This is a genomic window from Mariniflexile fucanivorans (assembly GCF_004341235.1).
In the GTDB taxonomy this organism is placed as follows: Bacteria; Bacteroidota; Bacteroidia; order Flavobacteriales; family Flavobacteriaceae; genus Mariniflexile; species Mariniflexile fucanivorans.
This window is the reverse complement of the sequence record NZ_SLUP01000003.1, coordinates 57,672-115,342: the sequence shown is the minus strand read 5'-3', so window position 1 is coordinate 115,342 and position 57,671 is coordinate 57,672. Positions and strand designations below refer to the sequence as shown.

Sequence of the window (57,671 nt, the reverse complement as noted above, 5' to 3'; positions counted from 1 at the left end):
GACCTTGGTCTATATATAGTAATGAAATAGCGAATTCCGTTAAGAATGAATTAACGTATTAATATTACATAAGCCCTTGAAACCTTTAAATCTATCTTAAAAAATTAAGAATAATATGAAAAAAATAATTTTTGTAAACTCTCACCCAATACAATATTTCGCTCCTTTATACAAATACTTAAACAATAACGGGTTGAAAACTAAAGCTTGGTATTGTTCAGATTATTCTATCAAAGGGGGATATGATAAGGAGTTTGGTATTAAAGTTAAATGGGATATTCCACTTCTTAATGGTTATGAATATAGTTTTTTTAAAAACTTTTCTAGTAATAAAGAGTTATATACAGGTTTTTTTGGTCTTATCAATCTAGGAATGATACGTCAATTATTTAGAGAGCCTAAATCAGTTATCATAGTTCATGGATGGAACTTTTTCTCTCATTTTTTGGTTCTTCTACTCGGTAAAATCAAAGGGCATACTATATGTCTACGAAGTGAAACGCCTTTAGTGCATGAGCAACATAAACATGGATTAAAACAAAGACTAAAACAGTTTGGATTGAAATATATTTTATTTCCTCGTGTCGATTATTTTTTATACATAGGTATGCAAAACAAACTATTCTTTAAAAGTCTTGGTATTAAAGAAAAGTCCTTATTGTTTTGCCCATATAGTATAGACAATGAAAGATTTAGTGAAGAATTCAAGAAATATTCATCACAAAAGCATGATTTAAGAGATAAATTAGGCATACTAGATTCAGATAAAGTTATTCTTTATTCAGGTAAATATATTGATAAGAAAAGGCCTATGGATCTTTTAAAGGCATTTGGAAAACTTGCTAAAAACGATTGTTGGTTAATAATGGTTGGAGAAGGAGAGTTAAGAAGTGAAATGGAAAAATTTATTGAAGAGAATCAAATAGATAGAGTGATTTTAACAGGGTTTGTTAATCAAAGTAAAATACCAGAATATTATGCTTTAAGTGATGTTTTTGTTATGTGTTCATCTTTAGGGGAAACTTGGGGTCTGTCTGCAAATGAAGCTATGAATTTTAACCTCCCCATTATACTCTCTGATTTAACAGGTTCATCATTTGACCTTGTGGAAGAAGGAATAAATGGTTATGTGTTTGAAACGGGAAACGTAAATCAATTATCTGAAAAACTATCTGGTTTGTTATATGAAAATAATTTAACTTGGTCTAAATCTTCCCAAGATATAATTATGAAATATAGTTATGGAACTATCCTAGATAATTTAAATGAATTAGAGATTAAAAATTAAAGATATATTATAATTTAATAAAAAGTTAAAAAGTTTATTTAGATGGATTTTTCAAGGACTACAAAAAATGAATTTAAACAAGAAGATTTTTCTTTGAAACTTTTGAAGTGGGGGATTTGGTTATACTTTTTTTTATTAATTTTTGAAGGAGCATTACGTAAGTGGATTTTGCCAAGTTTAGCTGGTCCTTTAGTGATTGTTCGAGATCCTGTAGCACTTATTATATTACTGCTAGGCTATAAAAAGGGATATCTAAAGTTGAATGTTTTCATGTTTGTGATAACTTGTGCGACCATAATTTCAATTTCTGCTACACTAGTACTTGGACATGGTAATATTGCAATTTGCATGTATGGAGCTCGTATTATGTTACTTCATTTTCCATTAATTTTTATTATTGGAAATTTTTTTAATGAAGACGATGTATTAAAAATAGGAAAAGTATTATTATATATTTCTGCTCCTATGACAGTACTTATGGCTTTGCAATTTTATAGTCCACAATCCGCTTGGGTGAATAGAGGTATAGGGGGAGATGTTGAAGGAGGAGGGTTTTCTGGTGGAGCATTAGGCTTTTTTCGTCCAGGAGGAACCTTCTCTTTTATTTCTGGTCTAACTAGTTTTTATGGAGTGTTAATTTGCTTTGTTTTATATTTTTGGTATAAACCAGGTATTGTTTCGAGATTTATTTTAATATTATCAACAGTCTGTTCTGTAGCAGCAATACCTTTTTCAATTAGTCGAACTTTGTTTTTTTCAACAGTTCTATCTCTAGTGTTTTTTTTGATAGGAGTTTCTCTTAATCCAAAAAATATATCAAAAGTTGTTTTTGGAACAATAGGTACTGTTTTAATTTTAACACTGTTGTCAAATTTTAGTATTTTCAAAACTCCTTTAGAAGCTTTTATGGTACGATTTGAGGGAGCTAATGAATTTGAAGGAGGTGTAGAGGGGGTTTTATTAGATAGATATTTAGGATCCATGTTTGGTTCTATATCAGGTGATACGAGTTCCTCTTTTTTTGGTAAAGGACTTGGCATAGCTACCAATTTCGGCTCACAATTAATGGTCGAGCAAGGAGGTGCTAATAATTGGGTTGAGGATGAGTGGTTTAGGGTTATATATGAATCTGGATTTTTATTAGGCCTTATAGTAATTGGAGTGCGTGTTTTTTTAGCTTTGTATTTAGGTTTTTTGTCTTTTAAAGAGTTGATTTTTGGTTATCCACTACCATGGCTAATTCTCAGTTTTTGTTTAGTTATACTTCCAAATGGTCAATGGCAACAACCAACAGGTTTGGGATTTGGTGTTTTTGTTACGGGTATTTTATTGGCATCTTTAAATCGCCTAGATAAAGTAAAAGTTTAAGTTTGTTATTATCAGTTAAATTGTTTTATAATAAAAAAAACAACACTTTAATATGAAAATTATATTTTTTACGCATCCAAGCTTTACAAGTCACCAAAGTATGCCTCGTTTTTCCAAAATGCTATCTGAGGGGATGAAAAATAAAGGTCACGAGGTTCATATTTGGTCACCCAAGCCTTTTTTTGTTAAGCTTTCTAAAATAAATCAATTAAAAAAGTGGTTGGGTTATATTGATCAATATATTATATTTCCTATGGCTATAAAAAAACGAATAAAACATATAGATAAACATGTTTTATTTGTTTTTTGTGATCACGCTTTAGGCCCTTGGGTTCCATATGTTAAGAAAAGACATCACGTTATACATTGCCACGATTTTTTAGCACAACAATCCGCTTTAGGTCAGATACCATTTAACAAAGTGGGTTTTTCTGGTAAAATGTATCAAAAATTAATTCGGAATGGATATTCTCAAGGGCAGAATTTTATTTCAGTTTCAAATAGGACTAAATTAGATTTAGGGTCTTTTTTAAAAAAAGAACCCTTTCTTTCCGAAGTTGTTTACAATGGCCTAAATAGAGAATTTTCTTCTGAAATACAGGGGGTAGATATACTAAGGAATGAACTTAGTGAAAATTTTAATATGGATTGTCAACAAGGATATATTTTACATATTGGAGGCAATCAATGGTATAAAAATAGAAAGGGGATTATAAAAATATATGATCATTGGCGAATTCACTGTAATAATAAGCTTCCACTGGTTTTAATTGGTGAAAATCCTGATGATGAATTATTAAATATATATAAAGATTCTTGCTTTAAGGAAGATATTGTTTTCTTATCCGGGGTTAGTGATGCTTATATTAATAAATTTTATAATGCAGCATCTGTTTTTCTTTTTCCATCGTTAGCAGAGGGATTTGGTTGGCCTATTGCAGAAGCGATGGCATCGGGGTGTCTAGTAATAACAACTAATGAGTCCCCTATGAACGAAGTAGGTTCAGATGCAGCATTTTATATACCTGTGATGCCTAACCATGATGACTTTACTGAATTTGATGGCTGGTTAAAGGAAGCTTCTAAAGTTTTAGAAAAAGTAATCAGTTTATCAGATGCCGAACGTCATGCTTATATTAGTAAAGGGCTACGTAATGCTGAAAGGTTTAATCAATGTTCTGCATTAAATAAAATAGAAGCGCTTTACAAACTAATTTTGGAACAAAAAATAGAATGATGAAGGTTTTACATGTAGTAAATAGTATGGACCCTGTTTTGGGAGGTGTTAGTAAAGCAGTTGATATTATCGCCTCTAGTCTTGCATCAGAAGGCATTATAAATGAGGTAGTAAGTTTAGATCATTCAGAAGATGGTTTTGTAACAAACCAAGCCTTTAAATGGCATGCTTTAGGCAAAAGTACCAACCCTTGGGGCTATAACTCAGGTCTATTACCTTGGCTTACTGTTAATGTAGCAGAGTATGATTATGTGATTATACATGGCTTATGGTTATATAATTCTTATGCAGTATACAAAGCATTCAAAAATATACGACAAAGTAAAGCATTAAGCAGGGGCACTAAATATTTAGTGATGCCTCACGGTATGTTAGATCCCTATTTTCAAAAAGCATCAGGCAGACGTGTGAAAGCCATTCGCAATTGGTTGTATTGGAAATTTATTGAATCTAAAGTGGTTAACACATCTGATGGTTTGTTATTTACTTGTGAAGAAGAATGTAAACTTGCCAAAGAGCCATTTAAACCCTATAATCCAAAAAATGAATTTATAGTAGGTCTTGGAGTAGAAGCACCTCCTGAATACCATTCAAAAATGGATGAAGCTTTTTTTAAAATCTGTAAAGGTTTAGAAAACAGACCATTTCTTTTGTTTTTAAGTAGAATTAATGAAAAAAAGGGAGTAGATTTATTAATAGAAGCTTATAAAAAAATCATATTGAATCCATCTGCTTATTTTACAACAAGCGTTGAGGGAACAAGCAAGCAGATAAATAAAGAAGCTACTAAGGCTGGTTTTGAAATTCCTGCATTAGCTATTGTCGGGCCAGGTATAGAAACCGACTATGGACAATCATTATTGAAAACAATCAATAACCATCCTGAACTTAAAAATAACATCTTTTTTCCTGGCATGTTGTCTGGTAATGCCAAGTGGGGTGCTTTTTATAACAGCGATGCTTTTGTATTGCCTAGCCATCAGGAAAATTTTGGAATCGCTGTAGTAGAGTCGCTAGCCTGTAAAAAGCCCGTTTTAATATCAAACCAAATTAATATTTGGAAAGAAATAAAAAATACGAAAGCTGGTTTAGTTGAAAATGATACCCTAGTAGGAACTACAACACTTTTAGCAGATTGGATGAATTTATCAGAGGAAAATAAAGAAAAAATGAGTCGTCAGGCTGAAGTTTGTTATAAAACATGTTTTTCTATAGAAGCGCTCGTAACTAGCTGGAAAAGTAAAGTATTGGATTTATAGGCATATCTATCGCTTAAAACATCATAAATAATAAAATTAAAACATGACCAACACAGATACACATTCTGGACCTTCTTTTAGTTTAAAAAACCGATTGGCGAGATTATTATGGAATGTTGTTTCGACTTTGTTTTTTCGGTACTCTCCAAGACCCTTTCATGCATGGAGAAACTTCATATTGAAACTTTTTGGAGCTTCTGTAGGCAAAGGCGTTCATGTGTACCCCAAGGTAGCTATATGGGCACCTTGGAATTTAGTTTTAAAAGATGCGTGTGGTATCGCTAATGGTGTCACTTTATATTGCCAAGGTAAAATAACTATAGGCAAGCGAACGGTTATTTCGCAAGGAGCGCATTTAGTGGCGGGTACACACGATTATACGAAGCTGGGTTTTCCACTGTACACCAAACCAATTGAAATAGGTGATTATGTATGGGTGGCAGCCGAAACATTTATCCATCCGGGTATTTCCATAGGCGAGGGGGCGGTGATTGGAGCGCGTTCTGTGGTGACTAAAAATCAACCACCTTGGATGGTTTGCTCTGGGCATCCATGTATTCCAATAAAAGAACGCTTTTTAGAAAGTATTCATGAAAGTAATTAAACAATTTTCGAATCAATACATTATAAATTATGAGTGAAGTTTTAAATTTAACGATAGCAATACCGGTAAAAAATGAAGAAAGGAACTTATTAGGGTGTTTACAAGCTATTGGTACTGATTTTGCAAAACATGTTATTATAATTGATTCCGGTAGCACCGATAATACCATTGAGATCGCTAAATCACAAGGCGCATCGGTAGTTAATTTTGTTTGGGATGGTAAGTTTCCTAAAAAAAGAAATTGGTTTTTGCGTAATTATGAGTTAGAAACCAAATGGGTTTTATTTTTAGATGCTGATGAATACTTAACAGAAGCCTTTAAAAATGAATTAAGACAAAAAATTGAAACACAAAACTATATAGGATTTTGGCTTAACTATACTATTTATTTTATGGGTAAAAAGCTAAAAGGCGGGTATCCTCTTAATAAATTAGCCTTGTTTCAAGTAGGAGCGGGGGAGTATGAAAAAATTGATGAGGATAAGTGGAGTAATTTAGATATGGAAATTCATGAACACCCCATCTTAAATGGCGAGATAGGACATATAAAAAGTAAAATAGACCATAGGGATTTTAGAGGGGTTTCTCATTATATGACCAAACACAATGAATATGCCTCATGGGAAGCCTTTCGGTTTTTAAAAACCTTTAAGAAAGAGAGCGAAACAGAAAAATTAACTTGGAAACAAAAAATAAAATATAAATTAATGAAAAGTTCCTTAATTGGACCTGTTTACTTTTTTGGAAGTTTTTTCTTTTATGGCGGCTGGAAAGATGGCTCTAAAGGTTTTGCTTTTGCCATTTTAAAAATGTCTTATTTCACACAGATTTACTGTAGAATTATAGAGTTGTCTGACACTTCGGCTAATATTGAAGCCTAAATTATAAATGGTGTTTTATAAAATTAAAACAATCACTTTCTATGAAATATACACCATCGAAATTTAAAATAACATTGCTTTCATTTGTTATCTGGATGACTATTATTGTGGGAGCGGTATTAGTTTTATATCTAAGTTGGGTAAGTAGCTCTAAGATTGGGGAAATGCGCTTAATGCCTTCATGGATTAAAACTTGGGTAGATAACTATGAGTTTATGGCGATTAGAACAGCAGTTCCATTGGTGTTTTTGGGAATGTTAATAGGAATTTACCTTGCCTACAGCAAAAAAGCACTTTTTTGGTGGGTCATGGGATGGCTTGTTTTAACGATGTTAGTTGTTTTAGCAGAATTAGGGCAATATTTCAGACCCATGCGTTCTGTAGATTTGCTCGATATGGTTTGGGGTTCGGCAGGTTCGGCCTTAGGGATGGGTATTATATTTATAGGAACACGTATTTGGCGCCAATTTAAACATAAAAATTAAATTATGAAAAAACGCATACTACTTATAGGCTATAATTTTACTCCAGAACCTACGGGTATAGGTAAGTATAGTGGTGAAATGATGTATTGGCTTGCTAATAAGGGGTACGATTGTACCGTAGTTACAACCTACCCTTATTACCCTTATTGGAGTGTACAAGAACCTTATAAAAAAAATAAATTTTGGTATTTAAAGGAAGTTAAAAAGTTTGATTCTGGTGGAAAAATGACGGTATATCGTTGCCCTATGTATGTACCTTCCAATCCTTCGGGAAAAAAACGCATGCTCTTAGATGTCTCATTTATGGTATCGGCCTTTTTTCAACTCGTGGTATTGCTGTTTAAAAAGAAATGTGACACCGTTATAACTGTTGTGCCCTCATTTCAATTTGGGTTATTGGGCTATTTTTATAAAGTATTTAAAAAAGCTAAAACCGTGTATCATATTCAAGATATGCAAATAGAGGCAGCACAAGACTTGAATATGATTAGTTCCCCAAAAGTGCTCAATCTTTTATATAAAATTGAACAATTTATTTTTAGAAATACCGATGTTATTACTAGTATTTCAGAAAAAATGGTTGCCAAAATAGAAGATAAAGCAAAAAAACAGGTGCTTTTGTTTCCTAATTGGTCCGACACGGCGTTTTTCACTCCTTTAGAAAACAAAGAAATTTTAAAAACGGAATTTGGATTTTTACCTACCGATAAAGTGGTGTTGTATTCTGGAGCCATAGGAGAAAAGCAAGGACTTGAAAGTATTATTGAAGCGGCAGCCTATTTCAAAAAACAACCAAATATTAAATTTGTTATTTGTGGTTCGGGACCCTATAAAGAAAAATTACAGACCATGGCATCTAATGCAAAACTTGAAAGTATTTTGTTTTTTCCTTTACAGCCTATGGAAAAATTTAATAAATTCTTGAATATGGCCGATGTGCATTTAGTGATACAAAAAGCCAAAGCAAGTGATTTAGTGATGCCCTCTAAATTAACCACTATTTTGTCGGTAGGTGGTTTGGCACTTATTACTGCTAATTCAGATTCTGGATTATATGCCCTTACAAAAAAATACAATATGGGGGTCTTAGTGGCCGCCGAAAATCAATTAGCTCTAAACACAGGAATTGATGAAGCATTGTTAACAAGTGATCGGTTAACTATTATGAAAAATGCACGTAATTATGCTGAAAATTATTTGGATATTAATAAAGTAATGGAAGCTTTTGAAGGTTTGATAATACACTAATACACTAAAATAAACAACCTATAGATATTCCTTTTGGAGATTTAACCAAACCAGAGATTGTTTTGGGTAATGTGGTCAAAAATGATTGTTGTTTTTTCAGATTTTTTTTGTTAAAATCAGTATTTTACTAAATACTGAGGATTGGGTTTTGGACTTGTATTTAATAATATAGTGAATTTACTTTCACTTTCTATATTTACAAGTAATTTACTGTATAAAGGGTTTGATGCTAACGTGCTATTCACAAACATACCCCTTGTTATTTTACCTATATCACCCTTTACTGTAGAATTAAGCACATACCCGAATGTTTCATAAGGTTGGTTATAAGAGTTTAAAGGAACATCATCTAAAAAATTACAACCTTCAGCTATAAAAGATTTAGCATCAAAAATATCATCTGTAGTATTATTATAAAAGTTACAAGAATGAAATGTTATAGGGCTTCCAACATAAGCAACATAATCCCCTGTATGATTTCTAAAATCACTATTTACAACGATAGGGTAGTTGTGATTTCCAAAAACAAAAGCAGAACCGTTACCATCAAATAAGCAATCAACCCAAGCATTTAAGTTATTTGCTCTATCTCCTTTCATACTAAACCCAATACCACAATTAATAATTTGACTTTTATAAAACATCACTTTGTCAACGTAAGCTGTATCGTCATACCTATCTCCTCCAGGGGTTGAAGAATGTGTTGGATCGGGATCTTGAAAAAAACCTATATTACAATCTACAAAACTTACATTATCGAAAAAGTTATTATCCAACGCATAACATTTTTCCATGTGAAACCCGTAGTTTTGATTTCTAAACACCAAAAATTTGAATCTACTTGCTGTTAGTTGATATGCTCTATTAGGAACAAGGATGCCTTGACTTCCACCCTGTAATGTCATATAACTAACAGATACATAAAAGCTACCTACATCATCAACAGTAATTAATGGAAAATTGTCAGTTAATCCTACAATAACTGTTTTTCCAGTTCCTTTACCTATTATTCCTTTGCCGTTAGTCAATGTTAATGTGGAACCAATATAAAATATGCCTTCGGGCAATTCTGCCACATCATTAGCATCTATTAAGCCTTGAATGTATGAAGCACTATCTGTTTTACCTGTTCTTTCAGCCATCCAGTTATTACCCGTTGGGTTTGGTAAAGTTTCCCACGTAGGGCGTGCATAAGGGGTATATTCAGTTCCTTTTATAATATTGCTTAGACTTAAAATGGTTGTAGGGTCTGTTATTGTTGCTGATAATTTAACACTGTTAAGATAAGCATCGTCACTACCTTCATCATGTGATTTAAAATTAAATCCAGTACCATTAAATGTATAATCATCCCCAAAAGAATAAACGTTAAAAATATTAGTATTAGGTTGCACTATACTTGTTCCTGTAAGGTTACCATTAATGCCTTTATATAAAAAGGTTACGTTTTCAGCTTCAATATCAAAAGGTGGTGGATTAGTTACATAAGTACCACCTCCAAAATTTGATATTTTTATATCTCCGCAATCTCTAGCGTGAAACATGGCTTTAGTTCCATTATTATTTAAGTTCCAGCCTTCTGAATCTAAACCAATAAAATTAATACCTTGTATGTTTTCAAGTGTAGCAGTATCACCACTAGGAGTTAGCCAGTTTGTGAAGGTGTGAACATCACCATAACTAGGTGTACCATTATTTCCTTTTTGTACAAATTGGTCTGACCATCCTTGTACTTGATGAAGTGTGTAATTATTATTTCGCACAAATCCAGAAGTACTACAATCAAAATTTATTCTGCATCTTATGTTAATAAATAAATTATCTTCAATTTGCCCTCCCGTTGTACTAATAAACGAATCTCTTAAATTCTTAAATGTACAGTTAGAAGTGGTTGCACCTGCTTGAAAATCAATAGAACCATATCCTGCGCAAGTAATACTTTCTACCCATATATTTCTGCTGCCAGCCTTTATAGTTATATTAGGAACAATTGAAATATCTGGGTGACCATATAGGCTTTGACCCGTGGTTAATGTAATTGCTGTGCCACTATAATCCCCTTGTTCTAATCTCACACATCCGTAGGTGTTTAAAGCGTCTTGTAATTCAGATTTTCTTGAAAGTGGTAATAAATAACAATCAAAATACAACTTTTCCTCTGGTAAGTTTTCAGCCAAAAGAGCAGGAAGTGTTGTAAACTCTGCGTTATTGCTAGCATCAGATTCATTACTCACAGCATCTCTGGCTTTAATCGTTAAATTGTAAGCTGTATTGGCTGCAAGCCCAGAAAGGGAAAAAGTAGTTACTTTACCAGTTGATTCTACTAATAAAGTACCATTATTGTAAATTTTATAATCGGTCACCGCAACATTATCTGTTGAAGCCGTCCATGTTAAAGTGGCACTAGATTGTGTGATATCGCTAACCACTAAATTTGTTGGAATGGAAGGGGCTATGGTATCAACAAACAGGGTTGTGAAATTTAATGTATTACTGTCTTGGGAAATATTTCCAGCGGCATCTATTCCACGAACAGTTAAGTTGTGGTTTGTATCGGGGCTAAGACCTGTTAAGGTTAAAGAGGTACCATTACCACCAATAGAAGCCATTAAAAGTGTTCCATTATTGTACACTTGGTAATCTACAACACTAATATTATCAGTGGAGGCTGTCCATGAAAGGTCTGCGGTAGTTTCTGTAATGTTGCTCGCTATCAAATTAGTAGGATTTGTAGGAGGCGTTGTATCAAGAGTGCCAATAGTAGTAAAGGTTTGAGCATTACTATTTCCAGATATATTACCAGCGGCATCTAAAGCTCTAACGGTAATATTATAATTATTAGCAGGGGCTAATCCTGTAAGTGAAAAAGACGTTACATTACCAATGGAAGCCCGCAGTAACGTATTGTTGTTATAAATATTATAATTGGTAACAGCTACATTATCTGTGGATGCTGTCCAAGTGATATCAATGGTAGAAGTTGCTATATCGCTAACCACTAAATTTGTTGGAATGGAAGGGGCAATGGTATCAACAAACAGGGTTGTGAAATTTAATGTATTACTGTCTTGAGAAATATTTCCAGCGGCATCTATTCCACGAACAGTTAAGTTGTGGTTTGTATCGGGGCTAAGACCAGTTAAGGTTAAAGAGGTACCATTACCACCAATAGAAGCCATTAAAAGTGTTCCATTATTGTACACTTGGTAATCTACAATACCAACGTTATCAGTGGAGGCTGTCCATGAAAGGTCTGCGGTGGTTTCTGTAATGTTGCTCGCTATCAAATTAGTAGGATTTGTAGGAGGTGTTGTATCAAGAGTGCCAATAGTAGTAAAGGTTTGAGCATTACTATTACCAGATATATTACCAGAGGCATCTAAAGCTCTAATGGTGATATTATAATTATTAGCAGGGGCTAATCCTGTAAGTGAAAAAGACGTTACATTACCAATGGAAGCCCGCAGTAACGTATTGTTGTTATAAATATTATAATTGGTAACAGCTACATTATCTGTGGATGCTGTCCAAGTGATATCAATGGTAGAAGTTGCTATATTGCTAACTACTAAATTGGTAGGAGCCGTAGGTGCGATTTTATCTGTTTCAACAGGTTTTGGCTGTTCCAGGCTATAATGGTAGTTCTGTGAAAATACCGTTGTTGAAAAAAATAAAAAGAAAATTATAAACCTCATTGTCCAGAAATTATATAGGCGTTAGTTCCTGTTTTTCTAAGTAAACCAAATCGTACGGTTCCTGTTGTGCTTACATATTGGGCACTGGATCCATTCGTGTAATTAAGTGTAACGCCCGTTTCTGCCTTCACGGTTAAGGTAGCACCATTATGTGCTTCTAAGTTTATAGTGTCGCCTATAGCCATAGAGGAAAAACCGTATGGTAGTGTTAGGGTCGCTGTAGAAGTGCATGCCACGGTGTTGTTAATATCGGAACTTGCTAAGTTTCTGGAAGCAGTAAAAGAAATAATAGCGGCTTTATAAGGATTAGGCCCCGTGATACTGGTCGCTGTTTTTGCATGTAATGCATATGGCACACTTAATAACTGGCTGGCTCCAATAACATTATAATTTGTTCCGCCAGTTACATCTACTTGGGTTTCTATAAAATATGAACTTTGCGCCCAATTTATTTGACTAAAATTACCTATTAATGAGCTTCCATTACCAATTATTAAACTTACAAGTCCACCAGCATTTGTTGTGGCGTTATGAGTTTCCTGATAAACCGTTGTGCCAGTTATGGTGCCTTGATGGATAATAATCTTGATGCTTACGTTAGAATTCACCACCAAGCTATTATCAGTGGCTCTTATTATAGCTTGATAACTAATTTTTTCTGGTGTTTGAGCAGATATACTAACCGTTACGGCTACAAAAAGTATGAAAGTAACTATATATTTCATTAGGCTATTTTTTTAATATTTTAAATGTTCTGTAAAGGCTATTGTTAACAAACACACGCAAGATGTACATAGAGGAACTTAAATTGTCTAAATTGATTTGTGTGTTATCCTGACTCATGCTATTCTGCATTAAAAGCTTCCCTTGATAATTAAAGAGCTGATACGAGTTGTTTTCATTTTCAAACACAAGCCCTTCGGTTGAAATGTTAATAAAGTCTGTAGTAGGATTTGGATAAATTAACACGTTAACGGCGGGGGTGGTTTCTAGGTCTTCGCCAGAATCAATATCTTCAGGTTTATTATTTTCTTCTTCAGTTTCCTCAGAAGTTTTTTGAGAGAGGTCTCCGTGTTGTATGCCTTGTTCTATGGTGTTATCTCCTATATAGGTGTAAATGACTTGTCCAATAGAATAACTTACCGAACCGGAGCTGCCCTTTGCTATACTACCCGAACTGTTAAATGATTCCATGAGTGGGGTGGTTTGAGCCATTCCTTCAAATGAAAAAAATAACATGGATATTAATAGTAAATTACTAATGGCTAAAAATATAGACTTCACAGATAACTGGTTGGTTTTGGTTGTTTTTTCTTATCAAAAATACTATAATACTTAAAAACAAACGATTAAAGTCTTTTATTTTCGATGAAATACAAATATCTTTTCGATAAAGTGTTGATGCTGAATTTAAATTTGTGAAAAAAATGAATTCATTAATGTGATATACGCTTTCGATAACTTTTTGGACTTTAAAAAAAATATTTTTTTTGATTTTAACGTTATTTTGATGATTTCATCGATTATTTTAAAGACAAAGGTCTAACGAAATAGCATTATTTCGTTAGACCTTTGTTATTGATTTTTAAATTTTTAATTGCCGGCTAAAATTAAGCCCCTTCATTACAATACCACTCATATACTTTTTTTATGCCTGTTTCTAAATCTATTTTATGCTTCCAACCCAAGGCGTGTAATTTTGATGGGTCAGTCAGTTTTTTCATAGTACCGTCTGGTTTTGTATCATTAAAATAAAGCGTTCCTTTAAAACCTATGATATCTTTAATTAGGTTAGCCAAATCTTTAATAGAAATATCGATACCGGTGCCAATATTAATATGGGTATTGCGTATTTCAGAAGTGCTTTGGGTAAAACAATCTTTAAAATTGCGGTTCTCCATTAAAAACACACAAGCATCTGCCATATCTTCACTCCACAAAAATTCACGCATCGGGTTTCCAGTACCCCAAACTTCTAATTGAATGGCATCGCCACTATTACTAATGCCATATTTATTTAATACACTAAAGATGCTTTCTTCAGAGGCACTACCATCAACATTTTCAATAGGCATGTGGTTTAAATCTTTACGAATTAAATCCCAATTGTTCAATTCCAAAGCCTTACCTAAATGCATTTTTCTAATAAGGGCAGGTAATACATGCGATTTTTCTAAATCAAAATTATCATGAGGTCCATATAAATTGGTAGGCATCACCGAAATAAAATTGGTGTTATATTGAATGTTATAACTTTCACACATTTTAATACCCGCTATTTTAGCAATAGCATAAGGTTCATTGGTGTATTCCAAAACATCGGTAAGCAAATAATCCTCTTTCATGGGTTGAGGACAGTTTTTTGGGTAAATACAGGTGCTTCCTAAAAACATCAATTTTTTTACACCATGTATATAACTTTGGTGAAGTACATTGTTTTGAATCATGAGATTTTCATAAATAAAATCGGCACGATAGGTATTATTGGCTACAATACCACCCACTTTAGCAGCAGCTAAAAATACATAATCTGGTTTTTCAGTAGCAAAAAATTGAGCCACAGCAGTACTATCTTTAAGGTCTAGTTCACTATGGGTACGCGTCACAAAATCGCTATACCCTTTGGCCTTCAGGTTTTTTAATATGGCACTGCCCACTAAACCTCGGTGACCAGCAATATAAATTTTGGAATTTTTTTCCATGTTCTTTATTATGTTGCAAAGTTGCAAAATTGCAAAATTGCAAAGTTGCACAGTTAGACAGTTAAATAATTAAACGATTTAACAGTTAAACAATTAAAACATTATTCATAATAATTAAAAGTTTGATAACCACCTTCTTTAATATGTTGGTCTTTTTTCATGAGCTTAACATCGCTGGCCATCATATCTTTAACCAAATGTTTTAATTCATATTCAGGAATCCAACCTAATTTGGTATTTGCTTTTGTAGCGTCACCTATAAGTAATTCTACTTCTGTTGGCCTAAAATATTTAGGATCTACTGCTAATACTTCTTTACCTATTTCTAAATTAAATTCAGGGTTTGAGCAAGATTTTACATAACCTTTCTCATCAACACCTTCGCCTTTAAACTCTAATTCAATACCAACTTCGCCAAATGCCATTTTAACAAAATCGCGCACTGTAGTGGTTTTTCCTGTTGCAATCACCCAGTCTTCTGCTTCTTCAGCTTGAAGAATCATCCACATCATTCTTACATAATCTTTAGCATGACCCCAATCTCTTTTAGCATCTAAATTTCCAAGATATATTTTATCTTGTAAACCAAGTGCGATTCTAGAAGTAGCACGGGTAATTTTACGGGTTACGAACGTTTCCCCTCGAATGGGTGATTCGTGATTGAATAAAATACCATTACAAGCATACATACCATAAGCTTCACGGTAGTTTACTGTAATCCAAAACGCATACATTTTAGCGACGGCATACGGGCTTCTTGGGTAGAAAGGTGTCGTTTCAGATTGTGGTACTTCTTGTACTTTTCCGTAGAGTTCAGAAGTAGACGCTTGATAAATTCTTGTTTTTTTCTCAAGGCCTAATAAACGAACCGCATCTAAAATTCTTAAAGTTCCTAAACCATCCGCATTACCTGTATATTCTGGAATTTCAAAAGACACGTGTACATGGCTCATAGCCGCCAAATTGTAAATTTCGTCTGGTTGAATTTCTTTGATAAGTCTTATTAAATTCGTGCTGTCGGTCATATCACCGTAATGCAAGAAAAAATTTCGGTTATCTACATGTGGATCTTGATATAAGTGGTCAATACGATCGGTGTTAAATAACGAAGATCGTCTTTTAAGCCCATGTACTTGATAGCCTTTTTTTAATAAAAATTCACTTAGGTAGGCGCCGTCTTGTCCGGTAACCCCAGTAATAAATGCTACTTTCATATATTTTTTTGAATTGAAATATTACGTTCGAAATTAAGATAATATTTGTTTTTTATGGTAAGGAATAAGAAATTTTATTGAAAAATGTTAATTTCTAAATATTATATATTAATTCTTGAGGTTTCAACAAATTATCACTGTTAATTGATACTGTTTTTTCTGGTTATATATAAAATATGAATAAAGTTTTTACATATCCTTTTTCAATTAATTTTTGTAAATATTTTATGTTTTTTTAAGAATATGTTGCAAATTCTAAAATTAGAGCGGCTTCATTTTAAATAGTTCTCTATTCCTTACATCTAGTACATTTTGAAAAATACGAGCCACTTCTTTTGCATTTTCAGAAGTTAGAAGGGTATCATGATTTCCGGGTGTATTATGAACAGTTACACCATTTAAAGCAAAATCTTTCCAGCCTGTAAATATGGTATCGTCTAGATAGGAGGTGTGTTCTTCTGCTCTAAATAAATCGACGTTAATAGGCTGTGGGCGCATGTAATACTTGTCTTTTATAGGTTGAATGATGCTTTCTGTTTTTAAAAATTCTTCATATTTTATTTGATCTTGATCGGTTTCAAAATGCTTAGTTTGCACATACTGGTTTAGTAAAAAGTCTTTTTTTCTATGGATGTGAAATTTGATGTTTTCCCAACTTTGTGTCATTTCTTTTAAAAACTGTAACCTTCTTTTCGTTTTGTAAGCATGTATAGCTGCTTTTTTTTGAACTGGAGATTCGTGATAAAAATGTGGTTCTATAACGGTATCAAACAAGCCAACCATGGTTACTTTTTTGCCACGTTCTATAAGCGTTCTCGCCATTTCATAAGCGATAATGCCACCAAAGGAATACCCCGCTAAGGCAAAGGGACCATTTGGATTGGCGTCTAAAATAGTATCTACATAATGTATTGCTATTTTCTCGATGGTATCAAAAGAGTTAGAATCATTAAATAGAGCTTTGGCTTGTAATCCATAAACAGGTTGGTCGGGATCCAGATTATTAGCCAATTCCTTAAATATTAAAACTTCCATACCTGCACCATGCACCATGTATATAGGTGTTTTTGTGCCTTGAGGTTTTATGGGCACTAAAGAACTCCATGTGTTAGTGTTATTTTCGCTATGTAATAACTGGGAGAATTTTTCGATGTTTGAATATTCAAATAGAGAAGATAAAGGGAGTTTTTTACCTGTTTCCTTTTCTAGTTCATTCATAACTTGAATAGCAATGAGTGAATTACCACCCAATTCAAAAAAGTTATTTCTAACATCCACATAATCCAGATGTAGGTATTTTTTCCAAATACTAGCAATTAGTTTTTCTGTATCTGTTTTTGGTTCTGAAATATGACTTGCTTCTACTTTTATAGTTTCTGAATCTAAAAGCGCTTTTCTATCTAATTTTCCATTAGGTGTTGTTGGAAATTCTTTAACAACTTTAATTTGATTTGGAACAAAATACGAAGGTAATTTATCTGTTAAATTGGATTTCCATTCGTTAATATGTTCACTTGTGAAGTTATCAAACGCTATAGGTTTCACAAAAGCTATTAAGGCATCATTATTTACAAGTACAACAGCTTCTTGTATATTGTTTAACTGTATGAGTGTTTTTTCAATTTCCTCTGGTTCAATGCGGTAACCACGTATTTTTATTTGATGATCTGTCCTGCCTAAGCAAAGGATGTTGTTTGATGGTAGCAATTTTCCTAAATCGCCAGTTCTATAAAGGACTGTATTCGTATTTGAGTTGAATGCATTTTTTATAAATTTCTCTGCAGTTAATTCGGGGCGTTTCCAATAACCTTCTGCTACACCATCTCCAGCAATGGTGATCTCTCCAATAGTTCCTGGTTTTGCTAGCTGACCTGATGCATTTAATATAAAAATTTGTGTATTTGCAATGGGTTTGCCTATGGTAATTAATTCGTCATCTGCTTTTATTTCTTTAATAATAGAATATATGGTGGTTTCTGTAGGCCCATACATATTCCATAACTTTTTACACTTAGACATTATTTTTTGTGCAAGTTCAGAAGTTAAAGCTTCACCACCACAAAAAGCTGTTATGGGTAATGGTTGTACCCATTTTGATTCTAATAACATTTTCCAAGTAGTAGGTGTTGCCTGTACAATACTTATCTCCTTTGTTTTTAGTATATCGAGCAATAACTCTCCATTACGAGCTGTTTCAGCATCTGCCATCACTATGCAGGCACCATTTAAAATTGGTAAAAAAAGTTCGACACCAGCAATATCAAATGAAATAGTGGTGATTGCTAAAAATTTGTCATTTTCAGTAATTCCAGGTTCTTTAGAAATGCTAAATAATAAGTTTACTAGATTTTTATGCGTTATGGGAACACCTTTTGGCTTTCCTGTTGAACCTGATGTGTAAAGAATATAAGCAAGATCATTTTGATTAACAACAACATCTAAAGGGGTGTTAGGAAGCGTGTTTTCTTGCAATAGAGCATCTTCAATATACAGCTGCTTAATAGAATCATCAATATGTAGCGAATTATCTTTATTTGTAATAAGATACTTTGCTTGAGAATCTAATAGTATAAATTCCAATCTAGATTTTGGGTAGTTAGGATCTAAAGGTACATACGCTGCTCCACATTGTAAAATAGCCATTAATGTAGCCAGTAATTCTGGACCCCGATTTAATGAAACGCCTACTAAATCGCCCGTAGATACACCTTCATTTATTAAGTAATGCGATAATTGATTCGCTCTTTTTTGCAACCCTTCATAGGAAACTTGGGTATCTTTAAATTCTATGGCCGTTTTGTTAGAAAACAGCTTAGCTTGGTTTTGTAATAATATGTGCAACGGTTCTGTTGGGTAAACAGCTTCCGTATTGTTTAGTTCATTGTAATAAGGTACATAGTCACTAGTTATTATCTCTGATAGTGGTTTGTTGGGGTTGGATATGAGTTTTTCTATAATGGTTTCAAAAGAAGCCATCATGTTTTTAATAGTTTCAGGTTTAAAAAGCGCTTCTTTATACGACCATTCAAAAACTAAATCATCCTTAGAGCCACTTGCATTTAGAAAAATTTCAAAAATTTCATGTTCACGAGGGTTACTTTTTAATGTATGTTTTAAATCGTGAAATGAAACACAGTCATCCATTCCCATATCAATATTAAAAACGACAGGAACTAACGGCACTCTTGATGGGTCTCTTGAAATATTAAGTTTTTGAAGTAGTTGTCCGAAACTGAAACGTTGGTGTTCATAAGCATCAAAAAGTTGTACTTTTCGAAGTTTTAAATAGTCACTAAAACTCATGTTAGTATCCATTTTACTGCGTATGGGCAGCAAATTTACACAATGTCCAATCATTTGTGTTCTTCCGCTTGCCGCTTGATCTGCAGAAGGTAAACCTATAACAATATCGTCTTGACCTGTTTGTGTACAGATAAAAACTTCAAAAGCGGTTAAAAGCGTTGTAACAAAACTACAGCCTGCCTCAATACCTGTTTTTTTAAGAAATTCTAATAAATAGGGGTTCATTTTCGCATCAAAACGCTCACTTTTATAAGTTCTTAGTCGCGGTCTTGGAAAATCGGTAGGTAATGTTAATTCAGGATCTGAATTATTAAATTGGTTTAGCCAATAAATTTCATTTGCATTATATTCTTCACTTGTTAAAAAAGCCTGTTGTTCATCGGTATAAGTTATAAAACTTTCAGCTTTTGGTAACGTATGATTTATTTTAAGTTTATGAGCGGTGTAAAGACTTCCCAATTCTTCAAGCATGATACCAAAAGACCAACCATCACAAATAATATGGTGAGCAGTCAGGACTAATTGGTGTTTGTGTTCGGCTATTTTAATGAACCCAGCTTTAAATAAAGGGCCTTTAACCAAATTAAAAATGTAATTGGCATCTTTAGATAAATAATTTGCAATGAATTTATCTTTTTCAGTACCCGTAAAATTTGATATATCTTGGTGTTTAATGATTATTGGAAGATTCTTAAAAATGGTCATAAAACGTCCGTCTGTACTAAACGTAGCGCGTAAAGATTCGTGTCTTTCTATAAGTGTTTGTATGGCATATTCTAAAGAACTTGTATCAAGTTCTCCTTCTAGAATAAGAGAAATAGACTCATTGTAGGCTTTATTAGCATCAACACCTCCTAATGTACAGGCAGTCCATAATTCTGATTGTGATTGTGTAACATATGTAATACTTTCAACTTCCGATCCAGCAAATGGATTGAAAGCAGCTTTGTTCTGATCTGTTTTAGCTTCTGGATTTATCATCTAAACATTCGTTAAGTATAACTTGTTGGGTGTATATATTTTTAAAGCTCTATTTTTAAATATTCGCCTTCTTTGTTTTCATCTTTTAAATACCATGCAGGGTTTCCAAATTCGTCAATGGCTAAGCGTGCACCTTCCTGTGGCGGTGTATTTAATGCATGAGAAGATTTATGGATGTCCTTGGATTCGTTTTTTGAATGTGATTTGAAAATTCCAGCATCGGTCATTTTTTCAATACTTTCAGCAAAACAATCGATAATTTTAGTTAGATCCTCTTGGTTATAAGCCGTTGTTAAAAAACAAGGAAATCCGTCCCAAATATGAATTCCTTTTTCTCTCATAAGCACAAAAATTAATTCGGAATAAGGAATTTCTTCTAAAAAAGACAATCGCCATAACGATTTATAATAATTGATTTCCATAGGTAAATCATTATTTTTAAAAAGAGTATTTAGTGCATGTGCCAAATATTCTGTCATATCGGCTAAGTCGTCTTGAAGCTTTGGACTTTGTTCTTTTAAATGTAACAACGAAGCTTTGGCACTTGCGAGCGCCAATGGATGACGAACAAATGTGCCAGCAAAATAGGTAACCCCAACTTCTGGAAACGAATTATCTCCAAACTGCCAATGCCCACCATCAAGCGCATCCATATATTTTGAGCTTCCTAAGATAGCACCAATAGACAAGCCGCCTCCTATAACCTTGCCATAAGTAGCAATATCTGCTTTAATGCCATAAATACCCTGCATCCCTTGCGGATGCATACGGAATCCTGTAATAATTTCATCAAAAATTAAAGCGGTTTGCGATGCTTTAGTGATGTTTTGTACTTCCTTTAAAAATTCTACAGGTTGAAATTCGGGTCTTCTACTTTGTAGGGGTTCTACCAAAACAGCGGCCAACTCATGGGCTCTTTCTCTTATTATTTGTAAACTCTCTTCCGTACCATAATCCAAAATCAACATGTTTTGAACCGATTCTGGCATGATACCCGGGGCAGCAGGAAATGTTTTTTTCATTCGTGAGCCTCTTACTAATGCTTCATCAATAATACCATGGTAAGAGCGAGAAAAAGCGATAATGAGTGATTTGCCTGTTACGGTTCTGGCAATTCTCATGGCTCCCAATACGGCTTCCGATCCTGTATTACAAAGAGCAGCGCGGTCGTGTTGTGTTAATTCGCAAAGTAATTCACTAACCTCTCCAGCTAATGGGTGTTGTGGCCCCACTTCATAACCAAGTTCTATTTGATTATGTAATGCTTCTTTTATAAAATCGGGTTGATGTCCAAATAGGCATGAACCAAACCCGTTTAAGGCATCAATATATTCGTTACCATCCACATCCCACAGTTTGTTTCCAGAAGATTTACCTATCACTAGCGGATATACCAATTCTTTGGTTAAAGGTTTAAAACCAGAAACGACTCTGGGATCCGACATGTGCGAACGATGCTTTTGGGTATATGCTTTACTACCCGCTGTTTTTTTATTATAAGAAGCAGTTAATGCTTTTAAAAAGGTTTCCTGTGTGGTGTTTAATTCGGTGGCTTCTTTCTCAATTTTTGGAGAAGCACCAAAAGGCTTTTTATGTTCTTTTATTTCATCTTCTGAAAGTCTTTCGGATGATGGATTAGGTATCGGTTTTGCAACATGCTGTACAGGTTGCTGAACTGTTTGTTGCACTACAGGTTGCACAGGATTTGTTCCTTGCAATAATTCTATTTGTTTTGCTAATAATTGTAATTGTTGGCCAATAAGGCTTATCGCCGAATTCGTATTTCCATGAGATGCTTCGTAAGAAGTTTGAATAGACGTAGATATTGGAGTGCCATTTTGAATAGTAGCATGCATAGCAGGAGTTGCTGCTGGTACTGCAGGAGCTGCAAAACGATCTGGCGGTAAATTTTTATCTAAATGAGAGGCTAGAAGGTTCGGGGTGCTAAATTCACCATTTAATTGTCGGAAGGTAATGGGTGTGTCAAACTCATTTTTACAGGTAATAGCCATTTGAGTTAATACCAATGAATCTAGGCCAAGTTCTAGAAAACTATGATTGTGTTCCGATGGAGCCAACTCCATCCCAGAAGTATTTAGAATGATGTCTGAAATTTTTTCAAGAATGATTGATTTTCTATCTAATTGTAATGTTGTATCCATTCGTGGTTGTCTTTGTTGGTTATTGATTGAATCTGTAATGGTATCGATTTGAGGTTGTATCGAATGATTACGTATAGAATCAACGGATGTATTAAAATTTTCATGCGGTATTGCTAAAACAGGAGGCTCTACCCAGCAAAGTTTACGGTCGAAAGCGTAAGCCGGTAACCAAATTTTTTGTCTGGACTGTCCTTTATAATATGCGTTCCAGTTGGGTTCTATGCCTTTAAGCCAAAGTTGCCCTAAAGCATTCAAAACCGTATGGTAGGCATTTTCATGTTCATTGGGGATAGCCAAACTTGAAATGGAGCTTGCCGATTGAGATCTCTTTTTCTGTTTAGACAGGGTCGTTAATGCAGAACCAGGTCCAACTTCCAATAGAACAATATCGTCTAATTGAAGCGCTGTTTCCATAGCGTCTGAAAAACGTACGGTTGCACGTAAATGATGAGTCCAATAGCTTGGGTCTGTTGCTTCTGCATCCCTTAAATAAGTTCCAGTGACTGTTGAAATAATAGGAATTCGAGGAACATTTAATGATACTTTTCTAACTTCTACTTCAAATGCTTCTAAAATAGGATCCATCATTGTAGAATGGAATGCATGACTTGTTAGAAGTAATTTGTTATAAATATTTTTATCCTCTAAAACTTTTGCAAACTGTTCGATCGCTTTATTTTCACCTGAAACTACACATAATTGATCGGAGTTTACAGCAGCTATAGAAAGTTCTTTTGGTAAAAATTCAGTTAAATTCTCATGGGTTGTTCTTATAGATAGCATGCTGCCACTAGGGAGGTTGCTTACCAATTTTCCGCGGATGCCTACTAATATTAAAGCATCTTTTAAAGTGAAAACACCTGCTAAATGCGCTGCAACAAACTCACCAACACTATGTCCGCAAAGAAGCGTTGGTTTTATACCCCAATGCATCCAAAGTTGCGAAAGTGCATACTCTACAACAAATAAAGCGGGTTGGGTAAATTGAGTGTCTTTCAAGCGTTCTTCTGTCTCTGCGGTATTATGTTCAGGATAGATAATACGTCGGATGTCAAATTTAAAAGCTTCCAATAATATTTCCGAACAAGTATCTACAGCTTCACGAAAAATAGTTTCATGTTCATACAAAGCTTTACCCATTTGTAAATATTGCGCCCCTTGACCAGGAAAAAGAAATGCTAAATTTGCAGGAACTACTTTTAAATCTGAAGATTTAATTAAAGCCTTATCATTTGATAACAATTGGCTAAATGCGTTTTCAGAACCATTTGCTAAAATAAAACTACGCTTGCTAAATGTATCTCTAGTAGCACTAAGCGAACAAGCAATATCTGCTATATTCGTTTCTGGTGAAGATTTTATAAAGTTGCCTAGTGCCTTTTTATAAGCTTTAAGACTATTTTCAGATTTTGCCGACCATGTTATAATTTGTAATGGTTTCGTTTTACCTGAAACTTGTGGCGTTGTTTCATATGCTTCGGCTATAATATGGACATTGGTACCACCAACACCAAAAGAGCTGATGCCTGCACGTCTTTTACCTTCACATGTCCAATCACTCAATGTATTATTAACATAGAATGGGCTATTCTCAAAATCAATAAATGGATTAGGTTTTTCATAACCCAGCGATGCTGGTATTTTTTTATGTTTTAAAGCTAATATGGTTTTTATAAGGCCAGCAACACCTGCTGCTGCTGTAAGATGCCCCATATTACTTTTTATAGAACCAATAGCGCAGTATTTGTTTATTGGCTGTTTGCCAAAAGCTAAACGCAATCCTTCCATTTCGATAGGATCTCCAACAGGTGTTGCTGTACCATGGGTTTCAACATAGCTAATTTCTGAAGGGTTTATTTGTGCATCTAGCAATGCTTTAGAAATAGCACCTGCCTGTCCTTCGGTGCTTGGTGCTGTAAAACTACCTTTATCTCCACCATCATTGTTAATCCCTATTCCTTTTATAACTCCATGTATAACATCGCCATCTCTTTTAGCAGCTTCTAAATTTTTAAGTAGTACAACTCCAGCACCATCACTAAAAACAGTTCCTTTTCCGTTGGCATCGAAAGATCGGCAATGCCCATCAGGACTCAACATAGATCCTTCTTGATACAAATGCCCACTATTAATAGGAGCAGTAACACTAGAACCACCAGCTAAGGCGACATCACAACGGTTATTTCTAATGGCATCTACGGCCTGAGCGATGGCGAGTAGCGATGTTGAACATCCAGAGTGAATGCTTACGGCAGGACCTTTTAAATTTAAATGGTAAGCTGTTCTACTACCAATATAGTCTTTTTCGTTAACGGTATCTGCTTGAAGAACACCTACTTGGTTTAATAATTCTTTATTGGGAAGTACATTTTTTTTATAATAGGTGTTGGTGCCCGTACCAGCATATATGCCAATACTTCCTGTGTAATGCTTAGGAAGATATCCAGATTGCTCTAAAGCTTCCCATGCAATTTCTAAAAATAAACGTTGCTGTGGATCCATGGCTTCTGCCAATTTTGGATTGATACCAAAAAAATGGGGATCAAAATATTTGGCAGATGGTACTACGCCGCGAGCACTCACATATAAGGGATCTTTTCTTAATGTTTCAGAAATAGATATATCGAGCTCTTCAGGTGTGAAAAAAGAGACAGTTTCCTTGCCATTTTTTAGTACATCCCACAATTCTTCAATTGTTGAGGCTCCTGGAAATCGTATAGCCATTCCAATGACGGCAACATCAGCAGATGTTTTATTTTCTTTCTGTTTTGAGTAATCTACAAGTGGCTTGGTGGTTTCTTCATCTTCTATGTATTTAGAAATACCAGCTATTGTAGGAAATTGATAAATTTTCGTTACAGGTACTTTTAAGTGGAACCGCTTTTTCATTAGCGTCACTACTTTTTGGGTAAGAAGTGAGGTTCCACCCATTTCAAAAAAATTATCATCAATACCAATATTTGGTATTTGAAGCTGTTCTCTCCATACAGATGCTATGTTTTTTTCGAGAGCAGTTCTTGGGTTTTTTAATAAGGGAGCTGAAGCAGGTCTTACATATTCAGGTTGTGGTAAGTTTTTCCTATCTATTTTTCCATTTGTGGTAATGGGAAATTCAGTTACCCACATGAAAATAGAGGGAATCATGTAGTCAGGAAGAATAGCTTCCAGTTGAAGTCGTAACACATTCGTATCTTGATCGGGTACGGCAGATTGTAAATAGGCAACCAATCTAGGTTCGCTACCTATAGAATTACTAACAACCACTGCATTTTTTTTAATGTTTGGAAGTGTGTCTAGAATGGTTTCAATTTCACCTAGTTCAATACGATGACCTCTTACTTTTACTTGGTTATCTTTTCTACCGAGGCATTGCACCTGTCCGTTTGGTAAAATTTTACCCAAATCGCCCGATAAGTACATTTTTTTATTAGCTGAGGTCGTAAAAGGATCTTTAATAAAGTGTTCATGAGTTAGTTCAGGTCTATTTAAATAGCCTAATGAAACGCCATCACCACCAATAGCTATTTCTCCAATTTCGCCATAAGCAACAGGGTTTCCTTTTTCATCTAAAAAATAAGCATGCGTATTGGCTATAGGTTTACCTATGGTAATAGGATCATCTGCTTTCGAAATTTTAGTAAGAAAGGCACACACTGTAGTTTCAGTTGGGCCATAAATATTCCATACTTCGCTACAAAGTTCCAAAAGTTTATGCGCCAAGTTTAGCGGCACAGGTTCACCGCCTATTAATGCTTTAATGGCTAAAGGTTGTGTCCAGCCAGAATCTAAAAGTATTTGCCATATACTGGGAGTTCCCCACATAAGGCTGATTTTAGAATCAAAAGCTTTTTTTAGTAATATTTCGCCATCAAGTCTAGTTTCTTCATCAATTAAAACAATGCAAGCACCATGTAATAAAGGAAGAAATATTTCCATCACCATAGCATCAAATGAAATGGTAGTTACTGCAAAAATTTTATCATTTTTATTAATTCCAGGTTCTTTTCCCATGGAATAAACAAGATTAATTGTGTTAAGATGTGAAACTTGTACGCCTTTAGGTTTTCCTGTGGAACCAGATGTATAAATGATGTAGGCCGTTGCTTGTGGTTGAACACTGCAGTTGGGTGTACTTGAAGGAAGTTCACTCCAGTTTCCTAATATATCTTCAAAAAAGATGTTTTTTGATTTTTCTGAAACGCCTGTATTTGAAGCGCTACTAATAAAAAAACTTGCCTTAGCATCCTCAACAATTAGTTCTAACCTTTTTAAAGGATAACCTGTGTCTATAGGCACATAGGAAGCACCACATTGAAGAATAGCAAAAATGGAAACTATTAAATGGGGATTTCTATCTAAAGAAAGCGCTACAATTTGGTTGGGGCGAATGCCTTTATCCCATAAGTAATGAGCTGTTTTATTAATTCTTTTTTGTAATTCATCATAACTAATTTTTTCATCTTCAAATTCAAGAGCGATGGCTTCAGGGGTTGCTAAAGCTTGTTTCTCAAATAGCTCATGCAGTGTTGATATGGGGTATGTAAGTGCAGGCCCTTGTATAGTGTATAGAGGTGTTAAATTATTTAAATGCATAAAATAGCAAGTTTAATATGTAACTGTAAATATTTTAAATATAGACGTATTAAAACAACAAACATTTAGATGAGGGATTTAAGATCAATAGACTATAAATTTTTATTTTGTCAGGTTGTAGTTTATATCATCCGACAGAAAAATTTGTTATTTTAAAATTATTTAGTGCTATTAATCGAAATTTAATGTTTGTTAAAAAGCATTTATTTCTGACGTAAAAATATAATGTTCAGTTATAATTATATTTAATTATTCTGTACATAACGATTATAATCGACGAATTACCTTATTTGAAAAACATTGATTAAAGTAAGCATAAATTAAATGAATTTGTTTATTGGAATGGTTTTTTTAAGCCTCACATTATTAAAATCTTATGGTGTAAATTGTAATGAATAACCTGAGGGTCTTAAAAGAAAAAGACCTTGAATTTATTAATGCCATCATAAAGTGATTATAACGAGGTGTTTAAAGGTAAACAGTTGCATTTAAGTTGCTAGAAGTATGTGTTGTAATTTTTATTTTATTTAAAGTATTTCTTTTGAAAGTTATGCCAAGGCTATTTCTTTTGGAATAAATCTGTTGATATACTTAGATTTTAATAATTTAATTTCTAAATCGCTAAATACAATTGTTTTTAAGGGATAAAATAAGATGCGAACAAATGGAACTTTTTTTAAGAACATGTAAATAAGGCAGCACAGTACGATATTTAATAAAAATAAAAATGTATGTAATAGCGGTTGATAAGTTTCTAAATCAAATAGAATTAAGAACACATCTTTAATGAATATATGGTATGCCAAAATAAAAAAACTAGCTCTAGAACAGTAAACTAAAAAAGAATTCAGTATTGGTATTTTCTCAATGTATCGACATAAATAAATAACTGAAAAAACGCCAGAAATAGACAGTATTAAAAGATAGTGATAATTATAATGGAGGCCAGCTAAATTTAAATCGATATCAAAATTTAAATTTTTCAATGTAAAATGTAAGATTAAAAATAAAATTGGGAATAGGACCATTTTATTACTGTAGAAGAAAGGCGTTGCATTAAAATAATGAATCCTTATTTTTTTAAAACCATAGCCTAAAAACAGATAAGTAAAAAAGATTGGGATATACTCTGACCATAAAAAATTTATTTTCATCGTATTTAAAATTAATAATATGATTAAAAAAGTGATCAAAAAGAGGTATTTGATAGGTTTCTTTAAATCCATAATTACTAAAAATCCTTTTAAAGCCAATTGTCCTAAAAATAACGCAACTATGAACCAGAATGAAACATTTACAGCAACAAAACTCCCATGATATAATGCCCTTGGCAAGTCCAAGATGTATTCTAAACCACCATGTAAGGATGCTTCATCTGAAACAATTATATAAAGAGTTATTTTTAGCAAGGTTAAACTAAGCAAAAAGCCTATTAGGGGTTTTATCAAACCATCAATTTTATTATGTAAAAAACTTTTGAAATCTAACCGATCGCTGAGGAGATAGCCCGATATAAAAATAAATGTAGGCATTTTAAAAATGATTGCAACATTTTGGAAAGACATTAAAATAGGGTAGGTTTCAATAAAAGGATAACGAGTCATAGTCATCAAAATGATACTAATGCCCTTTGCTATGTCAAAAATTTGAATACGTGTTTTATTTTCCGTCATAAATAGTGCTTAAGTAATTTTCCATACAAGCTTAGTTGCTCATTGGGAACAAACCATAAAATAAAAACTATTAGAAAAAACCAGTATGAAAAGGACTGGTTATAGCACTAGGGAATGATAATATTACAGTTTTTATTGCAATTAAAAAAAACAATTTTCGGAAGGTGCGTATTTTTTCGATTTTAACTAAATTGGCTGATAATATTATGTTTTCCACAATAAGGACTGTTACTTTTTATGGTTTTATTACCATAAATTTTCACTCTTTTATTTAGAAGAGGTCGTCCTAAAGATTTTAAAAAGCATTCTCGGTTTTAGCTTTGGTAAACTTGTTTAAGTATGTAGCTCTTTTAAGCTCTTATGAATTAAGAAGTTTTGCTAAAACAAATCTTAAGTTAGTTAAATAAGTAAATTAATACTGTAAATGACCATTTCATTCGTATTTAAGAAATATTTATTAATGATAAATTTATTATATCATAATAATTGAAAAAGGAAATTAATAGGTTAGATATAGGCATGTTTTTCATCTGAAATCCCTTGAATGATACGTGCTAAAACATGGTCGTGAGGTGTCTCTCGTATATCGAAATTATCACCAGGAATATGATGGATTTTAACGCCTTTTTTTGCCACTTTTCCCCACCCCAGATGGCTAGGTGCCAAAGTATGCGCAGGATGATTTTTAGATCGTATCAAGTCCACTTTATAATCTTGTGGTTTAAGGTGGTAGCGGTCAATAATTTTATAAACTAAGGTTACGGCTTTTTCAAATTGTTCCTGTGCAATTTTTTCTTGCTCGGTAACATTGTTATCGTGGTTAAAATGTTTTTTATGTAAGTACTCTTTTTTTGAATTTATACGCGCCATAATAGCTTTTCTACTCAATAACATTTCTTTTAAAAAGTTTAATCTTCTATGAGTACGCTGAAAATACTTAGCTAGTTTTTTTTGTTTGAGCGTTTTATAAAAATAAGAGGAATCAACATAAGAGTCAAGTAAAACGGTCATGCTAACTTCTTTTCCTTGTTGTTTTAATTGTCGTGTCATTTCAAAGGCAACAACACCTCCAATACAAAAACCTGCCAAAGCGTAAGGGCCTTTTGGGTTAACTTTTACAATGGCGTCTATATAGTGTGCAGCCATAGCTTCAATGGATTCATACCAATCGTCATAGCCTTTTGGTCCAACGCCCTGAATGGCATAAAAAGGTTGGTCTTCATCAAAGTGTTTACTCATATTAACCAAACTTAGCACATTAAGGCCACCTCCATGAACCATAAATATGGGGTTTTTATGTCCGTTTGATTTTAATGGCACTAAACAATCTGCATAAATGTCATTATCCATTTGCAAGAGTTTTGCAAACTTTTCAATAGTGGAGTGTTCAAATAGTGTAGGAAGTGAAATCCTTTTACCTGTATGTTTCTCTATGTCAGATATAATCTTAACGGCCTTAATGGAATGCCCTCCTAATTCGAAAAAATCACTAAAAATATCTATTTTGTCGATATTCAAGTTTTCTTTCCATATGGTGCTTACTAATTTTTCTTCTTCTGAACGTGGAGCCGTATAAATTTTAGTACTTTCTGAATGTGATAATTGTTCTAATAATGCTTTTCGGTCAATTTTATCGTTTGAAGTGGTAGGTATTTTTTCTATCTCATGAAAAATTTGCGGTATCATGAATGCCGGTAATTGTGATGTTAAGTGGTTTTTACATAAAGACATAAGATCAACATCTTCAGAAATATCAGCTTCAGCTACAAAAAAAGCAACAAGTATATCCGTTTTTACTAATACAACGGCTGTTTTAATCCCTTCAATAGACATTAAAGTATGCTCTATTTCTCCAATTTCAATACGGTAGCCTCTAACTTTAACTTGATGATCGATACGTCCAAGACATTGAACATGGCCATTAGGCAAAAGTTTACCCAAATCGCCAGAAAGGTACATGTTGCCATGGTCTTCATCATTAAAGGTATTGGGTATAAAGCGTTCGTTGGTAAGTTCGGGACGGTTTAAATAACCTAAAGAGACACCATCTCCAGCAATTACAATTTCTCCTATGTCTCCATGCTTTACTGGGTTTCTATCAGCATCTAATAAATAGACATTTGTATTTGCAATAGGCAATCCAATGGTTATGGGATCATCCTTAAGTGTAATTTGAGTTAAAAAAGAGCAAACCGTAGTTTCTGTTGGGCCATAAATATTCCAAAGCTCATCACATTTTGATAATAATTTATGAGCCAATGGCATGGGTACCATTTCACCACCAATTAAAGCCTTTATTTTTAAGGGCTGTTCCCATCCTGAGTCCAGTAAAATTTGCCATATACTTGGCGTTCCCCACAAAACGGTGATCTTGTCCTTAACCGCTTTTTTCATTAAGAGTTTTCCATCCATCCTTGTATCTTCATCAACAAGAACTACGCAAGCTCCAAAAAGTAGTGGGAGGTAAATTTCCATCACCATGGCATCAAAAGAGATGGTTGTTACAGAAAATATCTTATCTGTTTCATTAATCCCAGGCTCGTTAGCCATGGAATATACGAGGTTAATGACATTGCAATGGGCAACTTGAACGCCTTTTGGCTTTCCAGTAGATCCAGAAGTATAAATGATATAAGCGGCAGATTCTGTTGCTACATTAACATTTAAAGGTATTGTAGGTAAGTTTGAACTATTATTTAAAATGACATTTATAGAAAGTGAAACAACATTATTTGTAACATTTTTTATTGGAGTTAAACCAATATGAAAGGTAGCAGCTGCATCTTCAATTATTAAATTTAATCGGGCATCGGGATACATGGTGTCTATAGGAACATAAGATGCACCACATTGTAAAATAGCAAAAAGCGATGCGATTAATTCAGGAGACCTATCCAATGAAATAGCAACAACTTGCCCTGGTCTCAAACCTTGATTCCAAAGATAATGAGCTATTTGATTGATTTGTTTTCCTAATTCATCATACGTCACTTTTTCATCATTAAATTCAAGTGCAACCGAACTAGGAAACATTTCAGCTCTATCAGCAAATAGTTTGTGTAAAGTACTTTTAGGGTATGTCATTTTAACCCCGCTTATCTCATTATTTGAACTATTGCTGTTATGTCTTTTCATAATTGTTTATAATAATTTAAAGTTTCGTCATGTAATTTCCTTTTAAAAGTACAGTCTGTTTGCACAAATTGGATACCTTTTTTTTAAAGCGTAGTAACCCTGTCAAATAAACGTTAGCCCTAAGTTTGTTAATCTATTGTTCACTTGAGAAATTGTTTTTTTTATTAACTGATTAAATTAAATGACGATATTTATTATTTAATGAGATGTTTTTTATCTAATAGATCTTGTAACATGCACGCTAATTTTTTGTCATTTGGTGGCTCAACAATACTTAAGTGATTACCAGAAATATTATGAATGTTAACACCATTTAATGCCGCTTTTTTCCATCCTAAGTGGTTAGGGTCTAGTTTATAGGTGTCATCATCTTTTGCGCGAAATAATTCTACTTCAAAGTTGTCTGGTTTTAGCTGGTATTTATCAACTAAAGTTGAAACCATACGATCTGCTTCTAAATAAAGTTCATGGGCTACAGCTTCTTGTTCTGTTATTTCATCTTTTAAGCCTAAGTATTTTTTTTGTAGATACACTTTTTTCGTGCGAGCTCTTAGTTTTAAAGCTTCCCAACTTGTGAACATTTGTATTAAATAATCTAAGCGTCTGTATGTACGATCGTAATATCTTACTAATTTTTTTTGCCAAAGTGTAGGAGAATAATAAGAAGAATCTACATACGAGTCCAATGCAGCTATAATGCTCACTGTTTTACCTTGTGCTTTTAATTGGCGAGCCATTTCAAAAGCAACCATGCCTCCAAAAGAAAAACCAGCTATTGCGTAAGGCCCTTTGGGGTTAACTTCTAAAACAGATTCAACATAGCGTGCTGCCATAGCTTCGACAGATTCAAACCAATTATCATAGCCGTCAGGCCCCACACCTTGAAAACCATAAATGGGTTGGTCTTCATCAAAATGTTTAATAATGTGAGCAAAATTTAAAATATTAAGTCCTTTGCCATGAACGATGAAAAAAGGCGTCTTAGTTCCCGTTGGCTTAAGGGGAACTAGGTAATCTGAAGAAATTTCGTTTTCTACAGTTAACAATTTGGCAAATTTTTCAACAGTTGAATGTTGAAATAATGCAGAAAGAGGAATGCGTTTTCCCATTTTCTTTTCTATGGCTACCATAACGTTTACCGCCATAATAGAATGCCCACCCATTTCAAAAAAGTTGCTAAAAATATCGATACGCTCTTTTTTTAATATGTCTTGCCAAATGTTTGCAACCAGTTGTTCTTCTTTGGTTCGAGGTGCTGTATAATTATCTTCATTTTCAGAAGTTGATTTATATTCCAATAATGCTGTTCTATCTACTTTATCGTTTAGAGTTCTAGGCATTTTTTCAAGAATATGAAAAATATGTGGTACCATGAAAGTTGGTAATTGAGAAGCTAATTCGTTTCTCCATGACCTTATTTCATCAAGCTCTGATGAGTATTCATAATCTACAACAATAAAAGCAACAAGAATATCTTTTTTAGCTAGTACAATGGCCGATTTAACGCCTTCTATAGATGTTAATGCATGTTCAATTTCTCCAATTTCAATACGATGCCCTCTTACTTTAACTTGGTGGTCAATACGTCCCAAGCACATCACTTCGTTACTTGGAAGTAGTTTTCCTATATCTCCAGAAAGGTACATGATAGCATCTTTTTTATCTGAAAACTTATTTGGAATGTATTTTGCGGCGGTTAATTCTGGTTTTCCTAAATAGCCTTTTCCAACGCCGTCTCCACCAATTGCAATTTCTCCAATGGCATTTGGAGGCAAAAGGTTTAAGTGCTCATCCACAATATAATATTGCATATTATTGATGGGGCCACCAACAGAAATGATAGTGTCTTCATCTTTAATGTGTTTACATGAAGAGAAAATGGTTACTTCCGTAGGGCCGTACAAGGTCCAAAGCTCATCACTTTTATCAATAAGTTCTTTAGCCAGTTTAGCAGGTAAAGGTTCGCCACAGCACCATATTTTTATGGGTAATTTTTTATTCCATCCAGAATCTAAAAGCATTTGGTAGGTGGTAGGTGTCGCTACAATTAAGGATATTTTTTCCTTTTCTAGCATTTCTAAAAATAGCCTGCCATCACTTGGTGTTTCATGGTCTGGTATTACTAAAACTGCACCTTTAAATAAAGGGAAAAAGAGCTCGAAACTAGCAATGTCAAAAGATATGGTAGAGATAAAAGGGACTCTATCGGTTTCTTTTATGCCAGGTTCATTTTGTAAAGAATAAAAAAGATTCACTACATTTCTGTTCGTTATTTTTGCTCCTTTAGGTCTTCCGGTAGAACCAGAAGTGTACAATAAGTATAAAACATTTTCAGGGTCTACAAACCTTTCAAGTTTTGAGGTAGGATATTGATGTAATGCTTGCATCGCATCATCAATCAAAATAGTATTAGAGCATTTTGGTAATGATAAAGACAAGGCTTTGCTGGTTAATAAATATTTAGCTTCAGAATCTTCCATCATATATTCTACACGTTTGGTAGGATATTCGTGATCTAATGGAAGGTAGGCAGCACCACATTGGATAATTGCTAAAATCGCATAAACTAATTCTGGGCTTCTGGGATAGGATACTGCAATATAATCGCCAGATTGTACCCCTTGTGCTTCCAAATAATGAGCAAATTGGTTTACTTTAATATGTAAATCTTGGTAAGTTATTTGAGTATTTTTATATTCAATGGCAATGTTGTTAGGTGAAATTTCAGATTGTTTATTTAACAGTTCAGCTAATGAAACGTTAGGGTAGGGTGTTTCTGTGTCATTTAGTTTGTTATAATCAGCTAAATAATCACCGTTTATAACATCGGCTAATGGTCCGTTTTGGTCTGCAGTTAGTTTATTTATAATATCCTCAAATGACAACATCATTTGATTTATGGTTTCTTCTTTAAATAGAGAGGTATTATAAGCCCATTGAAAAGTTGGATGCTGTTCGCACATACACACATGTAGATGCATTTCAAAAGAGGTGAACTTTTTAGGATTTATCATGAATTCATGAGAAAGCCCTGTGAATGAAAATTTACTTTCAGCTAAATCCCTATTTAAATCAACGGTTAATGTTACGGGTACCATTGGAACCCTAGAAGGGTCTCTGGCAACTGATAATTTTTGAAGTAGATGTCCAAAACTTAGTTGGTGGTTTTTATAGGCTCCTAATAACTCGGGGTTTCTTAGTTTTAAGTAATCTAAGAAGCTGATTTTTGGATTAATTTTACTTCGAATAGGAAGAAGGTTTGCACAATCTCCTATTAAATGCTTCATGTCATATTGTCTATTTCCTGAAACGGGAACTCCTACAATTAAATCATTTTGACCTGTAATTTTATATAAAAAAACCTCGTAAGCACCTAGCACTGCCGTTGCTAAACTACAACCAGCATTGGTTGCAACTTGTTTAAGCGAATCTATAAGCTTAGTGTCTATTGGGAAATCGAGACGTTGGCTATCATAGGTTCGTAAAGGAGGTCTTACAAAATCTGTTGGTAACTCAACTGTAGGTACCGATTCTTTATAAATGTCGAGCCAAAAATCTTCAATTTGTTTAAATTCGCTAGTGGGCAGTAGTGCATTAACCGTTTTGGCATAATCACTAAAACGTTCTGGTTTTTTTAGTTTTGGTATGGTGTTTTCAATCAATGATGAATAAATAATGCTAAGCTCCTCCACTATGATGTTGATACTTAAACCATCTCCAATAATATGATGGTGCGTTAGTACGACTACATTTTCATAATCATTAATTTTAATTATCTTAACTTTAAATAAAGGCTCTTTAACAAGATCGAATACAGAATTAACCTCTTCATCAATGATGGTTTCTTTAGTCTTTTCCTTTTCATTTACTGAAAACTGAGAAATATCATCATACCTTATTTCAACTTTAAGATTTTTAAAGACATTCATATAGATACCGTTTGAACTAAAGGAAGCTCTTAAACTTTCGTGACGACCCACCAAAGCATCTACGGCATTTTGGAATGTTTCTAATATTAAGTCGCCTTTAAACGTAATGGAATAAGAAAGATTATAAGCCTTATTGGCATCACTACTTCCAATTAAACAATCTGTCCATATCTCTAATTGCGTGTTAGTTGTTTGAATAATACTTTCAATTTCATGCGTAAGTGGATCCAATTGAGTTTTATTTTGATGTTGCGACTTAATTTTCATTTTTTTTCTGTAGGATTTAGTTTGAATATTTATTTGGGACTCTTAATATGTTATATTTTACTGGTCTAAACCTGTTGTACATTTAGTAATCAATTAACTTTTTTTCGTTTAAAACACTTGGTTTTAATAGTTACTATGTATGTTAAAAGTGAAAATATAGCTCAATATAAATATTAATTACTTCATTGAGGGAAATGAAGCCTAATAGGCTATAATTTTTATTTTAACATGAAGTGCTAGCAAAATCCAGCTAGTATGATTTGTTGTTTTAAAATTATTTGGCGCTATTAATCAAAATTCAATATTTGTTTAGAGAATAAACATTTATTTCTGGAATAAAAATATTACGTTCTAAATTAAGAGTAGCTAACTATCCTTTAAATAGCGATTATATTCGATGAATTACTGTTTTTAAGTCATTAACTATTAGCCTAGTAATATTAAGAGTTGATGATGTTTTTTATATTTTTTTTCTACATATTAGATTTATATTCTTACAAAATTTACTTTTTAATTAACCTCAAATGAGAATTAGAAATAAACATGTTATAAAATTTAACAATAGTTTAAAAAAAACGTCAAAAAATCATAAAAATAAAACGTCCAAATTTCAATATTTATGAAAATTGAACGTTTTTAAAATTTAATTGTGGAGTCGGAGACAACGACCAAAAATTGAACTTTCTAGTGTTTATAGGGTGTTCAAGAGGTGCTTTTTTTAGGGGTCACCGAATTGGTCTCGTTTTAACAAACTTTAACATTTCATTTCTGTTTCTGAAGTCAAAATTTAACAAAACGCTTCAAATTCCATTCCCTTGATTTGCAATTCGCGAATGGCGAATTGGTTTTTATAAAAATCGAAGTGTGTTCAATAATTTCATTTGTTCAGTGTCGCTGAACATTCAAAAAAGATGAACAAAAGTGTTTTTATTTTAGAGTTAAAATTTCAATCAATTTCTCATTGACGTAATAATTTCCTGTACCTAATTTTTCTTTTCTAAGTATTTTGTCTTTAGCTAAAAGATTTAAATATTTAGCAGCTGTTATTCTTGAGACTCCTAAATCATTTTCTATAAACTCAATTTTTGTGTATGGATGCTTGAATAAATTATTTAATAAATCTTGACTATAAAATTTATAATTGTTTCTTAATAAGTTTTTGTACTCATATATTAAATCTTTAATTTTTTCTATTAAAACAATAGTTTCTTTTGAAATTTGCTCTACACTATCTAGCATATACAACACCCAATTTTCCCAATTGTCTGTTTCCCTAACTTCTTGTAAAAGTTTATAATAATCTACTTTATGTTCAATAATATATCGACTTAAATAAAGAACTGGTAAATTGATCAAATCATTCATTACTAAGTACAAAACATTAATAATTCGTCCAGTTCTTCCATTGCCATCATAAAAAGGGTGAATACTTTCAAATTGATAATGAATTATTGCCATTTTGACTAAAATGTCAAAATCAGAGATTGATGGATCATTTATATATTGTTCAAGATTTGTCATTAAATCTCGAATGGTATTATAGTCTTGTGGTGGCGTATATACAATTTCTCCTGTTGATGCATTTTTCAAAGCAGTTCCAGGAACCTTTCTAAAGCCAGCGTTGTTTTTTTCTAATTCGGATTGGATTGCAATAATATCATTGTTTGTTAATATTTTATTTTTTTTAATAAAGCCAAACCCTTTTTTTAATGCAGAGATATAGTTTTGAACTTCTTTAGCATTTAATGATTTGAAACCTTCAAGGTTTAATTCTGCTTTAAAAATGTCATCATGAGTTGTTATTATGTTTTCAATTGCCGAACTGTCTTTTGCTTCTTGAAGCCCCAGAGTGTTTATTAAAATATTTTCATTCGGAATACTTGAAACTATGCCCTTTAACTCCGCTAATGCTCTATGTGCTGAAGCTAATTTTTTAAGTACTTTTTTGCTTTCAACATCTTGTTTAAGCGGTAATTTTTTTAAACTTTCTGATTCCATTGTGTATAGAAATAATATTTTTCTTTATAAAGATAATTTATTATGATAAGATAATCGCATTTTCTTATCATAACTTTGCTGAATGATAAAATATTTTAATTTGTTTATCATTCTCTTAACTAAATTCATTCAAAATTTTGATGACATGATGATGGAATGAGATATAACTCCTGTTTATATGGGCTAAGGCTGTCATCAAACTGTCATCAAACTGTCATCAAACTGTCATCAAAAATAATAATGATGAAAGAAAAGAAGTTTAAAAAATGAAGAATGATGATTTGATGACAAAACGATGACACGTAAAACCTTTTATATATAAGGCTTTAGAGGGTATTGTCATCAAATCATCAAAAATTCTATAAATGATATCGGCTAATTTAGTTAGTAAAATATAAATGACGGAATGATGAAAAATTGATATTTATGAACATCTTGTGTTTATAGAGTTAAGAACGTGAATCATCAAATCATCAATTTATTTATAAAAAACACTGGCTTATGAAAAGATTAATAAGTTATATAGTTTTTAAGATATTTTGTTTTTCTTTTCAAAAGCAAATAAATGTTTAGATACGATTTATCTGGTTAACTTATTTAAATGGCATAGAACTTAAATTAAGTTTGTCATCCTTTAAAATAAAATGGTCTTGGTTAGGAATGCGAGATGTGTGTCTGTGGACACATTCTCGTTTGCTCCCCTTGGTCGCAAAGAAAAAAATGATGTTTAAATAGAAGTGTAAATTGTTATATTTGGAGTATTTAGAAATTGAATAAAGACCTATGAATTATTAGAGTCAGTTTTGTTGGTTTTTGTTTGCAGATCCAATTTTTCCTTAAGAACTTTCATGTCATCGCTCACTTTTCTATCTACAATTTTAGCATAATGCTGAGTTGTTCTCAATGATTTATGACCTAGCATTTTACTCACGGATTCTATAGGGACTCCATTAGTTAAAGTAATAGTTGTCGCAAAAGTGTGTCTAGCCAAGTGAGTAGTCAATGGTTTAGTGATTCCACACATGATTGCTATTTCTTTTAAAAAAGCATTCGACTTTTGATTACTGAATACTGGTATTAGCTTTTCACTTCTTATAACTTCTGGATGATAGGCATAGCGATTCAAAATTTCTTCTGCGATGGGTAATAATGGAATGCTGCTTCTGGTATTTGTTTTCGTTCTCTTAATACTAATCCATTTGTCTCCATCAATGCCTATGGTAATATCTGCTTTAGTGAGTTTTTCTACATCTGAATAAGCAAGCCCCGTATAGCAGGAGAACACAAACATATCTCTAACAACTTTTAAACGGTCAAAATGAAGCTCTTTTGTGTAAAGCGTCTCTACTTCTCCAGCCGTCAAGAAATCGCGTTCAACAGCTTCAAATTTAACTTTAAAATTATAGAAAGGATCTTTATCCATCCATTGATTAGCTAAAGCAATCCTAATTATTTTCTTGAAATTGTTAATATACTTTAATGCTGAGTTGTGATTGCATATTCTAACGGTTTTCAAAAAGAATTCAAATTTGGTGACAAAACGATAGTCAATGTCTCTGAGCTTATAATCTTCTAACCTATATTCCTCTTCAATAAATTGTTTTACATGATCATAACATGTCCAATAGCGCTTTGCTGTGCTTACAGAGATGTCTTTACCTGCCAATAAATCGGTCCTTTCGTTATGTTCTTTAAAAATTTCAAGTATAAATCTTACTTTCTTTCCACCTCCTTTTAAAAGGTTAATCATAGAAGTTGCTGAGATACGTGCATCCTCGTCCATAAGCCTTTGGTGTATTTTATTTAGTTTATGCTTAAGATTGTCAATATGATTATTAATCTCTACAGAATCTCGATTTGTACCCATCACACGCTGAGTTTTTGAATTCCAGAATTTAGGTTCTAACCTTCTGCTAATACTATATTCTACACGTTTATTGTTTACCGTTAACCGTAAGTAAATGGGGGCTAATCCTTTATTATTAATCTTTGAATTGATAAGATGAAAATGGATAGAAAAGTCTGTTTTCATAATTATATAAATTTTTAGGTCTCGCTAACGCCCAAAAGGTAATAAATTAGTATGTGAAAACCTAATGTATTAATTTTGTAAATGATTGAAAATGAGTGAAATATTATGCTTAGCGAGACCTATTTTATAAATTCAAAAGGGGTCACCGAATTGGTCTCGATTGGGATGGTTTTAAATGATATTATATGATGTCAAATAAAATGCAAAACCCTGTAAATCATAAATTTACAGGGTTTTTGTTTTGACTTGATAGTCATTTAGTGGAGTCGGAGAGAATCGAACTCTCGTCCAAACAAGTAACCAAAGGGCTTTCTACACGTTTATTCTTTTCTTGGGTTTTCGACTGCAACCTGGTTAAAGACAACCTAGTTACAGCTTAGCTTTTTTAGTTTCAAAAATAAATCAAAGCACTTTATTTCCTATATTGACATTTACGATGCCTCAAAAAGGAACGCCGTCAATCAAGGCTTTCCGGAGACATAAAGCTTGTACACCTTGTGTACCTAGGCCAATTCTACTATAATTCGAATTATGCAGCTAAAGCGTAGTTATTCTCGCCGTTTAAAGTTCGATTTAGTCTTTAAGGTGTTTCAAAATCATTGCACCACGTGCTTACCGTTCAATTAATCTCGCTGTCAAAACCAGTCGACCCCATTAACGAAATAGTAATTTTTTTATTTGGGCGTTACCCACTTTTGCTTTTAATGGAAAAAGTGCGTCAGGCTTTACGCTATATCTTTTGCAAAAAAGCAAAAGGATGCCGCTTCAATCCTTAACGCGGGCTGCAAAGGTATCAAAAACTTTGCAACTCTATATAAATTCAGTTAAATTAGAGCAAAAATTATTCCAATAAACAAAAAATATGCAATTTGTCAGTAATCCTAAAGTTGAAGATGTTTTTAAAAGCTACCCTAACACCGTAGAAAAGCAAATGCTGCATCTTAGAAAATTGGTTATAAAAACTGCTGAAAGAATCAACGGTTTAGATACTCTTGAAGAAACCCTAAAATGGGGAGAACCAAGCTATTTAACTAAACACGGAAGCACCGTACGAATGGATTGGAAAAGCAAAACGCCTAACCAATATGCCTTATATTTTAAATGTACATCCAAACTAGTTGAAACATTTAAAATTATTTATAAAGACACCTTTAAATTTGAAGGAAACCGAGCCATCGTGTTTCAATTAGAAGATGAAATCCCGGAAGTAGAGTTAAAACACTGTATTTCATTAGCATTAAATTATCATAGAATAAAGCATTTACCTCTTTTAGGTGCTTAAAAAATAATTCATAATTACATTTTTACTAAAATTTACTCTTGTAAAAATGTTTTTATGTCACTAATCGAATAAAAATAACCAAAACAGTAAGTTCGTATAACGTTTTGAATGTTTACAAACATAATTTCATTAAAATTAATAGATTTGCATCTTAATGTCTTCCTAATTAGAACTTATATTTATGACAAAAACCGCATTGATAACTGGGGGTGCTTCAGGTTTAGGCTATGAATTAGCTTTATTATTAGCTAATGATGGGTATAATTTAATTTTAATCGATATCGATAAAAATAACCTTGAAATAGCAAAAACTGACATTGAAAAAAAGTTTTTATGCCAAGTATCTACACTATTAAAAGACTTAAGTAAACCAAATGTCGCTGCCGAAATAATGGAGGAAATTATCGAAGTTCCCATAGATGTTTTAGTTAATAACGCAGGATTTGGCTTATTTGGTACGTTCGCAAATACCGAGTGGGAGCGAGAATCTGCCATGTTGTACGTGCATGTTTTAACCACAACACATTTAACTAAATTAATACTCGATGGCATGGTGAAACGGGGTTCAGGAAAAATACTGAACATGTCGTCATTAGCAGCTTTTCAACCTGGTCCACTCATGTCTATTTACTATGCTTCAAAATCGTACTTATTATCATTTTCCGAAGCTATAGCCAACGAGTTAAAAGGAACAGGTGTTACCGTTACAGCTTTGTGCCCAGGGCCAACTAAAACATCGTTTCAAAAAGTAGTTTCAAATAATACTTCAGAAAATAAAATCAGTTTCAATATGGCATGCCCCTCTAAAGTGGCACTTTATGGTTATAATGCCATGCAAAAAGGACAAATAGTTGCCATACCGGGTTTTATGAATAAATGTCTTTCAACCGTGCACCGATTTGTTTCTAGAAGAATGGCAGCACAAATTGTTAGAAACATACAGGAAAAGAATAGGGAGTTGTAAAAGTAATCGTGTTTTACTCGCTTAATTCTAATACTTGTTTATAATAGACGTGCTGAAATACCCAAAAGCCAATAGTTAAGAATATTCCAAATAAAATTGTAAATAACCAAGCCTCTTTAAATGCAAGGGGGTGTGACAGTATATTTAAAATATCCAAAACTAAATATTTAGGATTGCTTAAAATTTCCCAAGAGTTGTAACGTAAAAACCTACCTAAATAAACGCCAAAACTTGAAGCAAATAGAACCGTAATTAACAAGTAATGGAGTGCTGTTTTGTTTATATAAGTTTTCAAAATATTTTTCATATCTATCATAGATAAATAAAATAATAACAACCCATTGCAGGCAAACGATGTTACTACCAAAATATCCAACCATAAATAGGAGTCTGCGCTTAATCGTAAATGTATTAAGTCTGTAATAATATATGGCGCATTCGGTAAAAACAATAACCATGCACCAAAATAAAGTACAAGTTTGATTTTTTTAATGTTTGTTTTAGATCTTAAATAGGTTGTAATGCCAAAAGGAACAATGGCCAAAAATAAATTCCATACTAAAAACAGGTAAAAGAACGAATGGTTTAATTTTACGCGTACCATTAACAAAAACAAGCTAAATATTAACGATATGGTTATTATGGAATAAAGCTTAAATTGATTAAAAATAAATTGTTTTATAGTGTACATAGCTTTGCAGATTTTAATTCAACAATGATAACAGTGATGATTCCTAAAGTATAAGCTACCAAATCTGAAAAGTTAAAAGTGCTACCCAGTATTAGTTTTGCTGCTTGACTGTTTTGTAAGTTCAACGGTTTTAGAATGTTTGCCAATTGTAAAAACTCAATAGCAAAAGAAAAAGCTAACACACTCAATGCTATATATAAATGATTGCCTTTAATAAAACTTTTGAAGAAGCAATACATTAAAATAACTACCAAATAGTCGCCAAACGTATGACGAATGAAGCCAGTTTTTAAGAATATGGCTATGAATGTTTCGGCGGTGAAAAGTAACAGGGTAAGAATAATGTATGTTTTGTTGAATTGTAGTTTCATGATTTAAAATTGGGTTGAAAAGTCTATGTTTATTATTATAATGAAATATAAGATTGCTATGGGAATGTTCAGGAGTACTATACCGCATGCTTTTATAATTTCAAGTTTTTCTTTTGGGTTTCCTAGTAAATAAAATAATAATCCCAAAAAAGAAATGGTGTTTAATATGATTGCGACTATTACAAATATGAAACCAGGGTAAATAAACATATGAGAGTGACGAAAAGATATTTGAAGCGCAAATAAAATAGTTCCAAAAATGAAACTAATAGCGGCTATTGCCTTTGTTGTTGTTATAAAATTGTTCATAGTTTGTTTTTTTGCGTTAGCGATTGCAGTGGAAAGCCCACAGCGACGTAGGAGCGAGGACTTGTAACGGAAAGCGCGACCCCCGATTTTTCTTCGGGGGTAACGCCCATATAATTAATTAATAAAATTATCCGTTGTTCCAATCTATTTTTCTGGATACGTACATAACGATGGCTAATATTAAGAACAGACCGATGCTGCCTACTAAAAGTGCATAGTTCTCTAACTGAATAATGACATAAATAAAAGTATAAAGTGCCGTGAGTGATAGCCCGATAAATAGCGGAAACTTAAAGGTTTTTAAAATGGATTTTGAATAGAATGTAATGAGTACAATGACTGAAATTCCTGCTATTAAATAGGCTTTTAAGAAATTACTGTGCTCGGAAATGGAAACTAAAAGCGTGTAAAACATGGTGAGCGCCAACCCAATCATTAAATACTGAAATGGATGGATGTTTATTTTGCTTAAGGTTTGAATTAAGAAGAATATTAAAAACGTTAAGGCTATAACCAAAAAACCATATTTTGCTGAACGTTCGCTTTTTTGATACTCATCCACCATGACCATGAATTTGGTTCCGAATGCGAATTCGCTTAAGTCGGGTATTTTATTTAGGTGTTGTTGTGAAAAGGCTCTGTTTATGTGCAGTACTTTCCAATCTGCTTTAAAACCATTTTTTGTGATTTCTTTAGTTTCGTCGTTTGGTAAGTAATTGCCAATAAAACTAGGGTCTGCCCAATTGGATTTCATTTTCATATCTGTAGTTCTGCCTATAGGAATCAATTCAATTTGTTTGCTTCCGTTAAACGAAATTTTTATACTGAAGTTTGAATTTTCTGTACCGTTAATAAGCGATTGGTTTAAAAATCCAGTTTCTAAAATATCTAAGCGGGAATTTCTACCATTATTTTCATCATTATAATTGGTTTGAAATGCGTAACTGTTATTGTTTAGCTTAATAAGAACTTCATTTTTTATGCCTTTTAAATTGGATGTTTTCATTACAATGCTTGCCTTTTCCCAAATAATATCTTCAGGTTTAATGTCTTTATCGGTTAAATCTGTTGGAATGTAGAAACCAGACAAGGTCATATCGGTGGTAAAAACAGCCGATTCAAAATTACCACGGTTTAAGGTTTTTGAATTTACATTAACATCGGTTGTTAATTTTTCGGGGAATATGTAAGCGTAATTAACATGCGTTTGGATTTCTTTTAAATAGGTTTTTGTTGTCTCATTAAATGTTGTTTTTTCTGAATAGGTTTTGTACGGAATTTTTAAAATAGGGCCATATACCAAAACATTATTTCCCCATTTTTCATTGATTTCGTTTACTACATCTTGTTGCCTAAACGAGCGTTCGCGGATAAGACTTTCAATAAAAGATAGCGGTATTAGTAAAATGATGATTAAAAAACCGACCATAAGCATACGTGCAGTAATAGATGTTTTTAGCCAGTTGCCAAATTTGTTTTGTTGAGGTTGTGGGTTTATTTCTTCCATAATTATTGATTTTAAAGTACTTTGTATTTCAAAGTAAATAGTTAAAAAAATAGGGTTATTGTTTATTAATTAATTTTTCGAGGGCTTCAATGTGTTTTTTAAATTCAAGTTCTCCCAATTTGGTGGTACTGTAGCGTGTGTTTGGTTTTCGGCCAATAAATTGTTTTTCTACTTTTATATATTCGGCAGCTTCTAAAGCTTTGGTATGGCTTGCTAAATTGCCATCGGTAACATCTAGAAGTTCTTTTAGCATATTAAAATCGGCATACTCATTCACCATTAAAATAGACATGATGCCTAATCTAATACGGTGATCGAATACTTTATTTATGTTATTTATTATGCTCAAAAGAAAGTTTATTTGTTGATGTGTTTATTTGTTGATGTGTTCATAAGTATTAAACTGCTAACTGCGACTGAATACTGCTTACTTATTTACATCATACTTAAAATGCATCCAAGTGCCGTAAACAATATGCATAACGCCAAAACCTAAAACCCAAAGCCAGAAACCATAACCGGGGAATAGGGCAGCAATAAGACCTAATATTATTTCAATAAACCCTAAATACTTTATATCGCCAATACTAAATTTTGATGCATTTACTAAGGCTAAACCATAAAAGATAAGCATTAAACCTCCTGTGTGTCCATATTTACCTTGACTTAGTATAATTATAATATAAAGACCACCTGCAACTAGAGGTATTAAAAAGTTATATACTAATCTTCGTGATGTATTATCCCAAATTTCAGCACCTTGCTTTTTTGCTTTTCTAGTTGTTAAAACGATACCAGTTACGATACTTAAAAAAGCCACCATCAATAAAATGAAAACACAAATTCTAAATATGGTACCATCTAAAATTAAATAGCCTCTTACGGAAGAAGTAACAATCCAATAAGCTAAAGCTGCCCCAATTAAGGCATATATACCCGCCAAAATTCCAGATAAACCACTTAAAGAAATAAAACGCGATGATTTGTTCATCATGTTTTTGATTTCACTAATATCTTTTAAATAATCTTTTGATTCCATATAAAAGTACTTTGAAATACAAAGTAAATAAATATTTTTGAATGTATCATCATAAATATTCGTTAAGTTTGAAATAATTAATTCTGAATGAAAAGTGAAACCTGTAGATACATATTTTCTTAATCAAACAGAACCTTACCAGTCCATCATGCTTTATGTAAGAAGTGTAATATTGAATACGCTTCCAGAAGTAGAGGAGAAGTACAGTTATAGAATTCCGTTTTATAACATATCAAAAAAAACCATGATTTATTTAAATATCCTAAAAGGGAAAGACTATGTTGATGTGGCTTTTGTACAAGGTATTCTATTAGAAAAGCAGTTTCCTATGTTGAAAAATGATAATAATAGAAAGCAAGTGCGTTCCATTCGACTAAAAACTTTGGAAGATTTAGACCATGAAAATTTTGTAGCCTTACTTCATGAAGCTTCAAATATACTTTGCAAAAGCAAAAAAGCTTGGTTTATTTAAATATTAAAAATACCACCAAAAGCAATAATACGCTGTAAATAAGTAAAATGTTGCGATGCACTTTCTGCTGTATTACTTGTAGTCCTAATATCTGGCATGTCAATATAGCCACCCTTTAAATCCAATTGCATAAAAAAGTGTTTATAGAATGTAAAATTAACACCTGCATTTATTGAAAGACCGTAACCAGCCAAATGAAATTCATCAAATCGCTCTTTTTGAAGTAATGTGGTGTTTGTTTTAGGATATAAAGCACCGCCGCCAATACCTTCGGTCATTTTAATTTGAAATTTATCGATATTCGGAAGGTGAAATAATGATGAGATATCATCAACTCTGGCAATTTCTGCATACACATAGTTTAAACCGTTGGTGTGTTCAAACATTAAAAAATCTTCAGAAACCAAAAAGTCTTCATTGTTGTAAGTACCATTGTAAATTGACCCTGCTTCGTTTGTTGGTAAATTTATATAGCCATCAACCACTTTATTTAAGTTGCGTTGCATCACATACTTCATATGGTCAACTCCCAAAGCAACCGTATAATGGTCTGATATAAAATAACCCACTTTAACATTGGTCTGCGGAATGGTAATTCTGCTTGGGTTAATATAATCGATGTGCCAGCCTTTAGGTTTATCTTTAGCTTCGGTATCTTTTATTGTGAAATCGTAGTCTTCACCTTTAAAATGAATATCCGATTTTGAAAAGCTTTCTCTATTTCCGCCCCAGCTCACAAAGAATTTGCCTTTGTTTGAAGCGGTATATTTTATAGTTTCAGAATCTTGAGCAATTAGATTTAGTGAAAGCAAAAATAGGATGATGCCTAATGTAGGTTTGAGTGTCATGTTAAATATTTTGGGCTTAAATTATAATGTGTTTACTACTTTTCTAATAGCTACTAAATTGGTAAGCAGTTTTTCTAAATTATCTAAATGTAGCATGTTGGCGCCATCACTTTTTGCATTTGCGGGATCGAAATGAGTTTCAATGAATAAGCCATCTACATTATTAACAATACCTGCACGGGCTATGGTTTCAATCATATCGGGGCGTCCACCTGTTACTCCTGTGGATTGATTAGGTTGTTGTAATGAGTGTGTTACATCTAAAACCGTTGGTGCATATTGGCGCATGGTTGGAATACCACGAAAATCGACAATCATGTCTTGGTAGCCAAACATGGTGCCTCTATCGGTTATCCATGCTTTATTATTACCAGAATCGTACACTTTTTGTACGGCGTGTTTCATGGCTTCCGGACTCATAAATTGTCCTTTTTTTAAGTTGATTACTTTGCCTGTTTCGGCAGCAGCAACTACCAAATCGGTTTGGCGTACTAAAAAAGCAGGAATTTGTAATACATCTACATATTGAGCCGCTAATTGGGCATCGCTAATTTCGTGAATATCGGTAACGGTTGGTACATCAAATGTTTCTGATACTTTTTTAAGAATATTTAAAGCTTTTTCGTCGCCAATTCCTGTAAAACTATCCACTCTGCTACGGTTGGCTTTTTTAAAACTCCCTTTAAATATATAAGGGATTTCTAATTTGTTGGTGATGGTAATTACTTTTTCGGCAATGCGCAATGCCATGTCTTCACCTTCGATGGCACATGGACCACAAAGCAGAAAAAAATTATTAGAATTGGTGTGCTTTATTTTTGGAATATCTTGAAGATTCATAAGTAATATGATTTAATATGGTGCAAAGATAGGATTAAAACTTAATTATTATGTAATATGTGTTACATGTGCATATGTGGGCAGTTTTTAGCGTGTTAACAATATCATTTGATAGGTTTCATGTTTTATTTTTTAAACATGAAATATAACGCTCACGAAGATATGAGACTTTGTGAAACGGGAAGTGTATATGTTTTCAAAAAAACTAATTTATCAATTTTAGTAAAAATATTGTAAGTATCGTGTACAAAATGTAGGAGCCAGCCACTACACCAATTACTTTGATATATTTAGAGATTTCAGTTCCTTCTTGTCTGAAAATGTTAAAATTTAGCATAGCACCCAAAACCCCAATTGCACCACCAATTGCTCCGCCTACAAATAGCAGTAAAATTGGAAGTCCACCAAGAACATATTGAAACCATATAAGTTTTTCAACGATTTGATTTTTAATTCCATTTATTTCTAATGCTGGAATAAGATCTGGGAACGATTGCTTAGGGAAAGCCTTAATGCATTCTCCGTTTGTGGATGGAATAAGATATGGCTTTCCTTTTTCTTTAGACTGCTCTATTTGAAGATTATCCATTAATAATTTAGATTTTCCTGTCCAGTTAGAGATTTCAATTTCAAAATTTGAATCTGGAAAATCGGCGAGTTTAAAACTATACTTCATAAATATTTTAATTGTTGGGGTTCATGTTATTTGACTAGTTGCAAGTTGAGGTTTGCTTAATTTTCTTATTTTTACTATACAGTTATTTGTAATACTGAAACTTTTCACAGCGGTTGTTTATGGTGTTTAAAATAACCTGCGTAAATATAAATTATTAGCTTAAATATTATGTTCTTTTTAAATTGAAAGTAATGAATTTGGCTGCTAGTTGCATTAGCGATAGAAATGGCAGCCTTTTTTGTGCACGCCTATGCGCAAAAAAGCTAAAATGGATAGCGCGACCCTTTGTGGCTTAGTTACTTACATTATATTTTGTTCTTAATTTTAATAGCCACAAAGGGTAATGCCCAAAAAAAAGATAATGTATAATTTATTCCATATTTTATAGTTACCTTTGCACCCTCAAAAATAAGAGACCCTATATGGCTAATATTAAAAACATTGCAATTATTGCACACGTTGACCACGGTAAAACTACGTTGGTTGATAAAATTATGTATCACTGTCATTTATTTCGTGATAATGAAAATACAGGAGATTTAATTCTTGATAATAATGATTTAGAGCGTGAAAGAGGTATTACTATTACTTCTAAAAACGTATCGGTTATATATAAAGACACCAAAATTAATATTATTGATACCCCTGGTCACGCGGATTTTGGCGGTGAAGTAGAACGTGTACTTAATATGGCAGATGGCGTGTTGTTGTTGGTTGATGCTTTTGAAGGCCCGATGCCACAAACACGTTTCGTGCTTCAAAAAGCAATTGATTTAGGGTTGAAACCATGCGTTGTTATCAATAAAGTTGATAAAGAAAACTGTACGCCAGAGGAAGTGCATGAAAAAGTGTTCGATTTAATGTTTGAGCTGGGAGCAGAAGAGTGGCAGTTGGATTTTCCAACCGTGTACGGTTCGGCAAAAAACAATTGGATGAGTGACGATTGGAAAAACCAAACTGATAATATTGAACCATTATTAGATATGGTTATTGAACATATTCCAGCACCAAAAATTGAAGAAGGTTCTACACAAATGTTAATTACATCGTTGGATTTTTCTAGTTTTACTGGACGAATTGCTATTGGAAGATTAACGCGTGGTGGTTTAAAAACCGGACAAAATATTGCTTTGGTAAAAAGAAACGGAAGCATTGTAAAATCTAAAATTAAGGAAGTTCATATTTTTGAAGGTTTAGGCCGTAAAAAAGTAGATGAAGTTCAAACAGGAGATATTTGTGCGATTGTTGGTTTAGAAGGTTTTGAAATTGGTGATACGGTTGCCGATTTTGAAAACCCTGAAGGTTTAAAAACCATCGCTATTGATGAGCCAACTATGAGTATGTTGTTTACCATTAACGATTCGCCTTTCTTTGGAAAAGATGGAAAGTTTGTAACATCGCGCCATATAAAAGACCGTTTAACTAAAGAGCTTGAAAAAAACTTAGCGCTTCGTGTTAATGAAACGGATAGTGCTGATAAATTTATGGTTTTTGGTCGTGGGGTATTGCACTTATCGGTTTTAATTGAAACCATGCGTCGTGAAGGGTATGAGTTGCAAATTGGTCAGCCACAGGTTATTATAAAAGTAATTGATGGCGTAAAATGCGAGCCAGTTGAAGAAATGACGATTGATTTACCAGAAACTGTTTCTGGTAAAGCCATTGAAATGGTAACGCTTCGTAAAGGTGATATGATAAGCATGGAAGCTAAAGGCGACCGTATGGTTTGCCAATTTATGATTCCGTCAAGAGGTATTATTGGTTTAAGAAACCAATTATTAACGGCTACGGCAGGTGAGGCTATTATGGCACACCGTTTTAAAGAATATCAACCGCTAAAAGGTGGCATTCCAGAGCGTCAAAATGGCTCGTTGGTTTCTATGGAAAAAGGACAAGCTATACCTTATTCTATTGACAAATTACAAGATAGAGGTAAGTTTTTTGTAGATCCGGGTGAAGATATTTACGAAGGACAAGTAATTGGAGAAAACTCGCGTGGTGATGATATGACGGTTAACGTAACTAAAACTAAAAAGTTGAGTAACGTACGTTCATCTGGTGCAGATGATAAAGCTAGAATTATTCCAGCAATAAAATTCTCGTTGGAAGAAGCGTTAGAATATATTCAAAAAGATGAGTATGTTGAAGTAACTCCAAACCATTTGCGTTTACGTAAAATTTACTTAACTGAGGTAGAAAGAAAACGAAATAAATCGATTTAAAATATGGAATTTGCAGGAATTTCATATGTAGAATGGGTTGGGTATGCAGCCATGGCAACCCTGCTTATTTCATTTTTAATGAAATCGGTGCGTAATTTACGAATAGTAAACTCCTTTGGGTGTTTACTATTTGTGTTTTATGGTATTTTGTTAGAGCCACTATCAAAACCCATCATTATAACTAATACGGCTATTTTCTGCATCAATATGTACTACTTATTAAAAAAATAACGGACAAAGAAGGTTGATTCTTACTTTCTAAAATTGAATTTCTATTGATACGTAAAATGATTTTGTATATTTGGTTTCTTAAAAAATATATTAAATAATAAACTATTCAAATTTCAGTTATATAGGTGTCATTTGTTCAGTTTATTATTTTGTATCAATAACAAGTAAATACTCATATTAATTGAGAAAATTAATAGATTATATAAACACTAACGTTTTAATTAAAGTTACTTCGTTACAAGCAGCCTCAGTACTAACCAGAATAATTGCCGGAATATTAACTTCAAAGGCTATTGCGGTTTTTATTGGGCCTACTGGTTTAGCATTAATTGGTAATTTACGCAATTTCGTGAGTTCGTTTCAAACCATTGCCATTCTTGGTTTTTATAATGGTGCCGTAAAATATATTTCAGATTTTAAAGATGATGTTGTAGAGCTAAGTAAAGCAATATCTACCATTTATTACGTTGGTTTTACTTCTACTATTTTAGTGTCATTTTTTTGTTATTTCAATGCCCAATTAATAAATGATATTATATTTCCAGATTACAATAATTATGCATTTGTAATTAAGATTTTTGCCATGGTATTGCCTTTTTATGCTTTAAACATGTTTGCCTTTTCCATAATGAATGGTTTTTCTAAGTATAAAATCCTGATTATAATTAATATAATTGGTCAAATATTAAGTGTTTCCATCGCTTTGCTTTTAATCTATCAAAATAAAATCAATGGAGCATTAATTTCGGTCGTTATTGCAGAGTCATTAATATTCTTAATAACATTGGTAGGAATTATTAATAGACGTTCTTTAACGCCTTTAATTAAGGTTCGAAACATTAGTTTTAGTTTTGCTAAAAAAATGGGCAATTATTCTTTAATGGCTCTTTTTTCGGCTGTTATTATGCCACTTGTAGCTCTTGCCATTCGTTCTTATATTATAGAAAATGTTGGATATAAAGATGCAGGCTTCTGGGAAGCCATGACAAGAATATCTAAGTATTATTTAATGCTTGTAAGCTCTTTAATGGCCTTGTATATATTACCTAGATTTTCTGAAATAGATGACATTAAAGAATTTAGAAAAGAAGTGTTTGGTTTTTATAAAACTGTAATACCTATTTTGCTTACAGGGTTGGTGGCTATGTATTTATTGAAACCATATATAGTAACTATTATATTTTCAGACGATTTTAAACCTGTTGAAGACTTGTTTTTATGGCAATTGTTAGGCGATTTCGTAAAAGTACTATCTATGGTTATAGCCTATCAGTTTTTGGCAAAAAAAATGTTTTGGCACTATATTTTAACCGAAGCCTTTTTGGTAATTATTTTATATACAACCAGTGTTTATTTTATAGATTTGTACGATAACGTACAGGGTGCTGTTATAGCGCATTTTGTGAGTTATATTATGTATTATGGTATTATATTGCTCATATTTGGCAGCTCGCTTTTTGGGATTGATAGTGGTCGGGTTGATGAATAGTATTTTGTTAGTTATGTGTTTTCTTTACTTTTTTTACAACACAGTATGTACTGATTCCAAATGGTATGTTAAGGTGTCTCAAAATTTTATTTTCAAAATTTAACAAATGAAAAAATAAACTATTTAGCAATGGTAATTTGTACAGATTACCAGTTGAATTTTTCGTTTTAAAAATTGGAATCTTACTAAATAATCTAACTATAAGTACAGGCATAAAGAGGGTAAAATTCCAATAACCAGATTTTATTAATTTTATATTATAACTATTTAGCTTTTTAGTTAGTTCCTTTTTTGTATATCTTCTATAGTGCATATTTAATTCGTCATGATTGCTCCATAATAAACTAAAAGCAGGAACGAATACATATAGCAAACCATTTGGTTTTAAAAGGCCAAACCAATTCTTAATTGCTTCTTTATCATTTTTGATATGCTCAAGACAGTCTGAGGCGATAATAATATCAAACTTTTTGTTTAAAACGATGTTTTGAGCATCAGCTACCATTACATTTTTAATACCATTTACTTTGCAATTATTAATAGCTATGGGACTAATATCAATTCCAAATAAGTTATCAGGCTCAAACCCTTTGTTGACTAACTCTTTTAGTAAAACTCCTGAAGAACACCCAACATCAAGAATACTTGAATTTCTCGGTGCTAAATTAATTAACTGTATGATATAATTTCTTCTCGCCTTGAACCAAAAATGACTTTTTTCAATTTCATGATATCTTTTTTCAAAATTTAATTCCATCTTTTTTTTTTCTTCTATTTAGTTTATCAATTAATCATTAAAGCATTCCATAATTAATAAAGTATATGGTACATGGAAATAGGAGTGTTCTACAGTTGATTTTACATTTTGAAATGATTCATTGGCAAGGGTTTCATATTCATTTTTTTTCTAATAAATAAACCTCTATCAAGTTTTAATAATAGGTAAGAAATTAAGTTTTGTTTTTTAATAAAGCATCCATCTAAAGTAATAAAACGTCCTTTAGGTTTCAAAGCTTTTTTTGCAGTTTTAAATAGCTTTTTAGCTTCTTGATTATTTAAATGATGAACAATACCTGAAGCTATAACAATATCAAAAGTACCAGGGTCTGGTAATGTGAAATCTGTAATTCCCGAACAAGTAAATTTACCTTTATCTTGATATTTGCTTTTAGCCTTTTTTATATAATTTTCATCTAAATCAAAGCCAAAATAATTGACTTCGGGTAAAAAATCAAGAATATCTCCTGGTCCACAACCAATATCCAAAATTTTTTGATTAGGCTTTGCTCGTACTATATTTTTAACAAAAAGTTTTCTCGCTCCATAACCTCCTACTAACTTTTTGTAACTTGTATAAATAAAAGGTATTCGAAGAAAAGAACGAGGGTCTAAAGAGATAGTCATGTTTTTTTAATTTAGCGAAAAATCGTTGTATTTTAAATACTTAAGTTTGCTAAAGTAATTTTATTTTTAGTACCTCCAACAATATTTATATATTGCAGTAAATATTTAACAAGTTAGTTAATCAATTTAATACGCACTAATTAGTGTTTTTTAATACTATGTTCAATCTTAAGAAGCCTAAGGATAAAGAGTTTTATTTTATCACTTTTATGGTTGTTATCTTACAGATTATTTTGTCTTTTCAAGGTTTTGATGTGTGTGATGATGGATTTGTATTAACATTTTACCAACAGATTTATAATGCTCCAGAAAGTGTGGAATATAATTTTGTTTATTGGCTATCTGGTGTTGTTGGAGGTGCCTGGTATAAGCTTTATGAAAATGGTGGTGTTTTGTGGCTTAGATTTTTAGCAATCATCTTTAATACGTTTACTTTTGTTGTTTCCTATAAAATACTGAAAACATTTATTAATGAGGTCTATGCTTTATTAGGATTAACTATCGTTCTTTTTGTAAATGATTTTGGATTTTTAACTTTTTATCATAATTATATAACCGCTTTACTAGCCGTAATGAGTATTTCTTTCTTTTTAAAAGGAATAATGAAAAGTAATTATAATTTATTAATAATAGCAGGGTTTTTACTTGGGATAAATGTGTTTTCCAGAATACCTAATGTTACCCTTTTTGTTTTTATTCTCGTAATTCCTTACGCGTGGTATTTACAAAATAAAATGGTTTTTAAAACTATCACTGCTCCAATATTTGGTATAATACTTGGGTTTATTACGGTTTATATATTGTTATTAAGTTTAAACCAAGTACACATAATGAAGAACTCCCTTTTGGGGTTAGTTAACCTAGGTAAAACAGAAGGGAGTTCTCATAATGTTTTGTCTCTTTTTTATACTTATTTACATAATTATATAAAACTAGTGGTCGTTTTTTGTCAATTACTGATTTTTTCAATCGCCATATTAAGTGTGTTGCATTTTTTTAAAAACAATCGCTTTATTAAGGGGTTTGTTTTGATACTGATTTCTTTATTGCTACTTTATTGGTTCAAGAGTGTAGGTATTTTTATAATATACGTAATAGGGTATATTGGAACGTTGGGCGTTTTATTTACTAAGCAAATTAAACAGGAAATTAAGTTATTGGCTTTTCTGGCTTTGCTTATGATGTTGTTTTTACCATTAGGAAGTAGCGGCGGAATTAGGAGCAGTGGGTATATGTGTATATGGCTAGCGATTCCTTTATTTTTTCACTTTATTTCACATTTGGAGCAGTTCTCAATAAAAATAAGCCTTAAAAATGAAATAATATCCAAAGATGTTTCAAAAAATATGATTAAATTCTTATCACTATTTTTATTATTAATATATAGTACTCAGAAAATATATAGTATTTCTCAAGAGGCTTATTTTGATCAAGGAAGTAGATTTAATAAAACATATATGATTGATAGCGAACTTGCTAAAGGAGTCTATACAACTAAAGAACGATCGGTTATAATAAATGATTTATTACATAATTTAAAGAAATATGTAAAGCCAAATGATTATTTACTTACTTATGATAAAATTCCAATGATTCATTTTTTAACAGAAACAAAACCATATATGTATAACCCTTGGATATGGATATATGATAGTTATTCTTTTAAAAAAAACATGGAAAGAGCAGAAACTGAAATAGATGTTTTGCCAGTTATAGTGCAACAAAAGTTTGAAACAATATTCTATTTTTCAGAACCTACCGAGTATTATTTAAATGATAAAATAAAAGATGATATTAGATATAATAATGGATTTGATAGTGAAAGAGTTAAATTGATGAATTCATTTATTTTAAGAAATGACTATGAGATCGTCTGGAGTAATGCTTATTTTAATATTTTTAAATCTAATAAAAAGTAGCGAAGTAATAAAATTAGGCTATTGTTTATATTTAAATAAATAAGCTATATAAGTGTAATTTATGGAAAAAGAAATTTCTGTAATTGTTCCAGTTTATAATGAACAAGATAATATTTTTGAACTTTATAACCGTTTATTAACATCGGTTACAAGTATTACCTCCAATTATGAATTTATTTTTGTTAATGACGGAAGTAACGATAACTCGTTGTTAGAGCTTATTAAACTTTCTAATCAGGATGATAACGTATTTTATATAAATTTTAGTAGAAATTTTGGTCATCAAATAGCTGTAACAGCAGGATTGAAGTTTTGCACCGGAAATAGTGTCGTAATTATTGATGCGGATTTACAAGATCCACCAGAATTAATTCCTGAATTATACGGGAAATACAAAGAAGGATTTAACGTAATATATGCTAAACGAGAAATAAGAGAAGGTGAAACATTACTTAAAAGAGCAACATCAAAGCTTTTTTACCGTATTTTAAAAAGATTAATTTCCTTCGAAATGCCGTTAGATACAGGTGATTTCAGACTTATAGATAAGAAAGTTGTAAAAGTGTTAAATAACATGCCAGAGCAGAGCAAGTTTTTACGCGGGCAAGTTGCTTGGTTGGGATTTAAGCAAACGCATGTATTGTTTAACAGAGATAATCGAAAAAATGGTAAATCTGGATATTCTTATGGAAAGATGTTTAAATTGGCCATGGATGGCATTACTGGATTTTCAGATATCCCTTTAGTTTTTGTTAGTAGATTAGGGCTTGCTATTTCTTTTTTATCTTTTATAGTAATTTTATATGCTATTTTTGCTCACTTTGTGTTAAAAGAAACGATTACAGGTTGGACTTCCTTAATTATTAGTTCCCTGTTTATTGGAGGAATTCAGTTACTTTCTGTTGGTATTATTGGAGAATATATTAGCAGAATAAACAAAAACACTAACAACAGACCTTTGTATATAATAGATAAAAGCAATATTCAAGACTTAAAAGATAATATTTAAATTATAAATTTTCACGATCATTTATACTATAAAAAGATACGATATTAGCCAATTAAAGCAATGGAACAGCTTTATTGAGAAATCTAAGAATGCTACATTTTTATTTCATAGAGATTTTATGGAATATCATTCTGAGAGGTTTGAAGATTTTTCATTGTTAGTTTATAAAAGGGACAAAATAGTAGCGGTTTTACCTGCTAATAAAAAAGAAGATACGGTTTATTCGCATCAAGGGCTGACTTATGGCGGTTTGGTATTAGCAAAAGAAGTGAAGTTTGAAATTGTAGTTCAAGTTTTTAACAACCTGCTCAAATATTTAGAAGCCAATGCTGTCAAAAGTTTGA

The 57,671-nt window shown here is 32.5% G+C and carries 40 protein-coding genes and 1 other RNA gene (2 of these 41 cut by a window edge); 18 read left to right on the top strand and 23 right to left on the bottom strand.

Features of this window, described 5'->3' with window-relative positions; translation table 11 throughout:
* The 9 genes in view from EV196_RS07200 to EV196_RS07160 are tightly spaced (at most 53 nt apart) and all read left to right on the top strand, a layout consistent with a single transcriptional unit that may run on beyond the window.
* Nucleotides 1-62, top strand: the final stretch of a protein-coding gene (locus EV196_RS07200; protein ID WP_132216851.1) for a glycosyltransferase family 4 protein. 1,195 nt of this gene lie to the left of the window's left edge; 62 of the gene's 1,257 nt are visible here — the last part of the coding sequence; the start codon falls outside the window, past its left edge; it ends in the stop codon at nt 60-62.
* A 53-nt stretch (nt 63-115) separates the two neighbouring features.
* Nucleotides 116-1,288, top strand: a complete 1,173-nt coding sequence (locus EV196_RS07195) for a glycosyltransferase family 4 protein (protein WP_132216849.1) — start codon at nt 116-118, stop codon at nt 1,286-1,288.
* Between the two features lie 42 nt (nt 1,289-1,330).
* Nucleotides 1,331-2,656: a hypothetical protein gene (locus tag EV196_RS07190; protein WP_132216847.1), complete on the top strand. Its 1,326-nt coding sequence runs from the start codon at nt 1,331-1,333 to the stop codon at nt 2,654-2,656.
* Nucleotides 2,657-2,708: 52 nt separating this feature from the next.
* A complete protein-coding gene (locus tag EV196_RS07185; RefSeq protein WP_132216845.1) occupies nt 2,709-3,893 on the top strand; it encodes a glycosyltransferase in 1,185 nt (394 codons plus the stop codon).
* Nucleotides 3,890-5,152 carry a glycosyltransferase gene (locus tag EV196_RS07180; protein ID WP_243652197.1) on the top strand — a complete coding sequence of 421 codons (1,263 nt, stop codon included), beginning with the start codon at nt 3,890-3,892 and terminating at the stop codon, nt 5,150-5,152. Before EV196_RS07185 ends, EV196_RS07180 begins: the two co-directional genes overlap by 4 nt.
* 43 nt (nt 5,153-5,195) lie before the next feature.
* Nucleotides 5,196-5,756: an LbetaH domain-containing protein gene (locus tag EV196_RS07175; RefSeq protein WP_132216843.1), complete on the top strand. Its 561-nt coding sequence runs from the start codon at nt 5,196-5,198 to the stop codon at nt 5,754-5,756.
* A 29-nt stretch (nt 5,757-5,785) separates the two neighbouring features.
* A complete protein-coding gene (locus tag EV196_RS07170) occupies nt 5,786-6,637 on the top strand; it encodes a glycosyltransferase family 2 protein (RefSeq protein WP_132216841.1) in 852 nt (283 codons plus the stop codon).
* Between the two features lie 41 nt (nt 6,638-6,678).
* Nucleotides 6,679-7,122, top strand: coding sequence for a hypothetical protein (locus EV196_RS07165; RefSeq protein ID WP_132216839.1), 444 nt, complete (start codon nt 6,679-6,681; stop codon nt 7,120-7,122).
* A gap of 3 nt (nt 7,123-7,125) precedes the next feature.
* Nucleotides 7,126-8,370, top strand: coding sequence for a WcaI family glycosyltransferase (locus tag EV196_RS07160; protein ID WP_132216837.1), 1,245 nt, complete (start codon nt 7,126-7,128; stop codon nt 8,368-8,370).
* Between the two features lie 116 nt (nt 8,371-8,486).
* Here EV196_RS07160 and EV196_RS07155 read toward each other — a convergent pair whose 3' ends face one another.
* The 13 genes from EV196_RS07155 to ssrA form a co-directional block, all read right to left on the bottom strand.
* Entirely contained in the window at nt 8,487-12,065 is a 3,579-nt protein-coding gene (locus EV196_RS07155; protein WP_132216835.1) for a fibronectin type III domain-containing protein, read from the bottom strand.
* Nucleotides 12,062-12,790 carry a hypothetical protein gene (locus EV196_RS07150; protein WP_132216833.1) on the bottom strand — a complete coding sequence of 243 codons (729 nt, stop codon included), beginning with the start codon at nt 12,788-12,790 and terminating at the stop codon, nt 12,062-12,064. The genes EV196_RS07155 and EV196_RS07150 overlap by 4 nt, the downstream gene beginning before the upstream one ends.
* Before the next feature lie 4 nt (nt 12,791-12,794).
* Entirely contained in the window at nt 12,795-13,259 is a 465-nt protein-coding gene (locus tag EV196_RS07145) for a T9SS type A sorting domain-containing protein (RefSeq protein WP_165876119.1), read from the bottom strand.
* A gap of 416 nt (nt 13,260-13,675) precedes the next feature.
* A complete protein-coding gene (locus EV196_RS07140; RefSeq protein ID WP_132216829.1) occupies nt 13,676-14,767 on the bottom strand; it encodes a GDP-L-fucose synthase family protein in 1,092 nt (363 codons plus the stop codon).
* A 101-nt stretch (nt 14,768-14,868) separates the two neighbouring features.
* A complete protein-coding gene (gene gmd / locus EV196_RS07135; RefSeq protein ID WP_132216827.1) occupies nt 14,869-15,981 on the bottom strand; it encodes a GDP-mannose 4,6-dehydratase in 1,113 nt (370 codons plus the stop codon).
* A gap of 261 nt (nt 15,982-16,242) precedes the next feature.
* Nucleotides 16,243-20,265: a non-ribosomal peptide synthetase gene (locus tag EV196_RS07130; protein WP_132216825.1), complete on the bottom strand. Its 4,023-nt coding sequence runs from the start codon at nt 20,263-20,265 to the stop codon at nt 16,243-16,245.
* A gap of 41 nt (nt 20,266-20,306) precedes the next feature.
* The gene (locus EV196_RS07125) at nt 20,307-27,020 is read right to left on the bottom strand and encodes a polyketide synthase (protein ID WP_132216823.1); all 6,714 of its coding nucleotides are present in this window, start codon (nt 27,018-27,020) and stop codon (nt 20,307-20,309) included.
* 548 nt (nt 27,021-27,568) lie between these two features.
* Entirely contained in the window at nt 27,569-28,693 is a 1,125-nt protein-coding gene (locus EV196_RS07120; RefSeq protein ID WP_132216821.1) for an acyltransferase family protein, read from the bottom strand.
* 507 nt (nt 28,694-29,200) lie between these two features.
* Nucleotides 29,201-31,828, bottom strand: coding sequence for an amino acid adenylation domain-containing protein (locus EV196_RS07115; RefSeq protein ID WP_132216819.1), 2,628 nt, complete (start codon nt 31,826-31,828; stop codon nt 29,201-29,203).
* 194 nt (nt 31,829-32,022) lie between these two features.
* The gene (locus EV196_RS07110) at nt 32,023-36,024 is read right to left on the bottom strand and encodes a non-ribosomal peptide synthetase (protein ID WP_132216817.1); all 4,002 of its coding nucleotides are present in this window, start codon (nt 36,022-36,024) and stop codon (nt 32,023-32,025) included.
* 927 nt (nt 36,025-36,951) lie between these two features.
* Entirely contained in the window at nt 36,952-38,022 is a 1,071-nt protein-coding gene (locus tag EV196_RS07105) for a Fic family protein (RefSeq protein WP_132216815.1), read from the bottom strand.
* 781 nt (nt 38,023-38,803) lie between these two features.
* Entirely contained in the window at nt 38,804-40,054 is a 1,251-nt protein-coding gene (locus EV196_RS07100; protein ID WP_132216813.1) for a site-specific integrase, read from the bottom strand.
* A gap of 258 nt (nt 40,055-40,312) precedes the next feature.
* Nucleotides 40,313-40,707, bottom strand: a transfer-messenger RNA (tmRNA) gene (gene ssrA, locus EV196_RS07095).
* Nucleotides 40,708-40,916: 209 nt separating this feature from the next.
* Between ssrA and EV196_RS07090 the strand changes: the two genes are divergently transcribed.
* Together EV196_RS07090 and EV196_RS07085 are read left to right on the top strand one after the other, a co-directional pair.
* Entirely contained in the window at nt 40,917-41,336 is a 420-nt protein-coding gene (locus EV196_RS07090; RefSeq protein ID WP_132216811.1) for a DUF1801 domain-containing protein, read from the top strand.
* Nucleotides 41,337-41,517: 181 nt separating this feature from the next.
* Nucleotides 41,518-42,300 carry an SDR family NAD(P)-dependent oxidoreductase gene (locus tag EV196_RS07085; RefSeq protein WP_132216809.1) on the top strand — a complete coding sequence of 261 codons (783 nt, stop codon included), beginning with the start codon at nt 41,518-41,520 and terminating at the stop codon, nt 42,298-42,300.
* A gap of 13 nt (nt 42,301-42,313) precedes the next feature.
* Here EV196_RS07085 and EV196_RS07080 read toward each other — a convergent pair whose 3' ends face one another.
* The 5 genes from EV196_RS07080 to EV196_RS07060 form a co-directional block, all read right to left on the bottom strand.
* Nucleotides 42,314-42,991 (bottom strand): DUF1361 domain-containing protein, encoded by a 678-nt coding sequence (locus tag EV196_RS07080; RefSeq protein ID WP_132216806.1) that lies wholly within the window; start codon nt 42,989-42,991, stop codon nt 42,314-42,316.
* Nucleotides 42,979-43,362, bottom strand: a complete 384-nt coding sequence (locus EV196_RS07075; protein ID WP_132216803.1) for a ribosomal maturation YjgA family protein — start codon at nt 43,360-43,362, stop codon at nt 42,979-42,981. Before EV196_RS07075 ends, EV196_RS07080 begins: the two co-directional genes overlap by 13 nt.
* A gap of 436 nt (nt 43,363-43,798) precedes the next feature.
* A complete protein-coding gene (creD, locus tag EV196_RS07070) occupies nt 43,799-45,178 on the bottom strand; it encodes a cell envelope integrity protein CreD (RefSeq protein ID WP_132216800.1) in 1,380 nt (459 codons plus the stop codon).
* Nucleotides 45,179-45,233: 55 nt separating this feature from the next.
* On the bottom strand, nt 45,234-45,527 hold the full coding sequence (locus EV196_RS07065; protein ID WP_132216797.1) for a winged helix-turn-helix domain-containing protein: 294 nt from the start codon (nt 45,525-45,527) through the stop codon (nt 45,234-45,236).
* 78 nt (nt 45,528-45,605) lie between these two features.
* Nucleotides 45,606-46,217, bottom strand: a complete 612-nt coding sequence (locus tag EV196_RS07060; protein WP_132216794.1) for a hypothetical protein — start codon at nt 46,215-46,217, stop codon at nt 45,606-45,608.
* A gap of 94 nt (nt 46,218-46,311) precedes the next feature.
* Between EV196_RS07060 and EV196_RS07055 the strand changes: the two genes are divergently transcribed.
* The gene (locus tag EV196_RS07055; protein WP_132216791.1) at nt 46,312-46,689 is read left to right on the top strand and encodes a DUF1801 domain-containing protein; all 378 of its coding nucleotides are present in this window, start codon (nt 46,312-46,314) and stop codon (nt 46,687-46,689) included.
* On the opposite strand, the gene EV196_RS07050 is transcribed toward EV196_RS07055, so the two are convergent.
* The 3 genes from EV196_RS07050 to EV196_RS07040 all read right to left on the bottom strand — a co-directional run bounded on the left by EV196_RS07050 (nt 46,686) and on the right by EV196_RS07040 (nt 49,053).
* Nucleotides 46,686-47,537, bottom strand: coding sequence for a hypothetical protein (locus EV196_RS07050; RefSeq protein WP_132216787.1), 852 nt, complete (start codon nt 47,535-47,537; stop codon nt 46,686-46,688). The genes EV196_RS07055 and EV196_RS07050 overlap by 4 nt on opposite strands.
* Nucleotides 47,538-47,558: 21 nt before the next feature.
* Nucleotides 47,559-48,377, bottom strand: coding sequence for a 3-deoxy-8-phosphooctulonate synthase (kdsA, locus tag EV196_RS07045; protein WP_132216784.1), 819 nt, complete (start codon nt 48,375-48,377; stop codon nt 47,559-47,561).
* Nucleotides 48,378-48,582: 205 nt separating this feature from the next.
* Nucleotides 48,583-49,053, bottom strand: a complete 471-nt coding sequence (locus tag EV196_RS07040; protein WP_132216781.1) for a hypothetical protein — start codon at nt 49,051-49,053, stop codon at nt 48,583-48,585.
* Between the two features lie 422 nt (nt 49,054-49,475).
* Here EV196_RS07040 and typA point away from each other — a divergent pair, with 422 nt between their 5' ends.
* The 3 genes from typA (at nt 49,476) to EV196_RS07025 (ending at nt 52,995) form a co-directional block, all read left to right on the top strand.
* Nucleotides 49,476-51,275 carry a translational GTPase TypA gene (gene typA / locus EV196_RS07035; RefSeq protein WP_132216778.1) on the top strand — a complete coding sequence of 600 codons (1,800 nt, stop codon included), beginning with the start codon at nt 49,476-49,478 and terminating at the stop codon, nt 51,273-51,275.
* A gap of 3 nt (nt 51,276-51,278) precedes the next feature.
* Nucleotides 51,279-51,506 (top strand): uroporphyrinogen decarboxylase, encoded by a 228-nt coding sequence (locus tag EV196_RS07030; RefSeq protein WP_132216775.1) that lies wholly within the window; start codon nt 51,279-51,281, stop codon nt 51,504-51,506.
* A gap of 181 nt (nt 51,507-51,687) precedes the next feature.
* On the top strand, nt 51,688-52,995 hold the full coding sequence (locus EV196_RS07025; protein WP_132216772.1) for an O-antigen translocase: 1,308 nt from the start codon (nt 51,688-51,690) through the stop codon (nt 52,993-52,995).
* Between the two features lie 7 nt (nt 52,996-53,002).
* On the opposite strand, the gene EV196_RS07020 is transcribed toward EV196_RS07025, so the two are convergent.
* Nucleotides 53,003-53,752: a class I SAM-dependent methyltransferase gene (locus EV196_RS07020; protein ID WP_132216769.1), complete on the bottom strand. Its 750-nt coding sequence runs from the start codon at nt 53,750-53,752 to the stop codon at nt 53,003-53,005.
* A gap of 101 nt (nt 53,753-53,853) precedes the next feature.
* Nucleotides 53,854-54,399, bottom strand: a complete 546-nt coding sequence (locus EV196_RS07015) for a class I SAM-dependent methyltransferase (RefSeq protein ID WP_132216766.1) — start codon at nt 54,397-54,399, stop codon at nt 53,854-53,856.
* A 158-nt stretch (nt 54,400-54,557) separates the two neighbouring features.
* Between EV196_RS07015 and EV196_RS07010 the strand changes: the two genes are divergently transcribed.
* The 3 genes from EV196_RS07010 to EV196_RS07000 form a co-directional block, all read left to right on the top strand.
* On the top strand, nt 54,558-56,318 hold the full coding sequence (locus EV196_RS07010; RefSeq protein WP_132216763.1) for a hypothetical protein: 1,761 nt from the start codon (nt 54,558-54,560) through the stop codon (nt 56,316-56,318).
* 61 nt (nt 56,319-56,379) lie between these two features.
* Entirely contained in the window at nt 56,380-57,327 is a 948-nt protein-coding gene (locus EV196_RS07005) for a glycosyltransferase family 2 protein (protein WP_132216760.1), read from the top strand.
* Between the two features lie 118 nt (nt 57,328-57,445).
* Nucleotides 57,446-57,671, top strand: the start of a protein-coding gene (locus tag EV196_RS07000; RefSeq protein ID WP_132216757.1) for a GNAT family N-acetyltransferase. 647 nt of this gene lie beyond the right edge of the window; 226 of the gene's 873 nt are visible here — the first part of the coding sequence; its start codon is at nt 57,446-57,448; its stop codon lies beyond the right edge, outside the window.

Coding starts and splice junctions, on each gene's coding strand:
- EV196_RS07185 (WP_132216845.1), top strand. CDS start 2,709: ATGAAAATTATATTTTTTACGCATCCAAGCTTTACAAGTCACCAAAGT.
- EV196_RS07140 (WP_132216829.1), bottom strand. CDS start 14,767: ATGGAAAAAAATTCCAAAATTTATATTGCTGGTCACCGAGGTTTAGTG.
- EV196_RS07195 (WP_132216849.1), top strand. CDS start 116: ATGAAAAAAATAATTTTTGTAAACTCTCACCCAATACAATATTTCGCT.
- creD (WP_132216800.1), bottom strand. CDS start 45,178: ATGGAAGAAATAAACCCACAACCTCAACAAAACAAATTTGGCAACTGG.
- EV196_RS07015 (WP_132216766.1), bottom strand. CDS start 54,399: ATGACTATCTCTTTAGACCCTCGTTCTTTTCTTCGAATACCTTTTATT.
- EV196_RS07105 (WP_132216815.1), bottom strand. CDS start 38,022: ATGGAATCAGAAAGTTTAAAAAAATTACCGCTTAAACAAGATGTTGAA.
- EV196_RS07050 (WP_132216787.1), bottom strand. CDS start 47,537: ATGACACTCAAACCTACATTAGGCATCATCCTATTTTTGCTTTCACTA.
- EV196_RS07100 (WP_132216813.1), bottom strand. CDS start 40,054: ATGAAAACAGACTTTTCTATCCATTTTCATCTTATCAATTCAAAGATT.
- kdsA (WP_132216784.1), bottom strand. CDS start 48,377: ATGAATCTTCAAGATATTCCAAAAATAAAGCACACCAATTCTAATAAT.
- EV196_RS07165 (WP_132216839.1), top strand. CDS start 6,679: ATGAAATATACACCATCGAAATTTAAAATAACATTGCTTTCATTTGTT.
- EV196_RS07005 (WP_132216760.1), top strand. CDS start 56,380: ATGGAAAAAGAAATTTCTGTAATTGTTCCAGTTTATAATGAACAAGAT.
- EV196_RS07190 (WP_132216847.1), top strand. CDS start 1,331: ATGGATTTTTCAAGGACTACAAAAAATGAATTTAAACAAGAAGATTTT.
- EV196_RS07110 (WP_132216817.1), bottom strand. CDS start 36,024: ATGAAAATTAAGTCGCAACATCAAAATAAAACTCAATTGGATCCACTT.
- EV196_RS07060 (WP_132216794.1), bottom strand. CDS start 46,217: ATGGAATCAAAAGATTATTTAAAAGATATTAGTGAAATCAAAAACATG.
- EV196_RS07145 (WP_165876119.1), bottom strand. CDS start 13,259: ATGGAATCATTTAACAGTTCGGGTAGTATAGCAAAGGGCAGCTCCGGT.
- EV196_RS07010 (WP_132216763.1), top strand. CDS start 54,558: ATGTTCAATCTTAAGAAGCCTAAGGATAAAGAGTTTTATTTTATCACT.
- EV196_RS07080 (WP_132216806.1), bottom strand. CDS start 42,991: ATGTACACTATAAAACAATTTATTTTTAATCAATTTAAGCTTTATTCC.
- typA (WP_132216778.1), top strand. CDS start 49,476: ATGGCTAATATTAAAAACATTGCAATTATTGCACACGTTGACCACGGT.
- EV196_RS07175 (WP_132216843.1), top strand. CDS start 5,196: ATGACCAACACAGATACACATTCTGGACCTTCTTTTAGTTTAAAAAAC.
- EV196_RS07170 (WP_132216841.1), top strand. CDS start 5,786: ATGAGTGAAGTTTTAAATTTAACGATAGCAATACCGGTAAAAAATGAA.
- EV196_RS07125 (WP_132216823.1), bottom strand. CDS start 27,020: ATGCATTTAAATAATTTAACACCTCTATACACTATACAAGGGCCTGCA.
- EV196_RS07155 (WP_132216835.1), bottom strand. CDS start 12,065: ATGAGGTTTATAATTTTCTTTTTATTTTTTTCAACAACGGTATTTTCA.
- gmd (WP_132216827.1), bottom strand. CDS start 15,981: ATGAAAGTAGCATTTATTACTGGGGTTACCGGACAAGACGGCGCCTAC.
- EV196_RS07090 (WP_132216811.1), top strand. CDS start 40,917: ATGCAATTTGTCAGTAATCCTAAAGTTGAAGATGTTTTTAAAAGCTAC.
- EV196_RS07180 (WP_243652197.1), top strand. CDS start 3,890: ATGATGAAGGTTTTACATGTAGTAAATAGTATGGACCCTGTTTTGGGA.
- EV196_RS07120 (WP_132216821.1), bottom strand. CDS start 28,693: ATGACGGAAAATAAAACACGTATTCAAATTTTTGACATAGCAAAGGGC.
- EV196_RS07030 (WP_132216775.1), top strand. CDS start 51,279: ATGGAATTTGCAGGAATTTCATATGTAGAATGGGTTGGGTATGCAGCC.
- EV196_RS07115 (WP_132216819.1), bottom strand. CDS start 31,828: ATGAAAAGACATAACAGCAATAGTTCAAATAATGAGATAAGCGGGGTT.
- EV196_RS07130 (WP_132216825.1), bottom strand. CDS start 20,265: ATGATAAATCCAGAAGCTAAAACAGATCAGAACAAAGCTGCTTTCAAT.
- EV196_RS07020 (WP_132216769.1), bottom strand. CDS start 53,752: ATGGAATTAAATTTTGAAAAAAGATATCATGAAATTGAAAAAAGTCAT.
- EV196_RS07075 (WP_132216803.1), bottom strand. CDS start 43,362: ATGAAACTACAATTCAACAAAACATACATTATTCTTACCCTGTTACTT.
- EV196_RS07040 (WP_132216781.1), bottom strand. CDS start 49,053: ATGAAGTATAGTTTTAAACTCGCCGATTTTCCAGATTCAAATTTTGAA.
- EV196_RS07160 (WP_132216837.1), top strand. CDS start 7,126: ATGAAAAAACGCATACTACTTATAGGCTATAATTTTACTCCAGAACCT.
- EV196_RS07150 (WP_132216833.1), bottom strand. CDS start 12,790: ATGAAATATATAGTTACTTTCATACTTTTTGTAGCCGTAACGGTTAGT.
- EV196_RS07085 (WP_132216809.1), top strand. CDS start 41,518: ATGACAAAAACCGCATTGATAACTGGGGGTGCTTCAGGTTTAGGCTAT.